Source organism: Deltaproteobacteria bacterium, assembly GCA_016183235.1.
Taxonomy (GTDB): domain Bacteria; phylum UBA10199; class UBA10199; order DSSB01; family JACPFA01; genus JACPFA01.
This window is the reverse complement of sequence record JACPFA010000038.1, coordinates 1-45,520: the sequence shown is the minus strand read 5'-3', so window position 1 is coordinate 45,520 and position 45,520 is coordinate 1. Positions and strand designations below refer to the sequence as shown.

Here is a 45,520-nt window from a genome sequence, read left to right as displayed (position 1 = left end):
GATCTCTCGAGTCTTGACCCCTGTCAGAGGGCCAAAGCGCATGCTAAGCGAGTATTGAGGAAGTTTTCCCATAGTTGTAGTGATGCCTGGGAAGCTGCTGCTAACTTAGCTGTGGATGAAGCCTTAGAACAATGCAGTGGAAATGTTTATGCAAGTTGCGAGATTAGCTCTTATGATAGCTATGTCCACGAGTCATGTGAGGATGGTACCCAGTTCATCGGCTATGAGACAGAGTACTACCGCACGTGTCTTCTTAGAAACATACGTCCGTAGTAGGCTAGAAACAATTTTCATCCAGGCATGCTAATGGGATCCATTAGCATGCCTTTTTTTTCACCTTAAGAGCCAGCATGAGGCTCCATAATATCTAACAGGGATGCTGTGCTATCAAGATCAACCCCGGGCTGCACCCCCTTACCTTTAAACATATGAAGTTTAAATTTCTTTTTGGATTTTACTTGGCGGTTTTGCATGACTCGCTGAGCTAGAGCCTCTTCAACAAGCTTGGTTAAATAGAGTTTATGCTATTCTGTTTCATCTAAGGTATCTATCAAATGAGGATCGAATCTTAGTGCAAGGTCCTTGGGTAGTTTGGCTAGTAAAGGTAATTGATTCTGATCAATCAAACTCCTCACAAGCTTTAGATAATCAGCCGCTGTTAACAGGTCAGGCTTTTGAAAAGCAATTTCTGTTAATACCCGAACTAAATGTGGGTTGGCTAATAACTCTTGAATGATTTCAGGGCCAAGCAACGCCGGGTTATCTTTTGCCAGTTCGTATAATCTCCTGCCATGGCTTTCATCGGCATAAAAATCGGTTTGGCGGATCCAGGCTAAAATGTCTTCTGCTACTAAATATCTACTTTTGAGATCATCAAACATAACATCTGCGTAGTGCCCTCTTGCTAGGGCACGTTCAACCAGGCCTTTAGCCAAAGGCTCTACCCAAAGATTTCTACGGAGGGCCTGTCTTTTTAACCAGGGACTTAGCCCCGAAAGAAGAATTCTATCGCCTTTTATCAATGGCGTTAAGGCATTTTCTAGGTGAACATTACATTCAAATGCATCCACCAATCGATCACCGAGTTCACGCAGTTGATCCGGATATTGCAGAGCCACAAGTTGTTGGAGGGCTGTCGATTCATTTGCGCCGATCTGGAGTTTTATGCTAAGCCAATCATTCGTTAAATCATAGTATTCTTTGGGGTTGGGTAATTCCACAAATATCCTGTAAATATGTTCGATGGTAACATATTCTGGATGAGTGTTGAAAATGTAACCCAGCACCCTAATGGCATTGAGGGTTCCTTGGCCAATAAGATGATCGATAATGGATGTTGCCAAATCAGGTCGTAGTCTTGCAAGCTCTACTAAGACCTGTGTTGCCCTGCTTTTTCGCAAAAGGGCGACTAACGCTTCAACATGCGTCATTGTAACTTCATCGTGGTGATCTCTTACGTAATTGAGAACATCAGCGCAGACGCTATTACTATCCCTCTCCTTTTGAATCAACGTTGACAATACATCGTATGATGTTGCTTCTACTACTTTTACGTTTGGTGTTTTTGTTTGTACTCGGGTTGATGGAAGGCCATCATCAACTTGAACGGAAGCAGGCTTCGCTTTGAGAAGCTCTTCTTCAGCTGCAGCTAGAGCTTTTCTAACAATCTCACCAGGGTCCCCCCACCTTTTTAGAAACTCAGCCTCTGTTGGAACTCGAGCTCGAGCTACCTTGGGGCTTTCCATTTGGACCGCAAGATTCGCTTTGAGCGGTACTTTAACGGCAACGTATGCCACTGGACCTGCAACCATGGCAATATTCGCAGCGGCAGCCCCGGCATCTTCGACTGTATTTACTCCTGGAAGCGGTGTAAAATAAGGAACGTCAATCCCCAGGCCTTCGTTCACAACCCAATACAAAACTCCACCACTTACTGCATTGGCAGATCCATAAACAAACTCATTGATACCGTCTATATGTTCCAAAAAACTACTACGGGGGGAAAAAATTTTCCAGGCAATATGAAAGGAACCTGCAGCAGCATTCTCCAGCCCTTTATAAAACCCTTTCCCAAACTGATATCCAACATCGGCAACATCACTAGCCACACCAACAAGAGCGGCATCAAACGCCATGGCCTCTCCCAAATCACTAGCTTCTTTTACGGAATCACAGACGGGTTGTGATCTTCCCTCAACTTTATAACAAGACATAACGCCCCCTTTGTAGGCTTGTCGGCCAGCTTGGTGAATAGTTTGGGTAAAACCTTTAAACAGAGTAGGTTCTGCATACTACAAGTATACAGTTTGAACCTCGCAACAACTTAAGTAAGCAACTTACTCTTTCCTTTCTTGCGATAAAAGTTTTTGACAGCAAAGGAGGCAATATGCCAGAGGTGAAAGTCGGTTCTTCGCCTGCAGTGACCTATACACCCACTACACCCACAGATCAACCGGCAGCTACTACGAATACCGCAGACACCGTAAACCCGCCGGGTGGATTAACCCATCCACAACCTGCCGCACCGCGGATGCCTAACGAAGGGCAACTCCGAGCAGCCCGTTTTGGCAACTCGGCAGCCTACACGAACCACGCCGGCGGACCGCAAGATACTGCACCGCCGCAACCTGGGACGTTACGTAAGGTCAGCTACAGAAATACCGCAGAAGCCATCAAGAATTTTGGTGCCGCCGTGAAGGAGGCGACACAAGGCGGACGAAAGGTTCTCGTCATCTTTGGTGAATATTGGTGCCATAACTGTCACGAGCTTCGTGATTGGGCCACAAACAATGGAATAGATGTGATTTACGTGGGTAGTGAATCAAACAAAGACCCCACATATTTATCCGCACTAATGCCCAATATTCTGGGCAACCCGAAACATGTTTCAAATCAGGGCATAGAGCAGGCCGAGAGGGGCATACCGGTCGCATTTGTCTTAGATCCTAAAGATACCAATCCCGTTACCATCTCCGCAAAAAAACGGGGGGTTCTACCTGATCGGAGTAAAGGCCCCCTTGTCGATTTTCACAATCTCTCTTTTGATTCGATAGAAGTACTAGTTGGTGCAGGTGATGATTCAAAAAACTGTATCCGCAACTTGATAACTTCACCGCGGGTTGAATTCGGTCTTGAGAATGTTCCTCCCGACCAGTTAAAAGAACTATTAAATACCAATGTCGCATCGGAAGGCTTAAAAAAGATCCTCCGGCAGCCCGGGCTATCAAATCCCAATGATGACTTTCTTATTTCTTCTATGATGCGCCACTATGGCGAACTCAAACAGGCGATCCACTCGGCGCCACAAGACAAACCGATATTTATCGCCCTGGTTCCACAGTTGCAACAGCCCGAATCCAAATGGTCGGAGTCCAAACCACGATGGGACTCATATGTCAACAAGCAGGTTGGAGATGACAAAAGTACCTATATTGTGTTCCCTATGAACGAGGCAACTAAGGCTATCATTAGCAATCTAGGAGTTCCCAATGAGGCGCGGGATTCGCAAGATATACTCATCGTCCCGTTACGCCTCGAGGTTGTGAAAAATCTTTTCATGCACAACATACCAACACATGACAAACGCTTCCATGATATTCCCCCTGGTAAGGGGATAATGCACCTTGCTTTATGAAGATGTAAGTATAATGGGAAGCATCAAAACCATCAGGGGCTTGATCTTTTTCTTTAAATGCATTATGGTTCCATAATGAAACCATTTTGTAAAGGAGGAAGTTCATGGCTACTATCACTCTTAAAAATTTGCCCAATCTGCTGCATGAAAAACTAAAAGCACAAGCCCTACGTCATCACCGCAGCCTTAATAGTGAAATTATTGCTTATTTAGAGACCAACTTTAAAAGTCAAAAGATTGATCCAGATTCTCTGTTATTGCGTGCCCAAAAACTTAGAAGTAGGATCAGGGGCTATATCAAAAATTCAGATTTGGTAAATCTTAAGAAGCAAGGGCGGCCATGATCGTCGTTGATACCAATATCATTGCCTATCTCTGGATCCCAGGGGAATTCACTTCGCAAGCCGAAAAAGCTTTTAAAAAAGACTCCGATTGGGTTGCTCCCCTGCTTTGGCGCTCAGAATTTCGCAATGTATTGGCTACTTATTTACAACGCAAACTTATGACTATCGACATAGCCTTAGCCTTAGCAAAGGAAATAGAAAGTTATTTTCGTGGAAAAGAATATGCTGTTTCCTCAGAACAAGTTTTATTGTTAGCCCAAGAATCATCATGTTCAGCTTACGATTGCGAATTTGTCACACTTGCTAAAGATTTAGACCTCCGCTTACTAACCACCGATAAAAAAATACTCAAAGCCTTCCCTCATATTGCCACGACTCCCGGTAAATAAGTTGGGTTCAATCTTTTTGCTAATCTTTTTGTGAAATGTCTTTTGATCTAGCATCAGTTGCTCTGACCTCGCAGTCAGTCCATGATGGATCAACTTGTTCCGGGCTTACAAGCGAGTAACAAGCTAAAGCTGCTTCTGGCATAAGAGTGGCCTCTACTTCTGAATGCAGATTTCGAATATGAGCGTTCTTTTCTATTTCAATGGATCCTCCGCCTTCAACAGCAGCACTGCCGAGCAAAACATTTGCACCGACAATGGCTGTTCCCCCTTCTTCAACAAAAAGGCTAGTTCTGGGTTCGGATATTCCTGGTGACAAAGTGAGAAAGCCACCATTTTTAACAACCACACGAAGAGGCCGATCACTGCCTTCTTTAATTTCTACAAATTTTCCTTTTTCAACAATGAGTGTAGGTGGTTTTTTCCAAAGTGGATTAACACGATAATTGTCTGCTTTTAGCGTCTGATAAACCCTTTTCCAGGTTTCTCTCCTCTCAGATGAGGTTAGCTCGCCGACCTTTCCCCCACCTTCTAGATGCTCACCATCAACCTGATCGACTACCTCTGTAGCTAATTCCTTGGCTTTATTAAAAAGATCTGATTTTGCCTCATTATCTTTTGGCTTCAGATGCTTTAGGGCCATGTTTGCTATTAAAATTGGGTCGTAATCTTTTGTTTTGATCGTTGCCATAGCTTTCCCCCTTGCTAAGCTTATCGGCCAATCCACCAAAATAGTTTGGACGAACCTCTCAAAAATCATAGATTACGTATACGTAATGTATACACTTGCGGGGTCAGAATGACAGCTATTTTAAAAATAATAGTCCAATGCAGCAACCAAACTTTGGGTAACTCGTGGCAATAAGATGGGCTTGGCAAGTTCTTTGGATAGGGAAGTAATTTGATAACTCTCAGGCATGCCGCAGGGATTGAACCAACTAAATGGGGTCAGGTCATTATGAACATTAATGGCTATGCCATGCATGCTTACCCCTTTGTGGATGTGGAAACCAAGCGAGGCGATCTTTTTATGACCTACAAAAATTCCGGGCATGCCTTGGATTGTTGCGCCCTTAATTTGAAACTCCCGCAGCACAGCCATAATCGCCTTTTCGACGTTTTTGACAAATTGTGGCACCGATAATTTTCGATCACTCAGCGAAAAGATAAAATAAACCACTAATTGACCGGGGCCATGATAAGTCAAACGCCCTCCCCGATTGGTTTTATAAACCTCAACACCTTTTGCTTGGTAATAAGCGGGGGTAAAAAAGAAATCGGCACTAGAAGTTTGCCGTCCCTCTGTAATCACGGGTGGGTGTTCAACGATCAATAATCTATCTTTGATTTTACCAGAAATTCTTTCTGCCAAATATTCTTGTTGAAGACTCAAGGCTTCCGGGTAAGTTTTTAACCCTAGTTTAATAACCTCAAAAGACCTCGGCAAAGACATCGCTCTTCCCTTTCCATTCACGCAAAAACCCTTGCGGGGGCTTCCCCTCTTCTTGGTCAATGTGCACATAGGTCAGCCGCTTGGCCCTGCCCAGCGAACCCAACTCTAAGCTGATTCGCTCATTCCAAGTGCCGGTGTTAAAATAATCTTTACCCGGAGAAAATTGGCGATGCACGCAAGCGTGGGTATGGCCAAAAACTACAATGTGAATATCTTGTTTCGAAAAAAGAATTCTTTTAGCTTCCCGATCGAGTTTGGGGTGAATTGGCGCTTCTTTAATAATTTGCAATGATTGGATTAAATTTATCTTCTTGGCGGGATTGGGTTTAAGATGAAACCAAAAAAAGAAAAATATAAATTTTAAAATAGCCTTGATGGCAAACCAGGTATCATGAATAAAGGCCCAGCGATAATAAGCCCGCATCGGATAGATTTTGTCGAAATACGGGCGCTCTTTTTTGATTTCGTTTAAATAGTGAATAATGAAAAAACTGCCAAAGGGCAGATTAATAATAGGCTCCGGGAGTTTTTTGGTTAAAAAATATTGGCTTCGATCATACCGGTTATCGGCATAATATTGATTGCCATGCTCGATATACACCCCATCTTCTTCATAAGATTCCATGCGAAAGTCCACTTGACCCTGCAATCTTTTCCGAAGCGCCGCTTGCACCCCAGGCCATAATAGCCCTGGATCATGATTGCCTAAAATAAAAATGACCTGATGGTTTGGGCTTTGGGAAAATTCGGCTAATTTATCAAAAAGCTCACTATGCCCATGCAGAATGCTCATGGTCTTATGCAGGGCATCGGCCTCAGTGATAAAATCGGTAAAACGATTACGATAGTCAATTTGCAATAAATTAAAAAAATCTCCGTTTAACACCAGTTCAACGTGTGCATTTTTAAAAGTGTCTTTGAGATAATAATCCATCAGGGCAATAAATTCGCGATCGGCATCAAAGTCTTCTATTAAATTAGTAGATCCATCGGGGTTTCTTCGCCCCTTGCCTAAATGAAAATCGCTAACGATGACTTTGTATTTTCTATTTTTAAAAATGCCCATGAGTTTAGGTGTTAAGAATTTTTAGCCCTTTTTGGGTATACTGTAGGCCTGATAAAACAGTGGTTAAAACCATGATCCACATGATCCATTGTAATCCAGGGTAAAGCCAGGGTTCAATAGGTTGTAACCAGGCAATCCTTTCTTGCCCCTGAAAGGCCTTTAAAAAGAAGCCTAAGGCCGTGAAAAGCTGAAAAAAGGTATTCAACTTACTCAATTGAGTGGCTGAAAAATTAAAGACCTTGGCTTGGGCCTTTAAATAAAAAATGCCCAATACAATCCATAAATCGCGCAAGATAACCAGGCAACTCACCCACATGGGGATAAAGCCCGTAAGCCCTAAGGTTAAATAGGTCGATAACATCAAAATCTTATCGGCCGCTGGGTCCATGATGGAACCAAAGCGGGTTTTTTGCTTAAAGTAGCGGGCTAGTCCCCCATCCACCACATCTGAGATCCCCGCCAATGCAAAAATGATAATGGCTAGGCGGTATTGGCCCTGAATGAAAAAATAGAGATAAAAGGGAATTAAACAAAGCCGAAAGATGGTAATCAAATTAGGCAAGGTTACCCATGTCATAAGGAAATTTTAACCTTTCAAGCAGCTTAGGTGTCTTTAAGGGCGGTAGGCATGTTAGTATACGTTATTTATATTTGCTATTTATAAAAAATATTATTATGGGCTTGTTGAAAAATGTCATTCCCGCCCCTGCCTGCGCAGGGGTAAACTCCGGCGGGAATCCAGCACTTTTTAAAATCACTGGATCCCTGCTGGAGTTTACCCTCGACCTGATCGGGGGCAGGGATGACAGAAAGTGAGTTTTTCAACATTTCCTGGAGGTCAATTCGTTATGAAAAATTATTACTCTTTGGGGTTAAGCGTAGCTTTCGTTGCTGTGTTAGCCATGGTTCCCCACAATGCCCTTTCTAAAAAAAGTAACCTAGCATATCCAAGTTGTTCTGAAAAAATGAGTGTAGCGGTCGATACCTTTAGAACCGAAAATATTTCCATCGATTGGAATGATTTTTCCATGAATGCCCGCGATGTGGTGGTGAATGAATTGGTCAATTCGGGCTGCTATCGGGTGCTGGAACGGGGTGGTTATTCGGTAAGCCAAGGCTTTGAACGGGAGCAATACCTGCGCCAAACCCACGCTAAGCCTGGGCAAAACGTAGCTCGCTCCAAAGACGTAAAATTAGCTGGCAAATTAATCTCCTTTGCAATGACCGGTGCTTCTAAAGATAACATTGGTGGTACTATAGCAGGCTTAGGTGGTAGTTGGGGTGGCTTTGGTTTTGGTCGGATTAGCCCGAAAGCCAGCAAATTTTGCATGACCTGCCGTATTTACGACAGTTCAACTAGCGAAATCATGGCTAGCGAACAAGTTTGCAAGAGCAAAGTTGATTTTCGCATTTCAGGTGGTGGCGGCGCAGGCTTTGGGGTTGGTGGTGATTTCTTTGTAAAGTCACCTTTAGGTCAAACCATCGCTTCAGCCATTCATGACTGCTCAGTAAAACTGACGAATAAGATTGCTTATTAATTCTTTGTCATTCTGAGCAAAGCGAAGAATCTTCCACTTCGGATTACGAAATGGAAGATTCTTCACCCTGCTGGGTTCAGAATGACATTCATCTTTTTTATTTTTAGACCTATTTGAGATTCAATTATTTTTCTGAATTTGGTGTTTAGTGACACTTTGAATTGTATACCTTCTTTTTGGTCTTTTCTTTCTAAAACTCGGCCACATTCGTAAAGCATAGGTAAAACTTGCATTGCGTCGTAAGGTACCTGAAATTGGTAAATCTTTTCTCGAGTCGATAAAGCATCATCGATGGCCTGCACTAGTTCATCAAGCCCTTGTTTGTTAAGGCTTGAAATTAAAATCCCATTTTTGGTTTTAAATTCTGGGGCTAAATCAACTTTAGTATAAATATTTAAGCTGCGTTTGCGGTGCAAATCCATTTCTCGTAAGACAAGCCGCACAACTTGCGCTTGTTTTCTCCAATTGGAATTTGAAACATCAATCAAATGTAAAAGCAAAGTGGCTCGCGAAACCTCTTCAAACGTTGATTTAAAGGCCTCAACTAATTCATGGGGTAAACGACTGATAAAACCCACCGTATCGGCCAATAAAATCTTGCGGCCGGAAGGCAGGCGATATCGGCGAACCGTGGGATCAAGGGTGGCAAAAAGTTTGTCTTCGACTAAAACTCCCGCTTGAGTCAGGGTGTTGAGCAAAGTTGATTTGCCCGCATTGGTATAGCCAACAATCGACACAAGGGGGATGGGCACGCTTTCGCGTTGCGCGCGATGTACGGTTCTCGTTTTTTTAATTTGTTGAAGTTCTTTACGAATGTGGGCCATCTTTTCGCGTATCCGGCGGCGATCGACTTCGAGTTGAGTTTCACCCGGCCCCCGCACGCCAATACCCCCTTGTTGCCGGCTAAAATGTTCCCACATACCCACTAATCTTGGCAGGGTATAGAGGCACTGTGCTAATGAAACTTGCATCTTACCTTCTTTGGTTTTGGCGTGTTTAGCAAAGATATCAAGAATTAAACCCGTACGATCGACCACTTTAACTTTAAGGGCCTCTTGTAGATTTTTGTTTTGGGCCGGGCTCAATTCTGTATCAATGATCACCAGGTTGCACTTACGGGAGCAAAGGGCTTGAGCAACTTCGGATATTTTCCCCTTCCCTAAAAAAGTTGCTGGATGACTCGTTTTTAAATCTTGAAAGGTTTGGCCTACCACCTTGGCATCGGAAGTTTGAGTGAGATTTTGTAACTCGGTCAGAGAATTTTCACACTCCTCCCGGGTGGTATTAGGAAATTTTACTCCAATTAGAAAAGCTGCTTCAAACATAGTACCAATCGAGATTGCCACGGCATCATGGATCCCTGCCTTCGCAGGGATGACATTGCTCACAATGACAGTTAGTGTAAAATCACACTATCTGTCCCAAATAGGTCCTCTATTTTTTGAATAAAAGTATCATTAATATCAACCGACAACTCGCTGGGTAGAGACAGAATGGTTTCTTGTTGCCCTGGAGCCAAGAGGTGCAAATAGGCTGGGGTATGACCAGGATAATCTAAAAGAATCTTTTTAAGTTGTTCCAAGGCGTGCTGACTCGCTAAAATTTTCTCGATTTTAAAATGAATGCTTCGAGTTTTCAATAAACGAACTTTATCTAAGGGTAATATTTCTTCAGCAATAATTTTTATATTGTCTTCTCCGGCATCTACCCGACCTTTAACAAAAAGCGGAATATCCCCTTCTAAAAATCGCACAGCGTTTTGATAACACTCGCTAAAGACAATCACCTCTAAAGAACCGGTTAAATCCTCTAGATTAACAAACGCCATTTTTTTGCCTTGCTTGGTGCGAATCATTTTTAAACTACTCACCACCCCGCAAATAGTTACCTGTTCTTTGTCTTGGGCCTCTTTTAAATTTTGGATAGAATATTTTGTTAAATTTTTAATTTGGCCTTGGTAACGTTCTAAAGGGTGGCCCGTAATATAAAAACCTAAGGCCTCTTTTTCGAAGGTTAAGCGCTCTTTTTCACCCCAGGGTTTTACGCGTGCCAAAGTTGGGCTTTGAGTAAACATATTGACCTGCCCCACGGTTTTTTCCATTTGGCGTTTATTGCCCCATTCCAAGGCCCCATCTAAGTTGGCAAGCATTGAAGCCCGATCGGCATCGATGCGATCAAACGCACCGCATTTAATTAAAGCCTCGAGGACTTTTTTATTAACCTTCCGTGTGTCAGCCCATTCACAAAGGTGAAAAAGGTTGTTAAATTTACCAACCTTTTCTCGCACTTCAATAATAGCCGTAATAGCTGCATCCCCTACCCCTTTGACTGCTGCCAAACCAAAACGTATCTGCCGATCTTGATTGACTGAAAAATAACGATAACTTTCGTTGATATCAGGCGGCAAAAGGGTCATGCCATGTTCTTTACAATCGTTGATGTAAATTAAAATTTTATCGGTATTGCCCATTTCGTGGGTAAGCACGCTCGCCATATACTCAACGTTATAATGGGTTTTTAAATAAGCGGTATGATAAGAAACGAGGGCATAGGCCGCACTATGAGATTTATTAAAACCATACTCAGCAAATTTAGCCATCAAATCAAAAATCTTTTCAGCCTTTTTTCGAGGGATATGATTATCGGTAGAGCCTTTCAAAAAACGTTCCCGTTGCTTGGCCATCTCTTGGGTTTTTTTCTTGCCCATGGCCCGTCTTAACAAATCAGCTTCGCCTAACGAAAAATTGGCCAACACCGCTGCAATCTTCATGACCTGTTCTTGGTAGAGGATAACCCCGTAGGTGTCACTTAGGATGGATTCTAATTGTGGCAATTCAAAAGCAACTTTTGTTTTACCGTGTTTGCGATTGATAAAATCATCCACCATGCCACTTCCCAAGGGGCCAGGTCGATAAAGGGCCACCAACGCAATCAGGTCTTCAAAACGGTTGGGTTTAAGGCGAACCAGCAGGTCTTGCATGCCTGAGGATTCTAATTGGAAAATCCCCAAAGAGTCACCACTGCAAAGTTGTTCATAAACTTTAACATCGTCTAAAGGGATTTCATCAAAATGAATGTCGATATTTTGAACGCGTTTAATAATTTTGCGTGCAATATCTAAAACGGTTAAGGTCTTAAGCCCTAAAAAATCAAACTTAACGAGGCCGATTTTTTCAACGGCCTTCATATCAAACTGAGAAACAATTTCATCGTGAGTGCCATGATAAAGTGGCAGGTATTCGGTTAAAGCTCGATCACCAATCACCACCCCAGCCGCGTGGGTTGAGGCATGGCGGGTAAGGCCCTCCAAGGTTTTGGCGATTTCAATGAGTTGACGAATCTGCTGATTGTTTTGCAGCAATTCTTGCAGGGTCGGCTCTTCTTTCAAAGCTTGTTCAAGCGTAATATTAAGGGCATTGGGAATGAGCTTTGCAATACGATCGACTTCCCCATAGGGAATATCCAACACCCTGCCCACATCGCGCACCACGGCTTTGGCTTTGAGTGTCCCAAAGGTAATAATTTGTGAAACATTACCATATTTCTGCGTAACATATTCAATGACCCGGTCTCTCCCCTTCATGCAAAAATCAATATCCACATCGGGCATACTAATGCGCTCGGGGTTTAAAAACCGTTCGAAAAGTAAGTCAAAGGGCATGGGATTAATGTCGGTAATGTTGAGACAATAGGCAACCAAAGAACCTGCCGCAGACCCGCGCCCAGGGCCAACCGGAATACCTTCACTTTTTGCAAAATTAATAAAATCAGCAACAATAATAAAGTAGCCGGCAAACCCCATTTTTAAAATAACAGCAAGCTCCTCTTCAATTCGCTTTTGATAAATCTCATATTGGCTTGCTTGTTTTTCAGCAGGGTATTGATGTTGAACCTTTTCCCAACGATGGCTAAATCCAACTTGGGTTCTTTTGGTTAAAAGTTCCTCGGTGCTTAAATTTTCAACAGATTCGTATTTAGGGAAATAATATTGATCAAAGGTAAATTTAAATTCGCAACTTTCAGCAATTTTTTGAGTGTTGGCCAAGGCCTCCGGCAAATCTTGAAAGGCTTTTTGCATGGTTTCAGGGGATTTTAAATAAAATTGGTCGGTGGTAAAAACCGCTCGATCTTCTTCTTCTTTGAGAGTGCGCCCCACTTTAATACAATGTAAAACTTGATGGGCACTCTGGTGTTGCGCCAAAAGATATTGGCAGTCATTGGTAGCCACTAAAGGAATGCCAGTTTCTTGGCTTAAACGAATTAACTCAGGGCGCAATAATTTTTCTTGGGGCAGACCATGATCTTGAATTTCTAAAAATAAGCGATTGGGGTAGAAGCTGGCCAACTCTTCAAGTGCCGTTTTTGCCAAGTGAGGGTTTTGTTCAAGCAAATGGTGGTGAGCTTCTCCCTTCAAAGTCCCCGATAAAGCAAAAAGCCCTTCGTGGTGTTGGGCTAGAGTTTGTTTGTCTAGGCGTGGTTTGTAATAAAATCCTTCGAGATGAGCGATCGTCAGCAATCGACATAAATTTTTATATCCAACTTCGTTGATCACCAACAAAACTAAATTGGCCAAAAGACCATCTTTACGTTTTGTTTCTTTTTGTTGAAGAGCCCCTTGAGTAAGATAATAAATTTCGGCGCCTAAAATGGGTTTAATACCCGCTTTGATGGCCGTCTCGTAAAACTCAACCGCCCCAAACAAATTGCCTGAATCTGTGATAGCCACCGAATTCATGCCTAATTGTTTAACTTGCTCAATCAGGCTATTAATTTTGATAGCCCCTTCGAGCAAGGAATATTGAGAATGAACATGGAGGTGCGTAAACACTTAGGCTACTCCCATTCAATGGTTGAAGGCGGTTTGGAAGAGATATCGTAAACGACTCGATTAATTCCACTCACTTGATTAATAATTCGGTTACTCATTTTTGACAGTAAATCAAAAGGCAATGGCACCCAATCGGCTGTCATACCATCGGTGCTCTGCACACAGCGAATGGCCAAGACATTGGCGTAAGTCCTTTCATCCCCCATCACGCCCACTGATTTGACCGGTAATAACACCCCAAAGACTTGCCAAACTTTATCATAGAAACCCGCCGTCTTAATTTCGCTCACGATAATATCATCGGCTTCTTGCAATAAAGCAACACCTTCTGGCGTCACCGGCCCTAAAATCCGTACGGCAAGGCCTGGCCCAGGAAAGGGGTGCCGATGCGTTAATTCTCGACTAATCCCCAAAGTTTCGCCAACCCTCCTAACCTCATCTTTAAAGAGTTCCTTTAAGGGTTCAACCAATTTAAATTTCATATTTTTAGGCAAACCACCCACATTGTGATGACTCTTAATGACAGCCGACGGGCCTTTAAAAGACACACTTTCAATCACATCGGGATACAAGGTGCCTTGGGCCAAAAATTGTGCTGCAGCAAATTTTTTTGCTTCTTCTTCAAAAATAAAAATAAATTCATTACCAATAATTTTTCGCTTCATTTCGGGATCAACAATGCCGGCTAATTTTTTTAAGAAGCGAGCACTGGCATCTACATAATGCAGGGGGATATGAAAATTTTTAGCGAAAGTTGAAATAACCTTTTCAGCTTCTTTTTTTCTCAGCAAACCATTGTTGATAAAAATACATTGGAGTTGATCACCAATGGCCTTGTGAATAAGCACGGCAGTGACCGTAGAATCTACACCCCCTGAGACCCCGCAAATCACCTTTTCATGCCCTACTGTTTTGCGAATTTCTTGTAGAGTACGCTCTACAAAAGAACTCATGTTCCAATTGGGGTTACACCCAGCGATTTTAAATAGAAAATTTTCTAAGATGAGTGCCCCTTCTTCGGTATGACTAACCTCAGGGTGAAACTGCAAGGCGTAGATTTTTTTAGCTGGAAAGGCCATGGCCACAATAGGCGCATCAATACTTTCCGCCAACTTAATAAAATGGGGTGGCAAGGTTAAAATCGAATCGCCATGACTCATCCAAATCGTACTCGAACTCTTCATCCCTTCAAAGAGCCCGCTAGGCTCGACTACTTTGAGGGTAGCCCGGCCGTATTCTCGAAATTGAGCCTTGGCTACGGTTCCACCGGCAAGCTTCGTGAGGAGTTGCATACCATAGCAAACCCCTAAGAGCGGAATGCCTAGATTGAGTACCTCTATTGGGAGTGAAGGTGCATCATCACCTAAAACACTGGCGGGACCTCCTGATAAGATGATGGCTTTGGGAGCAAATTCAATTATTTTAGCAAGGGGGTAGTTATAGGGTTGTATTTCCGAATAAACATGAAACTCGCGGATTCTTCTAGCGATGAGTTGGGTATACTGCGAACCAAAATCAAGGATTAAAACTTTGTCCATTTTGTCGTTCTTGTCATCCCCCGACTTGTTCGGGGGATCCACTATCATCAATAATGGATCCTCCGGTCAAGCCGGAGGATGACAGCCATAATTTATTCCCCGTGGTAGTAATTGGGAGCCTCTTTGGTAATCATCACGTCATGAACGTGGGATTCTTTTAATCCTGAGCTGGTAATCCGCACAAATTTTGCTTTTTGCCAAAGCTCGGGGATATTTTTGGCACCTAAATAACCCATGCCTGCTTTGATACCCCCTACTAATTGATAAATGGTATCTGAAAGTGGCCCACGATAAGGCACCACCCCTTCAATACCCTCTGGCACAAATTTATCACCGGGTAGATTGGCTTCTTGAAAGTATCGGTCACTCGAACCCGCTGACATGGCACCTATAGAACCCATGCCGCGATATACTTTGTAAGTGCGCCCCTGATAAAGTACCCGTTCGCCGGGTGACTCATCGGTGCCTGCAAATAAACTGCCTAGCATCACGGCCGACGCCCCTACGGCTAGGGCCTTGGTGATGTCGCCAGAATATTTAATGCCACCATCGGCTATAAGAGGAATATCAAATTCTTTGGCTACCTTTGAGCACTCCATAATGGCACTGATTTGCGGCACGCCAACCCCAGCCACTACTCGTGTGGTGCAAATACTTCCGGGCCCAATCCCTATTTTAATGCCATCGACCCCGGCTTTTGCTAAATCACGAACCGCATCTGCCGTCGCGACATTGCCAGCCAAAACATCCATTTGTGGAAAAACTTTTTTAAGTTCTCGCACGGTGTCTAACACACCCTTGGAATGACCATGCGCCGTATCGACCACCAAAACATCACAGCCAGCTTGAACTAGAGCGTTCGCCCGCTCTAAGGCTTCTGCCCCCACCCCTACGGCCGCACCCACTACCAAACGGCCTCGGGCATCTTTAACGGCTTGAGGATGGGCCTCAGTTTTTTGAATATCTTTGATGGTGATCAAACCTTTAAGATTGCCTTGTTGATCAACCACTAAAAGTTTTTCGATGCGGTGTTCATGAAGAATTTTTTTAGCCTCTTCTAAAGTAACCTTTTCATTAACCGTCACTAATTTTTTGGTCATGACCTCTGAAATAGGTCTTTCTAAATTAATTTCGAATCTTAAATCACGATTGGTTAAAATCCCTACGAGGCGCTTGCCTTCGGTAATAGGTACCCCCGAAATATTATTTTCTTTCATGAGCTCAATCGCCGCACGGATTTTTTCACGCGGTTCTAAGGTGATGGGATCTAAAATCATGCCCGATTCACTCTTTTTTACTTTTTGAACTTCAGCACTTTGAACTTGAAGGCTCAAGTTCTTATGAATAATCCCAATCCCACCCATCTGAGCCATGACAATGGCGGTTTTTGATTCGGTTACCGAATCCATGGCAGCAGAAACCAAAGGGATATTTAAGGTAAGTTGCTTGCAAAGTTTAGTGGATAATTCAACGTCGCGCGGCAGACATTCGCTATAGTTAGGGACTAACAAAACGTCGTCAAAGGTGAGGGCCAGTTTGAGTTTTTCGGGATTGGGGTCAACCATTTTTGATTATTAGACATTTTTTTACTTACAGTCAACCTCATTCCTAACTTCTCATTCCTAACTTCTGTAATGCCTTAAGTTTAGGGGTTTAGCTTTCCGAAACCCTTTGTGCGAGAGCGACGAGTCATGAGCGCTTAAAAAACGTATGGTTTGTTGAAGTTAGGGTATGACCAGAGGGAATACACTAACTTCATACAACCCAACGTTTTTTAAGTGTGAATACGAGGAGTCCTTCGCCAAGCCTCAGGATAAACTCCGCACGGGTTGAGGAAAGTTAAACCCCTAAACTTAAGGCATTACACTTGCGCATTATCCACTGGGATTTGCCTGGGAATTTCTACTGTAAACTGCGACCCTTGCCCTAAATCACTGTCGACCAAAAGCCGTCCACCATGAAGTTCTACAAACTGCTTAGTTAGAGCTAGCCCCAACCCTGTGCCCTGATATTTACGTGTATGAGAGCTATCAACTTGATGAAAGACATCGAAAATTTTGTTTAAATCTGCTTTGGCGATACCAATCCCAGTGTCTTTAACTTGAATAATAAATTTGTTTTCCGAATAATGGGTGCTTAAAATGATTTTCCCCCCTTCAGGGGTAAATTTAATGGCGTTAGAAAGTAGATTCAACAAAATCTGTTTCATCTTTCGCATGTCGGCATACATTAGGGGCAAGTCCTCTGAAATAATGAGGTCAAGATTAAGACCCTTTTTATCAAGGAGTGGAATAACCGAATTTTTAACATCAACCGCAATGTCGTTTAAATTAAGCGGCTCTAGGTTAAGCTCCATTTTGCCAGCCTCGGCCTTGGCAAGATCTAACACACTATTAATGAGCCCCAAGAGGTGCTCGCCATTTTTCAAAACTTCTTTTAGGCTATCTTTTTGATCATGATTCATTTCCCCCAACACCCCTTCTAATAAAAGTTCAGAAAACCCAATGACGGCAGTTAGAGGGGTCCGCAATTCATGGCTCATCACGGCCAAAAATTCACTTTTGATTTTATTGGCCCTCTCTAGTTCCACATTTTTGATTTTTAATTCTTCAATGAGAATAGCACTGTCGATGGCAAGGGCGGATTGATCGGTAAAGCTTTCTAAAATACCCACGCTTGATTGATCAATAAATTCGTGGATGCTTACCCCCACGAGGGCTCCAATAATTTTTCGTTCAGCAACTAAGGGGGTAATCACAAATTTTTTAAAACCCATCTCTTGTTGAATTGCATTGGCACTATTTTCCAAGAGCGCAGGTTCTATGCCTACGACAAGTTCAGATAATTTTTGTCGAAAGACAATACGATTGCGCTTGATCGCTTGAAAAATAGAGTTGGCATCGAGATTAGGTAACTCTAATTCTTTAAGTGAAACCCCAAATTTTTCTTCAATGAGTTGAATATAGGGATTGCCCTTAGGCACATGAAAGCGAATATTCCCTTCCCGTTTGTCAACCAATACCAAAAAACAAACTTGGTAACCCAAACCTTCAATAACCCCGCTCAAGACATTTTGAATAACATCTTCTAAAGATGTAGCCCGTTTAATGGTGCGACTGATGCGATTAAGGGCTAACAATTGTTTATTGCGAACTTCTAAAGCCCTTTCTTTAAGAGAAATAAAATAATAACTAATCTTGACCGCATAAACGATAACCGGGATAAAAACGATGGCTAGGCTCAAGTTTAAATAGTGGGTTTGAGGCAACCAAGCCATCCAGGCTGACGACGGTTGAGGATAAACAAAGCGTGGAATCCATTGATGGTGAATCCCTAAAACTAAAATGGCATAAGACAAAACAGAAAATACGGCCGCTAGCAAGGCAATCCGTGGCGAATAAAACATCCCAGCGGCCGACACATAAATCATATACAAAGTAAAATAAGAGCTTTCGCCACCTCCGGTCATATAAACAACGAGGCTAATGCTCAATAAGTCGGCCAGCATCTCCAAGATAAAAGAAGTAAGAATATATTTATTTTGAAGAATATTATTGTAACAAATCCCCGTAATCAGGAAACTAAGGCTGATCATCAGCGGAATGACAGCATAAGATGCCCAAACTCCTCGAAAGTAAGTAGCACCTAACACCCAAAAAATCAAAAAAATGACTAAACGTAGTTTGCCTGTAAAGACATGTCTTTCTTTGTAGTCAGGGAGTTTAATGTCTTCAAGAATAGCATTGGCATTGATCATGGTATGGCTCGATTTTTTTCTAAAGCTTGATCCATGAGCGAAATTATTTTTTTCGGTTTAACACTACCCCCCATCACCGTAAGCTCGCCCATTCGATTGCCTTGATGATCTAAAAAAAGTATCGTGGGCATACCCACCACATTATACCGAACTTGGGCTTGCTCACATTCTAAGGTGCAGTCAACTTTAATCATAATGATGTCTTTGGCTTTTTGTTGAACCAAAGGATTGGAAAAAGTGCTGTGCTCTAATTCTAAACAAGGCGGGCACCAGTCTGCATAAAAATCAATGAGGATTGGTTTTTTCTCTTGGGCAGCCTGAGCCAAACCATCTTCTAAACTATGAATCCAAAAATCTGCCTGCGGGGTGTGAAAACCTAATGTCCTATAAAAAGTATACCCATAAAAGAAAGCGGGAAACAGGAGGGTTATCGCAACTGCATTTTTTAAAAGCCGAACCCAGGGACCCTTTAATTTTTTGTAAACTCGGCCATAGGCATTGGCTAAAACAAAAAATAAAAGCCCCATGCCTAAGCCATAGCTAAGCAATAACGTGAACCCAAAAAATTGACTCTGCTTTTTTGCAGCAATAATGAGAAAAGGCCCCACCAAAGGCCCAACACAAGGAGAAGCAACCAACCCAAAGGTCAGCCCTACTAAAAAAGCACCGTGGTTGCTGTTCCCCCCTAATTTTAAGAGACGGTTCTGTAAAACAGTAGGAAGAGCCAAGTGAATCCAACCAAAAAGGCTGAAGGCAAACAAAAGAAACAACCCTGTGATGACTAGCAAAAAAATACGCGACTGAAAGAGAAACCCAAGGCTAAGCCCCAAACTCGCGGCCAGCAAACCCAACAAACTGTAAGAAACCGCCATGCCTAAAAAAAGAAAAAAAAACCGCGCTCCGTGGCGCACTCCATTTTGCAGTGCGCCTACATAGGCCATGGTGAGCGGAATAATGGGCAAAACACAAGGGGTGAAGCAGGTCACCATGCCCGCCAAAAAGGCTAACAACAACAACAACCCACGATTGAGGTCTAAAAGTTTGTTGGGGTCAACCTCCTCCAGGAGATTCCAAACTTGATCAAAAAAAGAAGGCTCCGAATAATTTGAAGTGAGTGCACCTGACCCCTTGGTTACAAATTGTAGGGGAATAGATAAATTTTGTTTAACCGGGAGGTAACAAAATTCGTCAGAACATCCTTGATAGCGGAGTGTGCCTTTCAAGGTATGCAGACTTGGAGTCATTTGAGCATTGGCGGTTAATTTTACGAGAATAGAAAAATCGGAAAGATAGGCCTTAGTTTTTTTACCAAATAATTTATCAAAATGATCTTCGGGTGGAGGCAATTCAATTTTAGCCGATAGAAAGTTAGGCAATGGATCTAAGACCAGAGAAGTCTTTTCGTGGTAAACAAAATACCCTGGGGGAACCGTGATTCGAAACTCTAGGGTTAAAGCATCCCCCACCACCAACTGCTTAGGGCTATCGTCTAAATTAAGGCTAAAGGGGTTTTGATCAGGAGGGGTCGCTAAAGCATAACTTGAAAAAAGAACAGCCAATATTCCCAAGAGACATTTTTTAAACATAATCGAGAGTATTTTAATGATTTTCAGACGTTATACAATAGGAAACTCTAAAATACTTTATCATGCAAAGTTGGCAGGACTCCGTTGAGGGAGCCGTCAGCGGAATCGCCGGGGCCCCCAATGAGAGCTAGCGGGTGAGGAAAGCCGCGGAGCTTTGCTCCGCGGAAGGCTTCCCACCCGCTAGCTCCATTAGGGTCGGCGATGGAGCGTTGGCTCCCTCAACGGAGTCCTGCCAACTTTGCATGATAAAGTATTCGTCAAATTAGTTTTCATTATTTCTAAAATCAGGCACAATAGAAGGTAATGACTGAACAATTTAACTTTAAAGAATGGGACGACCCCTTTTTTAAACAGGTCCAACACCAGTTTGAAATTGCCGCCAACCATTTAAATTTGGATCGGAATGTTTTTAATCGGCTCCGTGTCCCAGACAAAGCCATGTTGGTAAGCATCCCCTTTCGTATGGATGATGGGAGTGTGCAGGTTGTGCCCGGTTATCGGGTCCAGCATAATGACACCTTGGGCCCTTACAAAGGAGGCATCCGCTATCATAAAAACGTTTCTTTGGGTGAAGTGGGTGCGCTCGCCATGCTCATGACTTGGAAATGCTCGTTGGTAGGGTTACCCCTAGGTGGGGCCAAAGGCGGAGTTTGTATTGACCCCACGCCTTTAAGCCGGCAAGAATTACAGCGACTCACCCGCCGTTACACAACCGAGTTTATCAATTTTATCGGCCCTGAGGTTGACATCCCAGCCCCTGATTTGGGGACCAATGAACAAGTGATGTCGTGGATCATGGATACCTATAGCCAGTTGAAGGGCTATGCCATTCCTGAAGTCGTAACCGGAAAACCCGTCGTAATCGGTGGCTCAGTCGGGCGAAAAGATGCCACCGGTTTTGGCTTAGTGTATACCCTCCTTGAAGCCATTAAATTTCTAAAGTTGAAAATTGATGAAGACACCAAGGTCATCATACAAGGTTTTGGTAATGTAGGCAGTGCGGTTTGCAAAAAAATGATTTCATTGGGTTGCAAGGTCGTTGGGATCAGTGATGTTTCAGGTTGTTATTTCAATGCTCAAGGGTTTGATTACATCTCTCTTGAAAAACACCTTTTAGAAAATAAATCTTTAAAGGGATTACCTGGTGCAGAGGTCTTAAACCTCAAAGAATTTTTTTCTTTGGATTGTGATGTCTTTGTTCCTGCCGCTACTGAAAGTACCATCGATGCCAAAGAAGCCAAATTATTACGTTGTAAAATAATTGTTGAAGGAGCTAATGGCCCTCTTACCACAGCGGCTGATCAAGTGATTGAGGATCGTGGGGATATTTTTCTTATCCCTGATATATTGGCCAATGCCGGTGGCGTGACGGTTAGTTATTTTGAATGGGTGCAGGATATACAATCCTTTTTTTGGGATGAACACGAAATCGATAAAAATTTGCATAAAATTATGTCCAAGGCTTTTCAAAATGTTTATTATTTTTCTGAAAAAAACAAAGTTAATATGCGAATGGCAGCGTTAATGGTAGGCATCGAAAAAGTAAAAACAGCCATGTTACTGCGAGGCATGTTCCCGTAATGTGTCATTGCGAACCCGTGTCATCCCGGACTTTATCCGGGATCCATGATGGTCAAGCAATCTAGATTGAATTGATATGAAACTCATCAACAAAGTCATTTTGAAAAACAGTTTTGACATTGCCAAATCAATCAAAGCTGGCTTTGTCTTTATTCATCTTGACGTTTTAGGTGACTATACCCCTCCCGAAAAGACAGGCGGTTTTCAATTGGTGGTGGTTAGCGAGGCTCAAGGCCCAGAGCTTGAAGTCATTCAAAAGAAATTTTCTCACGTGGTTACCTTGCCAAGGGTCAATTTGGGTCGAACGGGTTTGGTTAATGTTGCCCTGGCTTATGCCATCTTTACCAATCTTATCAAAAATGGAGATAAAGTTGTTTTTGTGGCGGGAAACCATGAAAATAAACTGTTTGACCGAATCTTATATTTTGAAATCGGCAAAGAATATGAAGGCATTAGCAGCAAACAGGTCTTGGGGCTTTCTAAAACGGTCAATCCAGCCATTGTAGAAAGATTACTTAATTTAGCGATGGAATTGGCCGCTAAAGGCCGCGAAGGGAAAAGAGTCGGCACTATTTTTGTCGTGGGCGATCATGAAAAAGTTTTGACCTTGAGTAAACAGCTTATCATTAACCCCTTCAAAGGTTATGAAGCCAAAGACTGCAATATTCTCAACCCTGATTTACAAGAAACGATCCGTGAATTTAGTGCATTAGACGGTGCTTTTATTATTGCAGAAGATGGCACCTTGGTAACCGCAGGTCGTTACTTGGGGGCCTCAGGGTCTAATACCGAGGTGCAAATTGGTTTGGGCAGTCGACATGTGGCGGCGGCTGGGATAACGGCCTTGACAAACGCTCTTGCCATCGTTATTAGCGAATCCACAGGAAATATCCGAGTATTTAAAGAAGGTAAATCACTCCTCGAAATCGAACGTCCATAATGTCATCCTCCGCGAAGGCGGAGGATCCATAGCATAAGGAGAAAAATTAATTATGTTGATTTATAAAACCAAAGAAAAAGAATTTGATGTGCGAGTTCGAGACAAATTAGTATCTACCGGGCTGTTAGCACCCAACCAAATCGAAGCTTACCTGAAAGGCCTTGTTGACGAACAAGGTAACGTTTTAGAAATTAACCCGCAAGAGCTTGACGACGACATCACCCCTTCAACCCCAACGGAATAATATTTTAGTAGGTTTTGTATTGAGCTGTTCGGATAGATTCCTCGGGCACTGGCAATCCTTTGATATAATTCATAGGATTAACGGCCTTGCCACCCTGACGAATTTCAAAATGAAGATGAGGGCCTGTGCTATGACCGGTCATGCCAACGCGAGAAATGAGTTCGCCGGCTTTCACTTTTTCTCCAGCATCAACATAGATTTCTGAATTATGGCCGTAAAGAGTGGTAACACCCTTGCCATGATCTAAAATGACCGTCTTACCATAACCACCTTTGAGACCCACAAAAGCAACCACGGCCTCACTCGGTGATACGATAGGCGAACCAATCGGAGCCGCAATATCAACGCCAGCATGGTGGCGAGAATAAAAAAGTTTGACCCGCCTTTTGCCTTTAGTAGCAACGACTTTTTTCCCACCACGTCGCACCCCATATTGACTCGTCACAATCCCTTGTAAAGGCCACATGCTCAATGCACGAAAATCTTTGAAAAAGGTGGAGGTGTCAACCACCGGGACAATCTCATTACCGTCTTTATAGAAGAAAAGTGAGGCGCTCGTTGTAACTTTATCAAAAACCGGTTTTTGTTTTAAAGGCTCTACTTCTAAAACAGGAACTTCAATGACATCACCACTGGGAATTTGAAACTCATCTTCTACCACAAGGGCGTCTTCATTACTAATCAGGTCACCCACAAAGGCATAACCAGAACTAGGTATAAGCAGGGATAAACAAAGGCAAAGTACAACCCATTGGCTTCTCATAGCTTTCTCCTATCATTTGGCGAATGATTCAGGTCCTGTTTGAATGAATATTTAGTCAGGAAGTAACAAAAGATCTAGGACCTGTCAAATCAAATAACCCTTTGATTTAAATAACCTCTTTGATTTGTACACTGTTTTGGACAAGAATTATTTCGGCCTAAAACCCAAAAGGTTGCTAAATGGCTTAAGCACCCTCTTCTATTTTAACTTTTAGAATTTTATCGCCTCGTTGAATCTTTTCGACGACCTCAAAACCTTCGATGGTCTGACCAAACACCGTATAGGCGCCATCTAGAAAAGAGGTGGCTTTTAAGGTGATGTAAAATTGTGAACCACTCGATCGCCGTTCTGGGTTAACTTGATCGCCCGTACGTGCCCAGGCCAAGGCCCCTTGCAGGTGTTTGCGTTTAATTTCAGCAAGCACCGTGTAACCCGGCCCGCCCGTGCCATTGCCTAAAGGATCTCCACCTTGAACAACAAAACCCGGTTCTACCCGATGAAAAGTGAGATCGTCATAATAACCCGCCTTGGCTAACTGAATAAAATTGGTTACCGAAAGGGGCGCATCTTGAGCATAGAGTTCAACTTTAATATCCCCCTTCTCGGTTGATAGGGTGGCAAAATATTTTTTATTGGGTTCAACGGTTGAAATTTTGGGTTCTGAAACTTTGGGTCGGGATTGAGTCATAACGTTCTCCTTGGGCGGCAAACTAGCATCTAAAAAGGGCCCAGATGCAAGGCGCCCGCAAAGACGCGACCGGAGCGTATATGGAAATACGTGAGGATCGCGGCTTTGCGGGCAATCCTTCGCTTACGCTCTGGACAGGCTCTGCAGATGGGTCGTTTTTAGAGGTCCCCATTAAATATTTTTTTTGGTTAATACATCTAAAGTTGCCTGAACCCCTTCTTTAAGACCTTCCAAACTATACCCGCCTTCTAATACATAGACTTGTTTCCCTTGGCAACAATCAAGAGCGAGTTGGTGAATCATTGCAACAATGGAATAAAAACCTGCTTTCGTTAAATTGATATTCGCCAAAGGATCTAAACGATGCGCATCGTAACCGGCTGAGACTAAGATCATTTCTGGTTGATAAGTTTGAAGCGTAGGAATAATTTTATTTTGAAAGGCCATTTTATATTCTTCATCCCCTGCCCCAGCTGCCATGGGTAGGTTAAGGGTGTACCCTGCACCAGCTCCGGTTCCCTTTTCATTTGCCGATCCCGTCCCTGGATAAAAAGGATATTGATGAGTGCTAACATAAAAAATATCATCCCGATCATAAAACGAATGTTGGGTGCCATTACCATGGTGCACATCAAAATCAATGATCGCTATTTTTTTTAAATGCTGACTCGCGATTAAGTGAGCTGCAGCAATCGCAATATTATTAAAGAGACAAAACCCCATGGCGTGGTCTGTTTCAGCATGATGGCCAGGTGGGCGCACCAAGGCAAAGGCATGCTCAAATTCTCCATCGAGCACTCTTTGGCAACCATCGATTGTGCTGCCAACGGCAAATAAGGCCGCCTCCCAACTCTGTTGGCTTGTAACCGTATCGGGGTCTAAATAAGATTGAGGTCGTTGTTGGGTAGACTCAACTTGTTCAACATGAGTTTGGGTATGAACCCTAGCAATATCAACTCTAGCCCCTAAAACAGGGGTAAGCCAAGCCAGGGTTTTCCCATACCCTTGCAATACCTCATGAATAGCCTGCAAGCGGGCAGGTCTTTCGGGATGCCCAAGGCCCGTATCATGTTGCAAAAATTTTTCGTTCCATATGATAGCCGTTTTATTCATAATCACTAATGAGAGAGAAAATTATTAAAATAGCAACCTTTTTTCAAGGAGTTACGATAATTAGGGTATGAAGGGTCGTTTTTTATTAGCCAGTTTGGCCTATATCTTTTTGGTTACAACGGGATCTAAGTTTTGCGTTATTGAAGTCGAAAAAGACAAAAAAGATGAACCCGTAGTTTCTCAAACGGTCGCGCCGCACCCTGTCAGTGTGGCTATCAGCGGCAAAGTTCTATTCAAAGATTATGAAAACGGTGACTTTAAAGTTTCAGCCTTATTAACTACTGCTTGTGCCAGCGGGCTGTGCCCCGTTCAAGGCACGGCACCTTTAGCCCAAACGACTTTAAACAAACCCAGCAGTTTTCAATTATTTTTTGAAACTCAATTTAAAGATGTCATTATTCTGGTTGAACACACCGATGCCCAAAATAAAAGCCGCATTGGCTACCAAGTCATCAACGCCTTTGCCCCACCCACAGAATCTATCGAAATTAGTTTAGACAAACCCTACTCTCCACTAAACTAAAAACCATCCAAAAAAATAATAGGTGTAAAATGTTTTATAGAAATACAAATTTTACACAACTAAAAATTAGTTTTTACGAATATTGCTTATCATGGGTGGGAAAGCTCTTTTTGTTCGTTATGAATATTTGCGTGAATTTGTCGAAACCCTGGCTAGGGAAGATGGCAAGCCCGCTGAGATCAGCGAAGCAGAAATAGAAGCTGTTTTACAAGCCGATCATTTTTACACAAAAAATAAAGTTTATTCGAACGAAGAAGTTCGTGCCTATCTGACTTTATTTTATTCTGATTCCATCGCTGCTCAACTCAAGAATGTTACCCAAGAAAAATTTGAAAAACTCCCTCAAGGCTACCCCGATGATATTTCATTTTATGCACGCAAGTTTGGGATGAACGAAGATTATCAAATTTGGAAAGGCCAACACGCCTCCGGTAAAGATGTCGTTGAAGCAACACTAGATCTTCCACCTCATGAAAAACTTTGGCATTTAAATATTAACGGAGATGAACAAGACAAAGTTCACCAAACAAATGCTGATGAAATGGCCCTGACTTGGCGTTTTTTTGGAACGGCTTGGGAAAATACAATCCTCGTAGGGCCTTCTGCCCCTGTTTTAGCGGGTGGTAGCTATTTTGCTGCAAGCCAAGAAGGTGTTGATAGCGCTATGGCCGAGCTTACTGCCAAGGCTGGGCCTAAAGATCTATTGGTGGTTTATTGGACCGGTCATGGCGATTTAAAAGGTGATGATCCGCAATTAATTTTTCCACAGGGGCAACATTATAGCGTTAAACGTTTGGCTCAACAACTTAAGGGCTTACCCGTCATGGGGGTTGTGTTTGTGGCTGACCCCTGCTTTAGTGGCCCTGTCCCGCAAATCCTAGAAGAAACCTTGGTTGGTTCTAAATATTTAGAAGCCCAAGCCCCTATTTCCGATACAAAAACCACCCAATGTGGGCGATTTATCCCCTATTGGCGTGAGGCGGCTAACCGGTTGATTGATCTGGATGGTAGACCCGATATCCTTTCCTTGCGAGAGCCTTTTCTTTATGCCCTACAACATTACAACGAAGAAAATCTCTTAGGGTTACGAGGTTCTTACCGTCGCTCGGCCATTCCCTTGCATGATGCTACCGACGTAACAGCGGCTATTGATGCCCCTGGTAGAAAATTGTTGATGCTTTCCGATCCTGGTTGTGGCGCTTGTAAGCAATTAGCCCAAGAGTTTGATAATTTTCAGGTAACTCTAGGTTCAACTATTCCAATTTATAAGGTCTATAACTCCTGGACCACGGATGAAGCCTTAGCAGCCAAAGTGGGGCAGCAATTGAATGATAAATCGATCTCTTCTCAATCGTTGCCCATCCTTATTTACATGGAAGGAAACAAAGTTTTACAGGTTCGTCGCAAATTAGCTACATTAGAAGAATTACAACAAGAATTTAGTCGCCACTTTGGAGAAACATTTAATCCTGAAATAACTAACAAAAGATTGGCCGAGCATCTCTTCTTACAAGATGGAATTCCAACCCCATTCACTCTGCAATATTTGAACCGCTATGGAGAAAAGGTCTTAACCAAACTCCCGCTGTGGTTTGGAATTTTGAATACAAAAAATCCTGAATCCTTTGTCAACGATGCTCGCAAACTATTAGCCATGCCTGAAGATTTTGACTTAAGCTATGATTTGGCTCCACAATTAATTGCGCTTCCCTTATGGGCTGAACCTGCAGCAAGGGGCTTACAGCTTGAACTCGTGGGGCATTATGCAAAACGAGAGTTAGACACCTTGCCCCTACTTTTGCAAGAAGTAGCTAAAAAAGGTCCGCGTGAGTCGGTGGTTGGGGCATTACGCGGTCTTGCCCAGACTGGGCTTGAATATTATGCCTTACCTAAATTTCATAGTCTTGTAGCGGCCCCTCAAATAAAAGCCTTTCTTCAGGCCTTGCATTCCGGCGATCCTGGCATACGCTTAGTTGCTCTAGAATCATTTGCAGAGTGGAGAAGCCAATCTTATTTTCGGGTTGATCTTGCAAAAGAACTTGGTAATCCCTCTTCTCGCACAGATCTTTCAAAATTAATTTCTGTCTTAAAACAAGGCGATAAAATATTATTTAAGACCATTGCCCAATTTCTCCGTTCATCTAGTGATGAACAGCAGGCGGTCGCCATTAAAGCCCTCTTTCGTCTAAGAAAAATTAGTGTTGAAGCAACCCATTTGTTTGATGAAGTTATGCAAAAACTTCCTCCCCTCAAAACCCAAGCTATGTTTGTACTTATTTCTGAATTTCTCAATCTAGGATATGAAGAAGCACAAAAGGTTCTAAAGCAAGCTTCCCCTAAGCTTGATAAAATGATTAAACAACAAATGGTAGGGCCGCATGAAGAAGGCAGGGCAAAGGCATTAACGCTCTTGAGTTGGTCCCCAAGACCCCCCAGCTGGGAAGAAATGGTGGCCTGGTTTGAGGGTGGCAAGATTCCTGTTGCATCATTAACTTTACTCTTAAGTAAACTCCCCGTTGGTTCTTATGAACGTTATAAAAATCTTCTAGACCCACTGCTAGAACATGAAGATGAGATGGTGGTTACAAGAGTCATGACGTCTTTACGAGGGCCTTTAAGCGAACCACTGCGAACTCGGCTGCAAGAGCTGTTGATTCATGACCGGATTCATGTGCGAAAGGCAGCCGCTAAGACCTTGGCTTATGACCAGCCCTCCCAAGAGTTCCTGTTAGCCGTAGCAAAAGGCGATGCTGATGGTGGAGTTCGTTATCAAGCATTTCAGGGTTTGAAAGATGAATTTGTAGGAATTTACATTTTGAAAAACTTAAGGGATGAATTAGCTGTACTACCTAATCCTGAAATTGCTGCTGAACTTTTGAGTCACTATCTTGTGTTGAACAATGGGGAACAATTAGACGATTTTCTCAAAAAAATCCCTCTCGATGATGTTGAGCGTGTAGTGGCAATCGTTGAACGTTGGATGCTAGTTGCTACGATGGAAGAACACAGGGCTCATCGAAAGATAGGCACCCAAAAACTTACAGAAAAAATGGTGGCTTATGCTCGGACAGTTTGGAATCAATATAAAACATCCGATCGGCTTCTTATTTTACAAACAGCCTTACGTAGTAGGCAAAAACTAAGTTGGAAAACCTATACCCAAATGTTCCCTTTAACCATCGATGCCAATACTGATCCACAATTAGCCCTAGCTTATTACCAATTGCAATTGGCAAGTACTCCGCCCGAAGAAAGAAAAGACTTCTATATTGCAGCTTGGCAATCCCAAAATGTGACCGTACAATCATGGTTACTCGATGCAGCTCTATTTGAAAAAGATGCCGTATTACACCCAATTTTGAGAGATCCTGCTCTTGTAAAAAAAACCCCCGTTTTCCTTGACGCTAAGATATATCGGTATTTACGGTTTAAGCCCTCATCCCCAGATACTCAGTCCGAAGAAACAGTCATTTGTTTTACAATGCTTAAACGGTCCTCTGATCATTCTCTGAAGGCAGATCTTATTAAAAATTTTGGTCAAGGCACGACCCAAGAAATGGTTAATCATATCATCCCGTTGCTCAATGAAGAAACCTTAAGCCCTGCTGTCGTTTATTTCCTACAAAAAATGACCTACAATCATTCTGATATTCATTTGCCAAGCGGACTATGGGCCCGACTTGAAAAATTCTTAACTTCTCAAAATCTTGACCTAGTTAAAAATACACTTCGCTTCGCGGTTCTTTCCCATGAGGTCTCTGACGAACAGCGGCTTAAAATATCAGATCAATTCAGCACGCACCCCCGTGCATCGGTGAGAAGAGAGGCACTTGAGTTAACAAAACTCCTTCTTGCCTACCATAGCCATGATCAAGAAACTAAAAAAGTTCTCCAAAAATATGCAAAAGACCCCATCCCACAAATCCGGTTTGCAGCCAACCAAGCATTGGCAGCCCTAGCCTTAAATTAATTCGAAGAAATTGAATCTGGCAGTTCATTCTTATCCCCTGATTGGTAAGGGAAATAGCGCTTGAGCTCTTCTCCACATTTTAAAATGCCAGCCACTAAACCATCTGAGAACAACCCTTGTTTAAAATAACCTTCTAATTCATTGCGAATTATTTGCCAAAACTCGGCATGAACTTTATCGTGAATGCCTTGATCGCCTAAAATGGCAAACTGATGATCTTTGAGGCTTAGTAAGAAAAGGATACCATTGCGTTGGGCTGTTTTAGTCATACCCAACTGTGCAAAGATCTTTTTCCCTTCTTCCAAAATATCTCCCTTTAAATGTTTTACCAGGTGAACACGAATTTCTCCCGAAGTGTTTTTTTCAGCGGTTTGAATAGCCGAAATAATTTTTTCTTTTTCTTCATTTGAAAAAAATTTACCAACGCCCACTGGCACCTCCTCCGCCAAAACCTCCCCCGCCACCCCCACCAAAACCACCGCCACCGCCCCCAAATCCCCCAAAACCTCCAAACCCTGAACCCGACGAGCCTCCAAAGGTAATACCTCTTCGCCCATGGCGGCTGTTAGCCATAATGATTAAAAACAAAAGTAATCCAAAAAGGGGAACCCAGATTGGCTTTTGTCTTTTCTTTAATTTAGCAAGATTTTGGCCGTATTGTTGAGTAAACTCGTTGCTAAATTCATTGCCAATGGTCTTCATCATCGTGGCAACGGCTTCTTTTAATCCTAAACCAAATTGTTGAGTTCGAAACCGCGGAACCAAGATCTGTTCAATAATTGATTTAGATTTTGCATCGGTGAGCATACCTTCTAAGCCATAACCCACTTCAATCCTTAATTGGCGATCATTCAAAAAAATCAATAGGAGTACGCCATTGTCTTTTTTTAATTGGCCGGCCCGCCAAGCCTCCGCAATGCTTATCGAAAGGTCTTCTAAAACTTCGCCTTCAAGACTATTAAAAATCCCAACAAAAATCTGATTAGAGGTTTGTTTTTCATAATCAGCCAATAGCGTGTTGAGATAAGCCTTGTCGGTAGGGTCTAACAAAGAAACATAATCATTAACGTAATTATCGGGTTTGGAGGGAATATCGAAGGCATGGACAAACTGAGGGATAAACAATAATGTCATTGCGAGCGCAAGCGTGGCAATCTTCTTTTTTACGGCTCGGAATGAAATGAATGGATGCCGGATCAAAGTCCGGCATGACGTCATCCCGGACTCTGATCCGGGATCTATATATGACATTATAGGTTCTCTTAAAATAATAAATTACTTCCCAAAATCCACAGTAGGAACTTTTTGCGCAGTAGCTTCGGCTTCAAAATAAGCCTTTTCCTTCGCCCCTTTGTAAGAAGCCACAAATTTTTGTGGGATTTTTTTAATATAAGTATTGTATTCACGAGCCGCTTCATTAAATCGTTTACGCTCTACAGCAATGCGGTTCTCGGTACCTTCTAATTGACTTTGTAATTCAAGAAAATTTTGATTAGCCTTTAAATCAGGGTAACGCTCCACCACAACCATTAACTTCGACAAAGCACTGCTCAAGCCACTTTGCGCTTCTTGAAATTTAGCCATCGCAGCAGGATCATTCACCAAATTTTTTAAGGCATCACCTGAAATAGAGGTAGCCTTAGCCCGAGCCTCAACAACTTGCGTTAAGGTTTCTTGCTCATGAGCAGCATAGCCTTTCACGGTTTGCACAAGGTTAGGGATAAGATCAGCCCGCCGTTGATAAACATTCTGCACTTGCGACCACTTTTCATTAACGGTCTCTTCAAGTTGAACAATTTGGTTATAAACTCCAACCCCCCAACTAATGACCGCAAACACAGCAATAGCCAAGACACCCAAAACAACCAAAACACCAATAAACTTTTTCATATCGCCCCTTTCATCATCATGGATTACCCGATCTGAGTCGGGTAATGACACGGAGAGTTTAGAATGTATAGTTTTCGAGAATTTTTTACTGAAGTCTTTTCGAGGTAAGGAGAGGTCAAGGGAGAGCCCGCGCCCGGTCGGCCTATGAGGGTCTCTGTCATTGCGAGGAGTCTGCGACGAAACAATCCCATCGGTTTAACCGGTGAGATTGCCGCGCCCGTTGGGCTCGCAATGACAGATGCCCTCCGGAGCCTGTCCTGAGGCGCATGCGTTGGATCCGCCCTCCTAAAAGTCTCTCCATTGGCCTCTCCCTACCTCGAAAAGACTTCAGTAAAAAATTCTCGAAGACTATACCTACTTGTAGGGTTTTGGGCAAATTGATTTTTGTTGCCCGCCTGGGACTGCTGGGTTATACCGCCCCCATGTTTCCTATCTTCACTGCCCTCGTCATCGTCTTAGGTCTTGCTGTTTTTGTGTATTCTATTTACACACGCTATGGCCTCATCCATTTGGCTACCAAACCCGATCCGGAGCGTCTTAAAAAGATCCCCCAACGCATCGGCGCCGTTTTAAAATATGGTTTTGCCCAATCCAGAATGATTTTAAAAGACCCCGTGCCTGGGCTTTTTCATGCCTTTATTTTTTGGGGTTTTTGCGTTGTCTCGTTACGCACGATCACACTGTTTGGGATGGGGTTTTCAGAAGGCTTTCATCTTCCTTTATTGGGTACTACGGGTATTCTCGGTGGAGTTTACAATCTTTCCAAAGATGTCTTTTCTGGACTTGTTCTTTTAGGTGTAGCTGTTTTTTTGATTCGCCGTCTCATTACCAAACCCGCACGGATTACCCTTTCTATAGAAGGTGTTATCATCCTTTGTTTTATCGCAACCCTCATGATCACCGACTTGCTCTTTGATGGTGCTGAATTTGTACTGACCAGTTATCCTGAAACCTGGAAAGCCCCGTTAAGCGTTGCTACAGCCAATTTGCTATCTAACTTTTCTTTAAGCGAAGGGGTTTTGTCAATTTTAGGCAATGCTTCCTTTTTAATACACATCACACTGATTTTGGTTTTTCTTAACTTTTTACCTTATGGCAAACACTTTCATATCATCACCGCTCTTCCCAACATCTTTTTGCGAAATTTGCGACCTTACGGTGAGCTTGAACCCATCAACTTGGAAGATCCCAATGCCACCACCTTTGGCGTCGATAAATTAACGGAGTTTAGTTGGAAAGATGTGTTTGACATGTACACGTGCACGGAGTGCGGGCGATGCACAGCGCAGTGCCCGGCTCATAATACTGGCAAGGTGCTGAATCCTAAAAAATTTCTAAACGATATTAAAGAACATGCCTACCAAAATACGGCTAAGCTATTGAGCAAAGATGAAAATATTCGCAATGAAGCCAATCACTCCCTCGTGCCCAACCCCATTGACCCTGAAGTGCTTTGGAGTTGCACCACTTGTAGGGCTTGCGAAGAGGCTTGCCCCGTCATGATTGAATATGTCGACAAAATTGTAGAAATGCGCCGCCATTTGGTGCTTATGAAGGGCGAATTCCCTACCGAAGTGCAGAATACTTTTAAAAATATGGAAACCAATGGCAACCCTTGGGGTATTGGGTTTGATCAACGCGCGGCTTGGGCTAAAGACCTAGGCGTGCCGCTACTTTCTGAAAAGCCTGAAGTTGATGTGCTTTATTGGGTGGGTTGTGCAGGCTCTTTTGATGATCGAAACAAAAAAGTTTCTGTCGCCGTGGTTAAGATTTTACAAAAAGCCGGCATTGACTTTGCCATCCTTGGCCCCGAAGAAACCTGCACGGGTGATTCGGCTCGTCGAATTGGCAATGAATATTTATATCAAACCTTGGCCAAACAAAACATCGCCACCATGAACAAATATAAATTCAGAACGGTGCTGGCCCAGTGCCCACATTGTTTTAACACCTTGAAAAATGAATACCCCCAGTTTGGTGGAAATTTTAAGGTTGTGCATCATGCAGAATTTATTGAAAACCTGATTGCAGAAGGCCGCATCAAACCCACCAAAGACTTAAAGCAAAGCATTACTTATCATGACAGTTGTTATTTAGGTCGTTACAATAATATTTATGACGCCCCTCGTAATGTCTTAAAATCCATCCCTGGTTTAGAGGTCAAAGAAGCAGCTCTATCCCGCGAAATTGGCCGCTGTTGCGGTGCCGGCGGTGGACGTATGTGGATGGAAGAACGGGCGGGCACTCGGGTGAACCATAAGCGCTTAGAAGATTTGCAAACGGTTAATCCGCAAGGCATTGCCAGCGCATGCCCCTTCTGTCTTACCATGATGCGAGACGCAACGCGGGATAAAGAAGTTGAAGAAAAGATTCAAACGAAAGACTTTGCTGAATATTTAGCTGAGTCTCTTGAATAAAAACCTTTATAAGGCGTAGCCATCGTGTTCGATACAATGGGCTGCGATGTCTAAACGGAAGTTCAAAGTGTCGCGGGGTTTGGGTTTTAAAATTCGATCGATGGCCTTTTCGTATTTTGTAAAACCCTCTTCATCACCATGGCAAATGTTGGCGCAAAATTGTTTAGCACGGGTAACTAATTCATTACATTTGTCGGTAATGTAGGTCCGAACCATGGCCATAGGAATGGCCGCCTTTTCCTGATCGTTGATTTTTAATAATTTTAAAGTACGGGCCAGTGCACTATCGACGGCGTAAACTTCAATGATAAAATCCGCAATCTCGGCCAAAAAACTTTGCCGGTCTTTAATGTCGGCCATGTATTTTTGAACCGCAACCCCACTAATATAGAGGGTTAATTTTTTAAGTTGGTTCACATTATTCATTGAATTAGCCAGAACACCCTCTCCCTTCATGGTAAAACCAGTTTTTAATTGGCCAATCACTTCTTGAATGGGACCCATCAGGTCCATTTCGCCTGACATGGCTCGTTTGAAAAGCGTGCCCGTGATAAGAAGACGGTTGATTTCGTTGGTACCTTCAAAAATGCGGGTGATACGACAATCGCGATAGGCCGATTCCACGGGATATTCTTGAATAAAACCATAACCACCATGCATTTGCACAGCTTCATCGGCCACAAAGGCATTGGCCTCGGAACCGTAGACTTTACAAATAGAGGCCTCAATATTGTAGGCCTCGACGGCTTTCAAATATTGATCGTAATAATCGGTAGCATTAGAATCTAAGGTGGCAAGGGCTTGGTCTAAATCGTGGGCATAGCGGTACATCATACTTTCAGTCACAAAAGTACGCACCGCACAGTTAGCAATTTTGGTTTGGATTAATTCAAAATCGGCCAAAGGCTGACCAAATTGCTTGCGCTCTTTGACATATTTAACCGCGTGCATCAGTTCATTTTTACAATTGCCAATACTGGCTGCGCCTAATTTCCACCGGCCAACATTTAAAACATTAAACGCAATTTTATGCCCTCGGCCAACCTGCCCTAACACATTTTCTACCGGCACCTTGGCATCTTGCAAAACAATCGTGGTAGTTGAAGAACCTTTGATGCCCATCTTTTTTTCTTCAGGCCCATGGGTAACGCCCGGCATGTCTTTCTCGACAATAAATCCTGTAAATTTTTCACCATCGACCTTGGCAAATACGGTAATGACATCCGCCCACGCCCCATTGGTGATAAACATCTTTTCGCCGTTCAGAATATAATGTTTGCCATCGGCCGAAAGCACAGCCTTAGTTTTAGCTGCCAAGGCATCGGAGCCAGAACCTGCCTCGGTTAGCGCATAGGCACCTACAAATTCTCCGGTAGCAAGCTTGGGTAAATATTTTTGTTTTTGGGCCTCGGTTCCGTAATAAAGGATGGGCAAGGTACCAATGCCGGTATGGCAAAGCATCGTCACTGAAAAAGACCCTTGTGCCACACAGTTTTCAGCCAGCACCGTGGCAGCAACTTTATTAAGACCAAGGCCATTGTATTTTTCAGGAACTTCGGCCATCAACAAACCAATTTCACCGGCTTTTTTAAGCAAGGAAATAGAGACACCTGATTCTTGCCGCTCAATGGCATCGGATTTTGGCAAAACATCGTTGGTGATAAAATCGTGAGCAGTCTGGCCTAATGCCTTGGTGGCTTCGTCGATTTCTTCTAAAATAAAGACCTCTTCAGAACCAACATCATCAAGTAGGAAACTAGCACCTTTTTTATAAGATGACATATATTTGCCTTTCTCTCATGTCATTACCTGGTCAAGCCGGGTAATCCATCATGGATCCCGGGTCAAGCCCGGGATGACAGGGTAATCTGGATTAACCCTGCAAAAGTTTTTTAAACTCGGTGGTTAACAGGGGCACGGCTTGAAACAAATCCGCCACGATCCCATAATCGGCCTTGGTAAAAATGGGTGCTTCGGGATCTTTATTGATGGCCACAATAACTTTTGAATTGCGCATGCCAGCCAAGTGTTGAATCGCACCGGAAATCCCACAAGCAATATACAACTTGGGATTAACCACTTTACCCGTTTGCCCAACTTGCATGTCATGCGGCGCATAGCCTGAATCAACGGCTGCCCGGGAGGCACCCACTGATGCACCAATGACATCGGCCAATTCAAAAAGAATTTTAAAATTGTCGGCTGACTTTAAAGACCGACCACCTGAAACAATCATTTCTGCTTCAGTTAAATCAGGGCGATCTGACTTACCTTGAACCAGCTCTTTCATCATGGCAGGGAGTGTGCCCAAATCAACTGCGACCGGAACCATTTGGGCGGTTTGCCCACTTTGAGGTTCACCCGCACCAAAGCTGTTAGGCCGTACACTGGCTAATTGCAAATCCGTGTTGAACGTCACATCAACCAAGGCCTTGCCAGAATAAACCGGCCGAGTGGCAAGCAATTTGCCATTATTAATTTTTAAATCGGTCACATCATTTGCAAGGCCAGAGCCCAACTTTGCCGCTACCCTAGGCAATAAATCTTTGCCTAAGGGAGAAGCCGAAACCAGCACAATGCTCGGTTTAGCTTGTTCAACAGAGGCCGCTAAGGCCTTGGCAAACCCAACGGTATTGTATTTTGTCAATTGCGCATTCTCGACGGCATAAACTTTTTTTGCTCCAAAAGAACCTAAATCTTGAATGAGGTCATTCAAACCTTGGCCTATAACCATGGCTTCAACCTGGCCACCGATTTGACTTGCTAGCTTTTGGCCAATGTTTAAAAGTTCATGGGCAGATTTCTTTACTCGACCATTTTCGTGTTCAGCTAAAATTAATACGTTTGACATTTTTGGACTCCTTTAAATAATTTTGGCTTCTTCTCTTAATAATTTGACCAATTCAGGAATGGTTTTATCTAATTCGCCTTGCAAAATTCGCCCGGGCGCCTTTTCAGGAGGCAAGCGATAATTACTTAAAGTAACTTTCGCGGTTGCTCCAGCCAACAAATCCGCAGCATTTAATTTTTCCACGGGTTTAGATTTTGCTTTCATAATCCCGGGCAGTGAAGCATAGCGCGGGGTATTAAGCCCAGTTTCAGCGGCTAATAATGCAGGCAACTGCACTTCGTAAACTTCTTTGGCGCCTCCAGCCACCCGCCGGGTTACCTTAGCAACGTTTCCTTGCCACTCAATTTTTTCTACAACAGTCACTTGGGGCCAATTTAATAACTCCGCAATCATTTGAGTGACTTGGCCAGAATCTTTATCGAGGGCTTGCTTGCCTGTAAAAACAACTTCGAACCCTTGGTTTTTGATAATTTGTGATAATAGTGTTGCCGTTTGAAAACTATCAAAGTCTTGCCCACCATCTTGTACATGTACAGCTTTGTCACAACCCATGGCCAATGCAGTACGAATGGATTCGACACAACGATCGGGCCCTAACGAAATGACTGTCACTTCACTCCCCGCATTTTTTTCTTTGGTACGAATGGCCTCTTCCACCGCAAATTCATCGTAGGGGCTAATGATGTATTTAATACCATCGGTTTCAATCCCGCTGCCATCGGCTTTGATTCTAATTTTAGTTTCGGTATCGGGTACCTGCTTAATTAAAACAGCTATTTTCATATTATCTCCTTTCGAGATTGCCACGCTCGTTATCATGGATCCCCGCCTTCGCGGGGATGACACCGCTCGCAATGACATCATGTTTTTTATTTTCTTCTTCACTGCATTTCTTCAAACCGTTAATAAAAACATTGGCCAATTGTTTGGCACAAGATTCGAGCGTGTATTTTTTCTTTTTAAGTAAAATCCACTCCAGTGCCATTTCATCGACTGCTCCAAAAATGGCCCGACTCAAAACATGTAAATCTAAATTGTTATTAAAGACCCCTTTGCTTTGCCCTTGCTGAATAATTTCGGAAATAATTTCTAAATAGGCCTTAAATTTACGAACATCATATTCCTTCATGAACTTTGAGCTTTGCCTTAATTCGATTTGTAAAACTTGGGCAACATAAGGATTTTTTTCTACGAGTTCTAAATGTAATTTGATAAATAGTTCTAACTTTTCGGCAGGATCTAATGAAGTTTCTAAGGTTTTTTTAACCGTTGAGATAAACACATCCATGCTGTGTTCAAAAATAGAGATAAGGATGTCATCTTTGTTTTTGAAATATAAGTAGATGGTACCATCGGCCACATCGGCCTCGGCAGCAATATCCGCCACCTTGGAGTTATAAAAACCTTTTTTCGCAAAGACCTTGGTAGCGGCCTCGATGATCTTTTGGTACTTTTCTGATGTGTTTTTAGCTATTTCCATAAATTGAATGAACCACCATTCATAATGAATGATGATTCATTCATAGACATAACTCCTCTACTTGGTCAAGGGTATTTTTGCTTGATCTGTAACCCTTCAGTGACGGGTGGAGAGTGCTCAAATTGTTGAGGAAGCCATTAGCTTATGCGGCGGGGTCTCCTCTGTCATTGCGAGGCCAGCCAGCCGAAGCAATCTCTTCTGTTTAACCGGTGAGATTGCCACGCCCGTTGGGCTCGCAATGACAGGAAGTCCGTGCCGGCTAGTCCCATGAGGGTCGCCGATGGAGCGCGGCTGACAAAATAACCCAAGCGCTCTCCCTGCAAGAGTGAAGCATTATAATGGACATTTAAAATGACTAGACATTTTATTTGTCTATAGTATAATGGCTTTGTGAAAAAAATTGGGGCTGCAAAATTCAAGGAACAGTGCCTTGCCATCTTAGAACAACTAGATTCCGATGGCTTGCTCGTTACCAAACGAGGAAAACCCATTGCTAAAATTTATCCTTTTAACACAGATTCTGCTCAATTGATTGGGCGCTTAAAGGGAAAGCTTAAAATTAAAGATGAAGTTTTATCCACCGGAGTAAAATGGAATGCTCAATCTTGACACCCATATTTTACTCTATGCCTTAACAGGTGATTTAAACCTATCTGAAAGACGCCTACTTTCCAAAAATCCATGGTGTATTTCTGCCATTGTTTTATGGGAAATCGCCAAGCTATCCCAACTCAAACGAATTGATTACGATCTAGAAGATAAGGAATTTCGTCAAATTTTGGCAAGAATCGAAATCATTCCTTTAGACTTAGCCATTTGCCAACAATCCATACAACTTGATTTTAAAGGAGATCCGGCTGACGAAATCATTGCGGCCACAAGTGTTGTTCATAAAATCCCCCTTTTGACTCGCGACAAAAAAATCTTATCTTCAAAACTAGTTCCCCTTGCTCACTAACAAAAGGACAGGGTTCATACTACGGCCACCATTTTAGATTGAATGATAAGTTTATCAACTGTCATGAGATGAAGTTCATGATAACGCGCTGTTGCTGCAATGAGTTGATCAGCAGGGTCTTTAGGAAATTCATTACCCAAGCGATTGCTCTCCAAAATGACCCCTGCACTTAACGGATAAATTTGAAGAAGCGGATCTTCTTCAAGATCAAAAAACCATTGATCAAGAGAAAAATTGATTTTGAATTTTCCTAATGAAACAAGTTTAGAAATTTCCCACAAAGAAATAATTGAAAGACCTATGGGTTGTTCTTGTGCTTCTTTTTGTTCAAGAATTCTTAGATATTCAGTAGAAATCTTTGGAGAATCGAGGTACCACCAAAGTAGGATGTGGGTGTCTAGCAAAATCTTCACTATTTTAACACGTCCCAATCTTCGCTAAAACTAACATAAACAATATCACCTTCTAAAGTGGCTAGGCCTTTCAAAGAACCTCTACGAACAATCTTTTTGGGTTTTTTCACAGGTACAACTCGAGCCAACGGTACGCCTTTTTTAAGGATCGTATACTCCTTGCCTTTCTTTCCCGTTTCATCGAGCAAACGTAAACAATGGGTTTTAAAGTCACTAATCTTAATTCCGGAATTATGCGGCTTTGCCATGGATATACATTATCATGACTATTTAACCAGTCAAGTGTCTATTTTTAACCTGAGCAACAGTTTTGTTTAGAAAACGATAAGCCTTTAATCAGGGTGGGATAAAATTAAGAAGGTGGATATGGGAGCTCCGGAATTCAAAAAAAAAGCTGAATTTTATCAAATTAATCCGACGACTTATTGGGCTGATCTTGATGGTGATGGAAAGCAGGGTAATTTTGAGAAATTTACTATTAAGCCTGGTGAAAATCGTGTTGTAAAGGCCCAAGAATTCATCAAACAAAATCCCTCTACTTTTTGGGACTTTATTGAATGGGAACCCACCTTTAAACCCGCTCCTAATTTCAATCACCCTGAAAAAACTACGCTAAGTAAGCAAATCAATCTCGATATTGCCGCTCTCGAAAAAATGCAAGACCGGCCCAAAATCTACGATGAATTGCTGGCTGATTTGAAATTAATCCAAGAAGAATTACCTTATGTTAAATTTCGTTACCCAAATGAAGGCGAAGTTCCTGAAGGGTTTATTGGCATTTACGATCCAATAAATAATGAAATGATCGTTACGGCTGGGGCACCGGCTAGTTTGTTAATTCATGAAACGGATCATCTGCTCACCGAAAAGCGTCGTAATGAAAATTGGAGTGTTGAATGGAAATTAAAATGTGACAATGGCCACAAGCATACTATTCCTAAATCACCTCATGCCCCTAGCCCAAACCAAGTTCGCACAAAATTTTCATTTAATTTAGATTTTGCCCAACAAGAGATTAAAACCTTTACTTATGACAGTGTGGTTGCATGGAGTTATGTATTAAAAACCTTGGAAATGGGGAGTGAGATCTGTCTAGGGGAAGTCAACAAACAAGTAGCCTTGGCTAACGAGGTGCGTGGTTATATGACGATGGCGCGGTATTTATTGTTTCGTATTGGTTTTACCGAACAACAGCTGGGTGCTTATCAAAAAGGTGGCTTTGCTAATACAACACTCTCAAAAGCCTTTATTGAAGTTGGGCTTCAGCATCATTTGGAAGGCAGCAATTTAAATTATCGGTGGGCCAATGCAATGGTTGTAAGTTATTTAGATGGAAAGTTAGATGTCTTTGTAAAAGCTTATTATACTGACATGGCTGCTCCTGGTTTTGTTGATCAACCGGGTTGCGCCCGAGTTAATGAATAACCTCTCCATCAATCCCATCAGGAATCTCTAAGCCCATTAATTTTAATACGGTGGGAAACACATCCACGCTGCGGGCGTAGTCTTGAGTGACGGGGGCATTGATAAAGATTGGCACAAGCATGTGTTGTTCGTGCAGAGCGCCGTGGCCGGATTGGTGTTCGGGGTTTTCAAAGCGTAGACGCAAGTCATAGCCTGGTGCAGCGCTTAAAACCACATCACCGGTACGCGATGAACGAAATAGCTGAGGTATCTGAACTAAAGCATCAGGATATTGCGTATGGATGGTTTGAGCTAAGGCCTCTTGTTGGGTCATTTTTGTGGGCAAAGCAGAATAACCAAAGGGGTCCCCTTTTAAAACCTGATACTCAATTGAATCTGGATTTTCTTTGATAATGGCTTGGCCAATTTTACTTTCAACATTGATCCAACCCGAGGCAGCTTGAGTTAACATTAAACCAACGGCGGGTTCATTTCTAAGTTCTGCTAAAATTTCTGCATATTGGCCCTGCAATGCTTCATGAGTTAAGCGCTCGGCCCACTGGTTTTGCCCTTTGAAATAAATGTGGGTCATGGCATTGCCCGAAGTCATACTAGCCGCATCTAGGCGTAAGCGATGAACCTTAGGGTGATACAGCGTTTTTAACCCATGAGTTTCTAACATCTCCCCTACTCCATAATGGGTATGGCATTCCGACAGCCCATGATCGCTTACTAGTAAAAAGAGGGTGTCATCGTATTTGCCCAATTGTTTTAAACGCGTGCCCACCTCGCCAAAATAGGTATCGAGTTTTTGATAAGCTTCTAAGGTTGAGGGATGCTCGGGCGAACTTAAATGAGAAAATTCATCGATCCCAGGAAACACGACGAATAAAAATTCAAAATCGCCCTCAATGATTTTCAAAGTTTTTTGAAAAGCGGCCTTATCAGCTACATCCCAGCGATCGGTAAGATGACAATAAAACCAATACCAAATTTTGGCATGCCGGGAGACATGGTGTTTGGCGCCTTTGCTGACCGCACTGAAAATATTAAAAGATTTAGGGATGAGCTCAAAGAGCGTGGGGATGTTTGAGTTCATATCGCGGTCCATCAAATAACTCTCTAGCCCTACATAACTGCGAAATTTGCAAGTGGAAAAAACGAAGGCAGAATATTCTTGTTTATCAAACCAACGAATCCCGGGGATATTACAGGTGCCGGGGAAACACCCTGTTAAATAAGGCAAATAAGCTGGCCCCGTGGTGGAAGGGAAAACGCTAACCCCTTTTAAGAGCTTGCCTTCTTTTAAAAAAATTTCTTCAAAAGCTGGCAATTGGCCTTGTTGGAGTAGCTTTTGGAAAGTGCTGTAACGAGCCCCATCAGCCAAAATCATGATGCAACGTTTTTTATTCATCATGTTCCATCAATTTTTTATTCATGCGGTTGACAAGTTCGCCGTAACCATATTTTTTAATGATACTATCGAATTGATAGCGATAATTATCAACCAGGCTAGCATCGTCTACCACTACATCGTAAATTCTCCACTGCGACCCCACTTTGCGAAACCGGTATTGAATGTTGACCTCGTTATTGTCTTGGGTGCGAATATGAATTTTTGAAATGGCCATATTCCCTTGCGAAAAACTATCGCCTCGATAATTAACCACATATTTTTTACCCCTTGTTTTGCTTTGTTCACTGGTAAAAAGGGCCTTTTTTTCAAGAATGCGCGACATAAGATTGACAAATTGATCTTGCTCGGCCCCGGAGCGTTGATCCCAATGTTTATCAAGCGAACGGCGGCACAGCTCTCTTAAATCAAAGGTGCCCTGAATGATTTCTCGTTTTATTTTGGCATTGTATTCTTCATCAGCCGCGCTAAGCGGTTTTTGAGTTTTATAAGACTTCATTTTATCTTCGATATCTAAAATAGCTCGAGTGGGTGTGCCAGGGGCTGCATTGATATTACCCATACGTTTGACGGTGTTACCCTGCCCTTCCCCCCCGTCACCTTTGGGGGCTGCCCATGAAACGGCGCTAAAAAAGAAGATGAATAATAAAAATGACATGTAGCTTAAAATTGTTTTTTTCATCATCACCTCGTTTGCACCAACTCACTGGCGCTTTGAATTTTGGCTTCTAGTTCAGCCACCGTTGTATTATAATTAAAAGTGCTTTCTAAATAACGACCTCGCATAATGAGGTATTGTTTCAACGCATCGGCGTATTCGTTGGGTTCACCAATTCCAATATCTAGGTTACTTTTAGTCAAAAAAACGAGTTGGCGCGCTAATTGCCGGCCTTTATCAGAATCTTCCAGTTCTTGCTTAGCCCTTTTTACCTCTTCAAATTGTTTGCGCAAGTCAAGCTCTAACCCTTCTTTGGCAATACTTTTTTTAAGGGCAGCACTATAATACTCGGCTTGAGTACGCTTAATTTTTGAAACTTGGCCATTGATATCGAGTTTACCTTTAAGCCGAACCCCCACCGCTGCTCTTACAAAATTAAAGGGGTTGTTAAAGTCATCATCTGCAGCCAGCCCGGTAATGGGATCGGTGGAAACACCAAATTCAAACAAGCCACCAGCGCCAATGTCGGGCAATAAGGCCCGTTTTTCTAAGCGATATTGTTTTTCTTTGGCTTGCAGGCCAATATTAAGCAATTTTTCATCAGGGTTATTTTTTCGCTCACCACTTAAATAACTTTGAAACTCTTTAACATTAAAATTAGTAGGCTGAAGATGTCTGTTTAAAATACTCAAATTATAATTTTTAGAAACACCAAGGGTAATGCGCAAACCTTCTACTGCTAATTGCTCTTTTTGCTCAGCTTCATAAAGCTTTTTAGAAGTTTCGAAACGAAATAATTTTAATTTGGTAATGGCTACAGGATCGGGGGGCTCTTTCTCATCACTTTCTTTACGCCGGATTTCGGCACTTAAATGCCCCTCGGCCTCTTGCAATAAGGCAATGAGGTCTCTCGCCAATAAAATCCCCCAATAAAGTTTTTTAACTTTAACCACAATTTCATTTTCTTTTTGTTCTTTTTTAACCCGTTCAGCTTGAACCCCATCTTTTGCCAAAGATTGGGCAATCGATAATTTCCCAAAGGTATAAACCGGAATACCCAACTCGAGTCTAAACCGACTGGCTAACGTAATGTTCCCATTAAACATGCTCGCAAGGGCGTCATCAATATCGGTGGGGGCTGGGCCTAATTCAACACTATATTCCACCACAGGCATACCACCGGCTTTGGCTTCGCGGAGTTTCCACTGCGCCGCCTCAATATCGTAATCGGAAGCACGAATTTCTTTATTATTAAGGAGGGCCATTCTAATACAATCATCAAGACTTACTAAAAGTTCATGGTTGGCATCGATGGCGTTGTTTAAAAAACTACTTTCCGTCTCTGGTAAAGATTCGGGTAGAGATTCTTGAGCAGCAACATTTGCAATGGGACCAGCCAATAAGAGCATCAAAACCCAACAAATTTTTAAACAATTCCGCAAAATTTTCGGCATGCAGGTTCCAAGCAAATGATAGACCCGTCGAAAGGGTGTTTTGTGAAAAACATTTTCCTATCATAGGCTTGAACCTATAGCAACCGCCTTACATTTTAAAGCCCTGATATTGCCACGTCTTTTCGAGGTAGGGAGAGGCCAATGGAGAGCCCGAGTAGGCCGACCGGGCGCGGGCTCTCCCTTGACCTCTCCCTACCTCGAAAAGACTTCTTCTCAAATATTTGAGATTATATAAAAATAGAGTGAGGCGACTTTGCAGTTGAGTTAGCTTTTTCGACCCATCGCGGAATCGCCGGGGCCCCCAATGCGGATTAGCGGGCACGGAAAGCCGCGGCTCGCCTCTGGGCGAGAACGCGGAAGGCTTCCGTGCCCGCTAATCCCATTAGAAGATATGGATGACCTCAGCACTTGCCACCGGGCGCTGGTTAGCCCAATAAGAGAGTGCAACAAAATGGTTTGTTGCAACAACACTTAAGCAAAGGAGGCCATCAATGAATGAAGGTATATTTTTTATTGCAATCGATGTCGATGATAATTTATTCCACGGTTGTGGAATAAACTCACAGACCGGCGAGATTCGAGAATTCAGCTGTCGGCCGACGGTCGGGCATTTGGAAAAGAAATTAGCG

Annotated in this window: 38 protein-coding genes; 13 read left to right on the top strand and 25 right to left on the bottom strand. The window is 42.8% G+C overall.

The window, feature by feature from the left end:
- Positions 1-524: 524 nt before the first annotated feature.
- Positions 525-2,213 (bottom strand): hypothetical protein, encoded by a 1,689-nt coding sequence (locus HYU97_09570; GenBank protein MBI2336991.1) that lies wholly within the window; start codon positions 2,211-2,213, stop codon positions 525-527.
- Positions 2,214-2,386: 173 nt separating this feature from the next.
- Here HYU97_09570 and HYU97_09565 point away from each other — a divergent pair, with 173 nt between their 5' ends.
- The 3 genes from HYU97_09565 to HYU97_09555 all read left to right on the top strand — a co-directional run bounded on the left by HYU97_09565 (position 2,387) and on the right by HYU97_09555 (position 4,367).
- Entirely contained in the window at positions 2,387-3,634 is a 1,248-nt protein-coding gene (locus HYU97_09565; protein MBI2336990.1) for a hypothetical protein, read from the top strand.
- A 104-nt stretch (positions 3,635-3,738) separates the two neighbouring features.
- The gene (locus HYU97_09560) at positions 3,739-3,978 is read left to right on the top strand and encodes an Arc family DNA-binding protein (protein ID MBI2336989.1); all 240 of its coding nucleotides are present in this window, start codon (positions 3,739-3,741) and stop codon (positions 3,976-3,978) included.
- The gene (locus HYU97_09555; GenBank protein MBI2336988.1) at positions 3,975-4,367 is read left to right on the top strand and encodes a type II toxin-antitoxin system VapC family toxin; all 393 of its coding nucleotides are present in this window, start codon (positions 3,975-3,977) and stop codon (positions 4,365-4,367) included. Before HYU97_09560 ends, HYU97_09555 begins: the two co-directional genes overlap by 4 nt.
- 19 nt (positions 4,368-4,386) lie before the next feature.
- Here HYU97_09555 and HYU97_09550 read toward each other — a convergent pair whose 3' ends face one another.
- From HYU97_09550 to HYU97_09535, 4 genes are all read right to left on the bottom strand, one after another.
- Positions 4,387-5,055 carry a hypothetical protein gene (locus tag HYU97_09550; GenBank protein MBI2336987.1) on the bottom strand — a complete coding sequence of 223 codons (669 nt, stop codon included), beginning with the start codon at positions 5,053-5,055 and terminating at the stop codon, positions 4,387-4,389.
- 120 nt (positions 5,056-5,175) lie between these two features.
- A complete protein-coding gene (gene lipB, locus HYU97_09545) occupies positions 5,176-5,817 on the bottom strand; it encodes a lipoyl(octanoyl) transferase LipB (protein MBI2336986.1) in 642 nt (213 codons plus the stop codon).
- Positions 5,795-6,883, bottom strand: coding sequence for a metallophosphoesterase (locus HYU97_09540; protein ID MBI2336985.1), 1,089 nt, complete (start codon positions 6,881-6,883; stop codon positions 5,795-5,797). Before HYU97_09540 ends, lipB begins: the two co-directional genes overlap by 23 nt.
- A gap of 4 nt (positions 6,884-6,887) precedes the next feature.
- A complete protein-coding gene (locus HYU97_09535; GenBank protein ID MBI2336984.1) occupies positions 6,888-7,460 on the bottom strand; it encodes a CDP-alcohol phosphatidyltransferase family protein in 573 nt (190 codons plus the stop codon).
- 271 nt (positions 7,461-7,731) lie between these two features.
- On the opposite strand from HYU97_09535, the gene HYU97_09530 reads away from it, so the two are divergent.
- Entirely contained in the window at positions 7,732-8,421 is a 690-nt protein-coding gene (locus HYU97_09530; protein ID MBI2336983.1) for a hypothetical protein, read from the top strand.
- 62 nt (positions 8,422-8,483) lie between these two features.
- Here HYU97_09530 and hflX read toward each other — a convergent pair whose 3' ends face one another.
- From hflX to HYU97_09500, 6 genes are all read right to left on the bottom strand, one after another.
- On the bottom strand, positions 8,484-9,809 hold the full coding sequence (gene hflX, locus HYU97_09525; GenBank protein ID MBI2336982.1) for a GTPase HflX: 1,326 nt from the start codon (positions 9,807-9,809) through the stop codon (positions 8,484-8,486).
- An 8-nt stretch (positions 9,810-9,817) separates the two neighbouring features.
- Entirely contained in the window at positions 9,818-13,249 is a 3,432-nt protein-coding gene (gene dnaE / locus HYU97_09520) for a DNA polymerase III subunit alpha (protein ID MBI2336981.1), read from the bottom strand.
- 5 nt (positions 13,250-13,254) lie between these two features.
- Positions 13,255-14,787 (bottom strand): glutamine-hydrolyzing GMP synthase, encoded by a 1,533-nt coding sequence (gene guaA, locus HYU97_09515; GenBank protein ID MBI2336980.1) that lies wholly within the window; start codon positions 14,785-14,787, stop codon positions 13,255-13,257.
- Positions 14,788-14,879: 92 nt separating this feature from the next.
- The gene (gene guaB / locus HYU97_09510; protein ID MBI2336979.1) at positions 14,880-16,352 is read right to left on the bottom strand and encodes an IMP dehydrogenase; all 1,473 of its coding nucleotides are present in this window, start codon (positions 16,350-16,352) and stop codon (positions 14,880-14,882) included.
- A gap of 296 nt (positions 16,353-16,648) precedes the next feature.
- Positions 16,649-18,544, bottom strand: a complete 1,896-nt coding sequence (locus HYU97_09505; GenBank protein MBI2336978.1) for a HAMP domain-containing histidine kinase — start codon at positions 18,542-18,544, stop codon at positions 16,649-16,651.
- Positions 18,541-20,130 (bottom strand): thioredoxin family protein, encoded by a 1,590-nt coding sequence (locus HYU97_09500; GenBank protein ID MBI2336977.1) that lies wholly within the window; start codon positions 20,128-20,130, stop codon positions 18,541-18,543. The genes HYU97_09505 and HYU97_09500 overlap by 4 nt, the downstream gene beginning before the upstream one ends.
- Positions 20,131-20,433: 303 nt before the next feature.
- On the opposite strand from HYU97_09500, the gene HYU97_09495 reads away from it, so the two are divergent.
- The 3 genes from HYU97_09495 (at position 20,434) to HYU97_09485 (ending at position 22,895) form a co-directional block, all read left to right on the top strand.
- Positions 20,434-21,711 carry a Glu/Leu/Phe/Val dehydrogenase gene (locus tag HYU97_09495; GenBank protein ID MBI2336976.1) on the top strand — a complete coding sequence of 426 codons (1,278 nt, stop codon included), beginning with the start codon at positions 20,434-20,436 and terminating at the stop codon, positions 21,709-21,711.
- Between the two features lie 76 nt (positions 21,712-21,787).
- Positions 21,788-22,651 carry a DNA integrity scanning protein DisA nucleotide-binding domain protein gene (locus HYU97_09490; protein MBI2336975.1) on the top strand — a complete coding sequence of 288 codons (864 nt, stop codon included), beginning with the start codon at positions 21,788-21,790 and terminating at the stop codon, positions 22,649-22,651.
- Between the two features lie 52 nt (positions 22,652-22,703).
- On the top strand, positions 22,704-22,895 hold the full coding sequence (locus HYU97_09485; protein MBI2336974.1) for a hypothetical protein: 192 nt from the start codon (positions 22,704-22,706) through the stop codon (positions 22,893-22,895).
- A 4-nt stretch (positions 22,896-22,899) separates the two neighbouring features.
- Here the strand turns inward: HYU97_09485 and HYU97_09480 are convergent, their stop codons facing one another.
- The 3 genes from HYU97_09480 to HYU97_09470 all read right to left on the bottom strand — a co-directional run bounded on the left by HYU97_09480 (position 22,900) and on the right by HYU97_09470 (position 25,459).
- Positions 22,900-23,658: a M23 family metallopeptidase gene (locus HYU97_09480; GenBank protein MBI2336973.1), complete on the bottom strand. Its 759-nt coding sequence runs from the start codon at positions 23,656-23,658 to the stop codon at positions 22,900-22,902.
- 184 nt (positions 23,659-23,842) lie between these two features.
- On the bottom strand, positions 23,843-24,346 hold the full coding sequence (locus HYU97_09475) for a peptidylprolyl isomerase (protein ID MBI2336972.1): 504 nt from the start codon (positions 24,344-24,346) through the stop codon (positions 23,843-23,845).
- 171 nt (positions 24,347-24,517) lie between these two features.
- A complete protein-coding gene (locus tag HYU97_09470; GenBank protein ID MBI2336971.1) occupies positions 24,518-25,459 on the bottom strand; it encodes a histone deacetylase in 942 nt (313 codons plus the stop codon).
- Between the two features lie 67 nt (positions 25,460-25,526).
- Here HYU97_09470 and HYU97_09465 point away from each other — a divergent pair, with 67 nt between their 5' ends.
- Together HYU97_09465 and HYU97_09460 are read left to right on the top strand one after the other, a co-directional pair.
- Positions 25,527-25,982: a hypothetical protein gene (locus tag HYU97_09465; GenBank protein ID MBI2336970.1), complete on the top strand. Its 456-nt coding sequence runs from the start codon at positions 25,527-25,529 to the stop codon at positions 25,980-25,982.
- 91 nt (positions 25,983-26,073) lie between these two features.
- A complete protein-coding gene (locus HYU97_09460; GenBank protein ID MBI2336969.1) occupies positions 26,074-29,952 on the top strand; it encodes a hypothetical protein in 3,879 nt (1,292 codons plus the stop codon).
- On the opposite strand, the gene HYU97_09455 is transcribed toward HYU97_09460, so the two are convergent.
- Together HYU97_09455 and HYU97_09450 are read right to left on the bottom strand one after the other, a co-directional pair.
- Positions 29,949-30,509, bottom strand: a complete 561-nt coding sequence (locus HYU97_09455; GenBank protein MBI2336968.1) for a TPM domain-containing protein — start codon at positions 30,507-30,509, stop codon at positions 29,949-29,951. The two genes, HYU97_09460 and HYU97_09455, sit on opposite strands and share 4 nt — an antisense overlap.
- 718 nt (positions 30,510-31,227) lie before the next feature.
- Complete coding sequence (locus tag HYU97_09450; GenBank protein ID MBI2336967.1) at positions 31,228-31,842, bottom strand: LemA family protein; 615 nt, start codon at positions 31,840-31,842, stop codon at positions 31,228-31,230.
- A 422-nt stretch (positions 31,843-32,264) separates the two neighbouring features.
- On the opposite strand from HYU97_09450, the gene HYU97_09445 reads away from it, so the two are divergent.
- The gene (locus tag HYU97_09445; protein ID MBI2336966.1) at positions 32,265-34,259 is read left to right on the top strand and encodes a (Fe-S)-binding protein; all 1,995 of its coding nucleotides are present in this window, start codon (positions 32,265-32,267) and stop codon (positions 34,257-34,259) included.
- Positions 34,260-34,265: 6 nt separating this feature from the next.
- Here HYU97_09445 and HYU97_09440 read toward each other — a convergent pair whose 3' ends face one another.
- The 4 genes from HYU97_09440 to HYU97_09425 form a co-directional block, all read right to left on the bottom strand.
- Positions 34,266-36,041, bottom strand: coding sequence for an acyl-CoA dehydrogenase family protein (locus tag HYU97_09440; GenBank protein MBI2336965.1), 1,776 nt, complete (start codon positions 36,039-36,041; stop codon positions 34,266-34,268).
- 91 nt (positions 36,042-36,132) lie between these two features.
- Positions 36,133-37,110, bottom strand: coding sequence for an electron transfer flavoprotein subunit alpha/FixB family protein (locus tag HYU97_09435; protein MBI2336964.1), 978 nt, complete (start codon positions 37,108-37,110; stop codon positions 36,133-36,135).
- Between the two features lie 12 nt (positions 37,111-37,122).
- Entirely contained in the window at positions 37,123-37,893 is a 771-nt protein-coding gene (locus HYU97_09430; protein ID MBI2336963.1) for an electron transfer flavoprotein subunit beta/FixA family protein, read from the bottom strand.
- Position 37,894: 1 nt separating this feature from the next.
- Positions 37,895-38,590, bottom strand: a complete 696-nt coding sequence (locus HYU97_09425; protein MBI2336962.1) for a TetR/AcrR family transcriptional regulator — start codon at positions 38,588-38,590, stop codon at positions 37,895-37,897.
- Positions 38,591-38,980: 390 nt separating this feature from the next.
- On the opposite strand from HYU97_09425, the gene HYU97_09420 reads away from it, so the two are divergent.
- Entirely contained in the window at positions 38,981-39,199 is a 219-nt protein-coding gene (locus HYU97_09420; protein ID MBI2336961.1) for a hypothetical protein, read from the top strand.
- The gene (locus tag HYU97_09415) at positions 39,186-39,548 is read left to right on the top strand and encodes a type II toxin-antitoxin system VapC family toxin (GenBank protein ID MBI2336960.1); all 363 of its coding nucleotides are present in this window, start codon (positions 39,186-39,188) and stop codon (positions 39,546-39,548) included. The genes HYU97_09420 and HYU97_09415 overlap by 14 nt, the downstream gene beginning before the upstream one ends.
- A 14-nt stretch (positions 39,549-39,562) precedes the next feature.
- Here HYU97_09415 and HYU97_09410 read toward each other — a convergent pair whose 3' ends face one another.
- Positions 39,563-39,961: a type II toxin-antitoxin system VapC family toxin gene (locus HYU97_09410; protein ID MBI2336959.1), complete on the bottom strand. Its 399-nt coding sequence runs from the start codon at positions 39,959-39,961 to the stop codon at positions 39,563-39,565.
- Positions 39,961-40,209 (bottom strand): type II toxin-antitoxin system prevent-host-death family antitoxin, encoded by a 249-nt coding sequence (locus HYU97_09405; protein MBI2336958.1) that lies wholly within the window; start codon positions 40,207-40,209, stop codon positions 39,961-39,963. Before HYU97_09405 ends, HYU97_09410 begins: the two co-directional genes overlap by 1 nt.
- A gap of 118 nt (positions 40,210-40,327) precedes the next feature.
- Between HYU97_09405 and HYU97_09400 the strand changes: the two genes are divergently transcribed.
- Positions 40,328-41,386 carry a hypothetical protein gene (locus HYU97_09400; GenBank protein MBI2336957.1) on the top strand — a complete coding sequence of 353 codons (1,059 nt, stop codon included), beginning with the start codon at positions 40,328-40,330 and terminating at the stop codon, positions 41,384-41,386.
- Here HYU97_09400 and HYU97_09395 read toward each other — a convergent pair.
- Genes HYU97_09395 through HYU97_09385 form a run of 3 tightly spaced genes read right to left on the bottom strand, consistent with a single transcriptional unit; the run spans position 41,376 to position 44,891 of the window.
- Complete coding sequence (locus HYU97_09395; GenBank protein MBI2336956.1) at positions 41,376-42,779, bottom strand: alkaline phosphatase family protein; 1,404 nt, start codon at positions 42,777-42,779, stop codon at positions 41,376-41,378. The genes HYU97_09400 and HYU97_09395 overlap by 11 nt on opposite strands.
- Positions 42,772-43,461 carry an ABC transporter substrate-binding protein gene (locus HYU97_09390; GenBank protein ID MBI2336955.1) on the bottom strand — a complete coding sequence of 230 codons (690 nt, stop codon included), beginning with the start codon at positions 43,459-43,461 and terminating at the stop codon, positions 42,772-42,774. Before HYU97_09390 ends, HYU97_09395 begins: the two co-directional genes overlap by 8 nt.
- Positions 43,462-43,463: 2 nt before the next feature.
- The gene (locus tag HYU97_09385; GenBank protein ID MBI2336954.1) at positions 43,464-44,891 is read right to left on the bottom strand and encodes a TolC family protein; all 1,428 of its coding nucleotides are present in this window, start codon (positions 44,889-44,891) and stop codon (positions 43,464-43,466) included.
- Positions 44,892-45,520: the final 629 nt, after the last annotated feature.

Coding starts and splice junctions, on each gene's coding strand:
- HYU97_09390 (MBI2336955.1), bottom strand. CDS start 43,461: ATGAAAAAAACAATTTTAAGCTACATGTCATTTTTATTATTCATCTTC.
- HYU97_09465 (MBI2336970.1), top strand. CDS start 25,527: ATGAAGGGTCGTTTTTTATTAGCCAGTTTGGCCTATATCTTTTTGGTT.
- HYU97_09555 (MBI2336988.1), top strand. CDS start 3,975: ATGATCGTCGTTGATACCAATATCATTGCCTATCTCTGGATCCCAGGG.
- HYU97_09395 (MBI2336956.1), bottom strand. CDS start 42,779: ATGAATAAAAAACGTTGCATCATGATTTTGGCTGATGGGGCTCGTTAC.
- HYU97_09435 (MBI2336964.1), bottom strand. CDS start 37,110: ATGTCAAACGTATTAATTTTAGCTGAACACGAAAATGGTCGAGTAAAG.
- HYU97_09570 (MBI2336991.1), bottom strand. CDS start 2,213: ATGTCTTGTTATAAAGTTGAGGGAAGATCACAACCCGTCTGTGATTCC.
- HYU97_09565 (MBI2336990.1), top strand. CDS start 2,387: ATGCCAGAGGTGAAAGTCGGTTCTTCGCCTGCAGTGACCTATACACCC.
- HYU97_09495 (MBI2336976.1), top strand. CDS start 20,434: ATGACTGAACAATTTAACTTTAAAGAATGGGACGACCCCTTTTTTAAA.
- HYU97_09560 (MBI2336989.1), top strand. CDS start 3,739: ATGGCTACTATCACTCTTAAAAATTTGCCCAATCTGCTGCATGAAAAA.
- HYU97_09505 (MBI2336978.1), bottom strand. CDS start 18,544: ATGATCAATGCCAATGCTATTCTTGAAGACATTAAACTCCCTGACTAC.
- HYU97_09460 (MBI2336969.1), top strand. CDS start 26,074: ATGGGTGGGAAAGCTCTTTTTGTTCGTTATGAATATTTGCGTGAATTT.
- HYU97_09540 (MBI2336985.1), bottom strand. CDS start 6,883: ATGGGCATTTTTAAAAATAGAAAATACAAAGTCATCGTTAGCGATTTT.
- HYU97_09415 (MBI2336960.1), top strand. CDS start 39,186: ATGCTCAATCTTGACACCCATATTTTACTCTATGCCTTAACAGGTGAT.
- HYU97_09445 (MBI2336966.1), top strand. CDS start 32,265: ATGTTTCCTATCTTCACTGCCCTCGTCATCGTCTTAGGTCTTGCTGTT.
- HYU97_09405 (MBI2336958.1), bottom strand. CDS start 40,209: ATGGCAAAGCCGCATAATTCCGGAATTAAGATTAGTGACTTTAAAACC.
- HYU97_09475 (MBI2336972.1), bottom strand. CDS start 24,346: ATGACTCAATCCCGACCCAAAGTTTCAGAACCCAAAATTTCAACCGTT.
- HYU97_09485 (MBI2336974.1), top strand. CDS start 22,704: ATGTTGATTTATAAAACCAAAGAAAAAGAATTTGATGTGCGAGTTCGA.
- HYU97_09455 (MBI2336968.1), bottom strand. CDS start 30,509: ATGGGCGAAGAGGTATTACCTTTGGAGGCTCGTCGGGTTCAGGGTTTG.
- HYU97_09490 (MBI2336975.1), top strand. CDS start 21,788: ATGAAACTCATCAACAAAGTCATTTTGAAAAACAGTTTTGACATTGCC.
- guaB (MBI2336979.1), bottom strand. CDS start 16,352: ATGGTTGACCCCAATCCCGAAAAACTCAAACTGGCCCTCACCTTTGAC.
- HYU97_09400 (MBI2336957.1), top strand. CDS start 40,328: ATGGGAGCTCCGGAATTCAAAAAAAAAGCTGAATTTTATCAAATTAAT.
- HYU97_09530 (MBI2336983.1), top strand. CDS start 7,732: ATGAAAAATTATTACTCTTTGGGGTTAAGCGTAGCTTTCGTTGCTGTG.
- HYU97_09430 (MBI2336963.1), bottom strand. CDS start 37,893: ATGAAAATAGCTGTTTTAATTAAGCAGGTACCCGATACCGAAACTAAA.
- HYU97_09450 (MBI2336967.1), bottom strand. CDS start 31,842: ATGAAAAAGTTTATTGGTGTTTTGGTTGTTTTGGGTGTCTTGGCTATT.
- HYU97_09470 (MBI2336971.1), bottom strand. CDS start 25,459: ATGAATAAAACGGCTATCATATGGAACGAAAAATTTTTGCAACATGAT.
- HYU97_09500 (MBI2336977.1), bottom strand. CDS start 20,130: ATGTTTAAAAAATGTCTCTTGGGAATATTGGCTGTTCTTTTTTCAAGT.
- HYU97_09550 (MBI2336987.1), bottom strand. CDS start 5,055: ATGGCAACGATCAAAACAAAAGATTACGACCCAATTTTAATAGCAAAC.
- guaA (MBI2336980.1), bottom strand. CDS start 14,787: ATGGACAAAGTTTTAATCCTTGATTTTGGTTCGCAGTATACCCAACTC.
- HYU97_09425 (MBI2336962.1), bottom strand. CDS start 38,590: ATGGAAATAGCTAAAAACACATCAGAAAAGTACCAAAAGATCATCGAG.
- lipB (MBI2336986.1), bottom strand. CDS start 5,817: ATGTCTTTGCCGAGGTCTTTTGAGGTTATTAAACTAGGGTTAAAAACT.
- HYU97_09440 (MBI2336965.1), bottom strand. CDS start 36,041: ATGTCATCTTATAAAAAAGGTGCTAGTTTCCTACTTGATGATGTTGGT.
- HYU97_09480 (MBI2336973.1), bottom strand. CDS start 23,658: ATGAGAAGCCAATGGGTTGTACTTTGCCTTTGTTTATCCCTGCTTATA.
- HYU97_09535 (MBI2336984.1), bottom strand. CDS start 7,460: ATGACATGGGTAACCTTGCCTAATTTGATTACCATCTTTCGGCTTTGT.
- HYU97_09385 (MBI2336954.1), bottom strand. CDS start 44,891: ATGCCGAAAATTTTGCGGAATTGTTTAAAAATTTGTTGGGTTTTGATG.